Origin of the sequence: Sinorhizobium sp. CB7 (assembly GCF_041357635.1) — a bacterium.
In the GTDB taxonomy this organism is placed as follows: domain Bacteria; phylum Pseudomonadota; class Alphaproteobacteria; order Rhizobiales; family Rhizobiaceae; genus Rhizobium.
On the sequence record NZ_JAULLL010000006.1, the window covers coordinates 1 to 54414 of the forward strand.

Annotated in this window: 59 protein-coding genes and 1 pseudogene (1 of these 60 only partly in view); 31 read left to right on the forward strand and 29 right to left on the reverse strand. The window is 59.8% G+C overall.

Annotated elements, in window-relative coordinates; translation table 11 throughout:
* Positions 1-369 precede the first annotated feature (369 nt).
* On the reverse strand, positions 370-900 hold the full coding sequence (locus AAE029_RS12510; RefSeq protein WP_371073178.1) for a hypothetical protein: 531 nt from the start codon (positions 898-900) through the stop codon (positions 370-372).
* Positions 901-1058: 158 nt separating this feature from the next.
* On the opposite strand from AAE029_RS12510, the gene AAE029_RS12515 reads away from it, so the two are divergent.
* From AAE029_RS12515 to AAE029_RS12525, 3 genes are all read left to right on the forward strand, one after another.
* On the forward strand, positions 1059-1463 hold the full coding sequence (locus AAE029_RS12515) for a hypothetical protein (protein ID WP_371073179.1): 405 nt from the start codon (positions 1059-1061) through the stop codon (positions 1461-1463).
* A 120-nt stretch (positions 1464-1583) separates the two neighbouring features.
* Entirely contained in the window at positions 1584-2132 is a 549-nt protein-coding gene (locus AAE029_RS12520; protein WP_371073180.1) for an AAA family ATPase, read from the forward strand.
* A gap of 151 nt (positions 2133-2283) precedes the next feature.
* Positions 2284-3171, forward strand: a complete 888-nt coding sequence (locus tag AAE029_RS12525) for a hypothetical protein (protein WP_371073181.1) — start codon at positions 2284-2286, stop codon at positions 3169-3171.
* A gap of 150 nt (positions 3172-3321) precedes the next feature.
* On the opposite strand, the gene AAE029_RS12530 is transcribed toward AAE029_RS12525, so the two are convergent.
* Complete coding sequence (locus AAE029_RS12530) at positions 3322-4071, reverse strand: SDR family NAD(P)-dependent oxidoreductase (protein ID WP_371073182.1); 750 nt, start codon at positions 4069-4071, stop codon at positions 3322-3324.
* A gap of 97 nt (positions 4072-4168) precedes the next feature.
* On the opposite strand from AAE029_RS12530, the gene AAE029_RS12535 reads away from it, so the two are divergent.
* Complete coding sequence (locus tag AAE029_RS12535; RefSeq protein WP_371073183.1) at positions 4169-5059, forward strand: LysR family transcriptional regulator; 891 nt, start codon at positions 4169-4171, stop codon at positions 5057-5059.
* A gap of 134 nt (positions 5060-5193) precedes the next feature.
* Here the strand turns inward: AAE029_RS12535 and AAE029_RS12540 are convergent, their stop codons facing one another.
* Positions 5194-5844, reverse strand: coding sequence for a glutathione S-transferase family protein (locus AAE029_RS12540; protein ID WP_371073509.1), 651 nt, complete (start codon positions 5842-5844; stop codon positions 5194-5196).
* Between the two features lie 276 nt (positions 5845-6120).
* Between AAE029_RS12540 and AAE029_RS12545 the strand changes: the two genes are divergently transcribed.
* Complete coding sequence (locus tag AAE029_RS12545; protein WP_371073184.1) at positions 6121-6564, forward strand: SRPBCC family protein; 444 nt, start codon at positions 6121-6123, stop codon at positions 6562-6564.
* A 69-nt stretch (positions 6565-6633) separates the two neighbouring features.
* On the opposite strand, the gene AAE029_RS12550 is transcribed toward AAE029_RS12545, so the two are convergent.
* Both AAE029_RS12550 and AAE029_RS12555 read right to left on the reverse strand, forming a co-directional pair.
* Positions 6634-8217, reverse strand: a complete 1584-nt coding sequence (locus AAE029_RS12550) for a Na+/H+ antiporter (RefSeq protein ID WP_371073185.1) — start codon at positions 8215-8217, stop codon at positions 6634-6636.
* Positions 8218-8512: 295 nt separating this feature from the next.
* Entirely contained in the window at positions 8513-9520 is a 1008-nt protein-coding gene (locus AAE029_RS12555; RefSeq protein ID WP_371073186.1) for a LysR family transcriptional regulator, read from the reverse strand.
* Between the two features lie 109 nt (positions 9521-9629).
* Between AAE029_RS12555 and AAE029_RS12560 the strand changes: the two genes are divergently transcribed.
* The 3 genes from AAE029_RS12560 (at position 9630) to AAE029_RS12570 (ending at position 11866) form a co-directional block, all read left to right on the forward strand.
* The gene (locus AAE029_RS12560) at positions 9630-10166 is read left to right on the forward strand and encodes a nuclear transport factor 2 family protein (protein WP_371073187.1); all 537 of its coding nucleotides are present in this window, start codon (positions 9630-9632) and stop codon (positions 10164-10166) included.
* 112 nt (positions 10167-10278) lie between these two features.
* Positions 10279-10806 carry a GNAT family N-acetyltransferase gene (locus AAE029_RS12565; RefSeq protein ID WP_371073188.1) on the forward strand — a complete coding sequence of 176 codons (528 nt, stop codon included), beginning with the start codon at positions 10279-10281 and terminating at the stop codon, positions 10804-10806.
* Positions 10807-11152: 346 nt separating this feature from the next.
* A complete protein-coding gene (locus tag AAE029_RS12570; RefSeq protein ID WP_371073189.1) occupies positions 11153-11866 on the forward strand; it encodes a DNA helicase in 714 nt (237 codons plus the stop codon).
* Positions 11867-12024: 158 nt separating this feature from the next.
* Here AAE029_RS12570 and AAE029_RS12575 read toward each other — a convergent pair whose 3' ends face one another.
* Positions 12025-12603 carry a hypothetical protein gene (locus AAE029_RS12575; RefSeq protein ID WP_371073190.1) on the reverse strand — a complete coding sequence of 193 codons (579 nt, stop codon included), beginning with the start codon at positions 12601-12603 and terminating at the stop codon, positions 12025-12027.
* 259 nt (positions 12604-12862) lie between these two features.
* Between AAE029_RS12575 and AAE029_RS12580 the strand changes: the two genes are divergently transcribed.
* From AAE029_RS12580 to AAE029_RS12590, 3 genes are all read left to right on the forward strand, one after another.
* On the forward strand, positions 12863-13483 hold the full coding sequence (locus tag AAE029_RS12580; protein WP_371073191.1) for a YdeI family protein: 621 nt from the start codon (positions 12863-12865) through the stop codon (positions 13481-13483).
* A 326-nt stretch (positions 13484-13809) separates the two neighbouring features.
* The gene (locus tag AAE029_RS12585; RefSeq protein WP_371073510.1) at positions 13810-14310 is read left to right on the forward strand and encodes an alpha/beta fold hydrolase; all 501 of its coding nucleotides are present in this window, start codon (positions 13810-13812) and stop codon (positions 14308-14310) included.
* 260 nt (positions 14311-14570) lie between these two features.
* A complete protein-coding gene (locus AAE029_RS12590; protein ID WP_371073192.1) occupies positions 14571-15434 on the forward strand; it encodes an arginase family protein in 864 nt (287 codons plus the stop codon).
* A gap of 143 nt (positions 15435-15577) precedes the next feature.
* On the opposite strand, the gene AAE029_RS12595 is transcribed toward AAE029_RS12590, so the two are convergent.
* The 6 genes from AAE029_RS12595 to AAE029_RS12620 all read right to left on the reverse strand — a co-directional run bounded on the left by AAE029_RS12595 (position 15578) and on the right by AAE029_RS12620 (position 21334).
* Positions 15578-17332 carry an acetolactate synthase 3 large subunit gene (locus AAE029_RS12595; protein ID WP_371073511.1) on the reverse strand — a complete coding sequence of 585 codons (1755 nt, stop codon included), beginning with the start codon at positions 17330-17332 and terminating at the stop codon, positions 15578-15580.
* A 150-nt stretch (positions 17333-17482) separates the two neighbouring features.
* Positions 17483-17629, reverse strand: coding sequence for a hypothetical protein (locus AAE029_RS12600; RefSeq protein ID WP_371073193.1), 147 nt, complete (start codon positions 17627-17629; stop codon positions 17483-17485).
* 332 nt (positions 17630-17961) lie between these two features.
* The gene (locus AAE029_RS12605) at positions 17962-18633 is read right to left on the reverse strand and encodes a VOC family protein (protein WP_371073194.1); all 672 of its coding nucleotides are present in this window, start codon (positions 18631-18633) and stop codon (positions 17962-17964) included.
* A gap of 30 nt (positions 18634-18663) precedes the next feature.
* A complete protein-coding gene (locus AAE029_RS12610; protein ID WP_371073195.1) occupies positions 18664-19965 on the reverse strand; it encodes an epoxide hydrolase family protein in 1302 nt (433 codons plus the stop codon).
* Positions 19966-20126: 161 nt separating this feature from the next.
* On the reverse strand, positions 20127-20615 hold the full coding sequence (locus AAE029_RS12615) for a RidA family protein (RefSeq protein ID WP_371073196.1): 489 nt from the start codon (positions 20613-20615) through the stop codon (positions 20127-20129).
* The gene (locus tag AAE029_RS12620; RefSeq protein WP_371073197.1) at positions 20609-21334 is read right to left on the reverse strand and encodes an SDR family NAD(P)-dependent oxidoreductase; all 726 of its coding nucleotides are present in this window, start codon (positions 21332-21334) and stop codon (positions 20609-20611) included. Before AAE029_RS12620 ends, AAE029_RS12615 begins: the two co-directional genes overlap by 7 nt.
* Positions 21335-21450: 116 nt before the next feature.
* On the opposite strand from AAE029_RS12620, the gene AAE029_RS12625 reads away from it, so the two are divergent.
* Complete coding sequence (locus AAE029_RS12625; RefSeq protein WP_371073198.1) at positions 21451-22353, forward strand: LysR substrate-binding domain-containing protein; 903 nt, start codon at positions 21451-21453, stop codon at positions 22351-22353.
* Positions 22354-22535: 182 nt separating this feature from the next.
* On the opposite strand, the gene paoC is transcribed toward AAE029_RS12625, so the two are convergent.
* The 7 genes from paoC to AAE029_RS12660 form a co-directional block, all read right to left on the reverse strand.
* Positions 22536-24731: an aldehyde oxidoreductase molybdenum-binding subunit PaoC gene (gene paoC / locus AAE029_RS12630; RefSeq protein ID WP_371073199.1), complete on the reverse strand. Its 2196-nt coding sequence runs from the start codon at positions 24729-24731 to the stop codon at positions 22536-22538.
* A gap of 3 nt (positions 24732-24734) precedes the next feature.
* Positions 24735-25685 carry a xanthine dehydrogenase family protein subunit M gene (locus tag AAE029_RS12635; protein WP_371073200.1) on the reverse strand — a complete coding sequence of 317 codons (951 nt, stop codon included), beginning with the start codon at positions 25683-25685 and terminating at the stop codon, positions 24735-24737.
* The gene (gene paoA, locus AAE029_RS12640) at positions 25682-26317 is read right to left on the reverse strand and encodes an aldehyde dehydrogenase iron-sulfur subunit PaoA (RefSeq protein WP_371073201.1); all 636 of its coding nucleotides are present in this window, start codon (positions 26315-26317) and stop codon (positions 25682-25684) included. Before paoA ends, AAE029_RS12635 begins: the two co-directional genes overlap by 4 nt.
* 254 nt (positions 26318-26571) lie before the next feature.
* Positions 26572-26979, reverse strand: a complete 408-nt coding sequence (locus AAE029_RS12645; RefSeq protein WP_371073202.1) for a GFA family protein — start codon at positions 26977-26979, stop codon at positions 26572-26574.
* 89 nt (positions 26980-27068) lie between these two features.
* Entirely contained in the window at positions 27069-29639 is a 2571-nt protein-coding gene (gene ligD, locus AAE029_RS12650; protein ID WP_371073203.1) for a DNA ligase D, read from the reverse strand.
* A gap of 3 nt (positions 29640-29642) precedes the next feature.
* Positions 29643-30527 carry a Ku protein gene (locus tag AAE029_RS12655; protein ID WP_371073204.1) on the reverse strand — a complete coding sequence of 295 codons (885 nt, stop codon included), beginning with the start codon at positions 30525-30527 and terminating at the stop codon, positions 29643-29645.
* A gap of 559 nt (positions 30528-31086) precedes the next feature.
* Positions 31087-31494 (reverse strand): VirK family protein, encoded by a 408-nt coding sequence (locus tag AAE029_RS12660; RefSeq protein ID WP_371073205.1) that lies wholly within the window; start codon positions 31492-31494, stop codon positions 31087-31089.
* 531 nt (positions 31495-32025) lie between these two features.
* Here AAE029_RS12660 and AAE029_RS12665 point away from each other — a divergent pair.
* Together AAE029_RS12665 and AAE029_RS12670 are read left to right on the forward strand one after the other, a co-directional pair.
* Positions 32026-32955, forward strand: a complete 930-nt coding sequence (locus AAE029_RS12665) for a DnaJ C-terminal domain-containing protein (protein WP_371073206.1) — start codon at positions 32026-32028, stop codon at positions 32953-32955.
* Between the two features lie 2 nt (positions 32956-32957).
* Entirely contained in the window at positions 32958-33296 is a 339-nt protein-coding gene (locus AAE029_RS12670) for a chaperone modulator CbpM (RefSeq protein ID WP_371073207.1), read from the forward strand.
* Between the two features lie 71 nt (positions 33297-33367).
* Here AAE029_RS12670 and AAE029_RS12675 read toward each other — a convergent pair whose 3' ends face one another.
* Complete coding sequence (locus tag AAE029_RS12675) at positions 33368-34006, reverse strand: LysE family translocator (RefSeq protein ID WP_371073208.1); 639 nt, start codon at positions 34004-34006, stop codon at positions 33368-33370.
* 282 nt (positions 34007-34288) lie between these two features.
* On the reverse strand, positions 34289-35158 hold the full coding sequence (locus AAE029_RS12680) for an alpha/beta fold hydrolase (RefSeq protein WP_371073209.1): 870 nt from the start codon (positions 35156-35158) through the stop codon (positions 34289-34291).
* 294 nt (positions 35159-35452) lie between these two features.
* On the opposite strand from AAE029_RS12680, the gene AAE029_RS12685 reads away from it, so the two are divergent.
* The 5 genes from AAE029_RS12685 (at position 35453) to AAE029_RS12705 (ending at position 37590) form a co-directional block, all read left to right on the forward strand.
* Positions 35453-35695: a hypothetical protein gene (locus tag AAE029_RS12685; protein WP_371073210.1), complete on the forward strand. Its 243-nt coding sequence runs from the start codon at positions 35453-35455 to the stop codon at positions 35693-35695.
* A 16-nt stretch (positions 35696-35711) separates the two neighbouring features.
* Complete coding sequence (locus AAE029_RS12690) at positions 35712-36050, forward strand: hypothetical protein (protein WP_371073211.1); 339 nt, start codon at positions 35712-35714, stop codon at positions 36048-36050.
* 352 nt (positions 36051-36402) lie between these two features.
* The gene (locus AAE029_RS12695) at positions 36403-36576 is read left to right on the forward strand and encodes a hypothetical protein (protein ID WP_371073212.1); all 174 of its coding nucleotides are present in this window, start codon (positions 36403-36405) and stop codon (positions 36574-36576) included.
* A 150-nt stretch (positions 36577-36726) separates the two neighbouring features.
* Positions 36727-37113, forward strand: coding sequence for a response regulator (locus AAE029_RS12700; protein WP_371073213.1), 387 nt, complete (start codon positions 36727-36729; stop codon positions 37111-37113).
* Between the two features lie 207 nt (positions 37114-37320).
* Positions 37321-37590, forward strand: coding sequence for a hypothetical protein (locus AAE029_RS12705; RefSeq protein ID WP_371073214.1), 270 nt, complete (start codon positions 37321-37323; stop codon positions 37588-37590).
* Positions 37591-37752: 162 nt separating this feature from the next.
* Here AAE029_RS12705 and AAE029_RS12710 read toward each other — a convergent pair.
* Positions 37753-39473: pseudogene (locus AAE029_RS12710) on the reverse strand (ABC transporter ATP-binding protein).
* Between the two features lie 286 nt (positions 39474-39759).
* Between AAE029_RS12710 and AAE029_RS12715 the strand changes: the two are divergent.
* Together AAE029_RS12715 and AAE029_RS12720 are read left to right on the forward strand one after the other, a co-directional pair.
* Complete coding sequence (locus AAE029_RS12715) at positions 39760-39966, forward strand: CsbD family protein (protein ID WP_371073512.1); 207 nt, start codon at positions 39760-39762, stop codon at positions 39964-39966.
* A 962-nt stretch (positions 39967-40928) separates the two neighbouring features.
* The gene (locus AAE029_RS12720) at positions 40929-41285 is read left to right on the forward strand and encodes a hypothetical protein (RefSeq protein ID WP_371073215.1); all 357 of its coding nucleotides are present in this window, start codon (positions 40929-40931) and stop codon (positions 41283-41285) included.
* A gap of 75 nt (positions 41286-41360) precedes the next feature.
* Here the strand turns inward: AAE029_RS12720 and AAE029_RS12725 are convergent, their stop codons facing one another.
* Positions 41361-41555, reverse strand: a complete 195-nt coding sequence (locus AAE029_RS12725; RefSeq protein ID WP_371073216.1) for a hypothetical protein — start codon at positions 41553-41555, stop codon at positions 41361-41363.
* Here AAE029_RS12725 and AAE029_RS12730 point away from each other — a divergent pair.
* Together AAE029_RS12730 and AAE029_RS12735 are read left to right on the forward strand one after the other, a co-directional pair.
* Positions 41554-41781 carry a hypothetical protein gene (locus AAE029_RS12730; RefSeq protein ID WP_371073217.1) on the forward strand — a complete coding sequence of 76 codons (228 nt, stop codon included), beginning with the start codon at positions 41554-41556 and terminating at the stop codon, positions 41779-41781. The genes AAE029_RS12725 and AAE029_RS12730 overlap by 2 nt on opposite strands.
* Positions 41782-41991: 210 nt before the next feature.
* A complete protein-coding gene (locus AAE029_RS12735; protein WP_371073513.1) occupies positions 41992-44031 on the forward strand; it encodes an acyltransferase family protein in 2040 nt (679 codons plus the stop codon).
* A 90-nt stretch (positions 44032-44121) separates the two neighbouring features.
* On the opposite strand, the gene AAE029_RS12740 is transcribed toward AAE029_RS12735, so the two are convergent.
* Positions 44122-44457 carry a hypothetical protein gene (locus tag AAE029_RS12740; protein WP_371073218.1) on the reverse strand — a complete coding sequence of 112 codons (336 nt, stop codon included), beginning with the start codon at positions 44455-44457 and terminating at the stop codon, positions 44122-44124.
* A 134-nt stretch (positions 44458-44591) separates the two neighbouring features.
* Between AAE029_RS12740 and AAE029_RS12745 the strand changes: the two genes are divergently transcribed.
* The 4 genes from AAE029_RS12745 (at position 44592) to AAE029_RS12760 (ending at position 47273) form a co-directional block, all read left to right on the forward strand.
* On the forward strand, positions 44592-44759 hold the full coding sequence (locus AAE029_RS12745; protein WP_371073219.1) for a hypothetical protein: 168 nt from the start codon (positions 44592-44594) through the stop codon (positions 44757-44759).
* A gap of 239 nt (positions 44760-44998) precedes the next feature.
* Complete coding sequence (locus tag AAE029_RS12750; protein ID WP_371073220.1) at positions 44999-45298, forward strand: hypothetical protein; 300 nt, start codon at positions 44999-45001, stop codon at positions 45296-45298.
* A gap of 279 nt (positions 45299-45577) precedes the next feature.
* Positions 45578-45913 (forward strand): DUF3307 domain-containing protein, encoded by a 336-nt coding sequence (locus AAE029_RS12755; RefSeq protein WP_371073221.1) that lies wholly within the window; start codon positions 45578-45580, stop codon positions 45911-45913.
* Positions 45914-46166: 253 nt separating this feature from the next.
* Complete coding sequence (locus AAE029_RS12760) at positions 46167-47273, forward strand: NADH:flavin oxidoreductase/NADH oxidase (RefSeq protein ID WP_371073222.1); 1107 nt, start codon at positions 46167-46169, stop codon at positions 47271-47273.
* 253 nt (positions 47274-47526) lie between these two features.
* Here the strand turns inward: AAE029_RS12760 and AAE029_RS12765 are convergent, their stop codons facing one another.
* From AAE029_RS12765 to AAE029_RS12775, 3 genes are all read right to left on the reverse strand, one after another.
* A complete protein-coding gene (locus AAE029_RS12765; protein ID WP_371073223.1) occupies positions 47527-48276 on the reverse strand; it encodes a DUF1236 domain-containing protein in 750 nt (249 codons plus the stop codon).
* Positions 48277-48382: 106 nt separating this feature from the next.
* Positions 48383-48658: a hypothetical protein gene (locus AAE029_RS12770; protein WP_371073224.1), complete on the reverse strand. Its 276-nt coding sequence runs from the start codon at positions 48656-48658 to the stop codon at positions 48383-48385.
* 203 nt (positions 48659-48861) lie between these two features.
* On the reverse strand, positions 48862-49260 hold the full coding sequence (locus AAE029_RS12775) for a DUF1236 domain-containing protein (RefSeq protein ID WP_371073225.1): 399 nt from the start codon (positions 49258-49260) through the stop codon (positions 48862-48864).
* Between the two features lie 484 nt (positions 49261-49744).
* Here AAE029_RS12775 and AAE029_RS12780 point away from each other — a divergent pair, with 484 nt between their 5' ends.
* Positions 49745-50356, forward strand: a complete 612-nt coding sequence (locus AAE029_RS12780) for a hypothetical protein (RefSeq protein WP_371073226.1) — start codon at positions 49745-49747, stop codon at positions 50354-50356.
* Positions 50357-50694: 338 nt separating this feature from the next.
* Here the strand turns inward: AAE029_RS12780 and AAE029_RS12785 are convergent, their stop codons facing one another.
* Positions 50695-51234, reverse strand: a complete 540-nt coding sequence (locus AAE029_RS12785; RefSeq protein ID WP_371073227.1) for a DUF2076 domain-containing protein — start codon at positions 51232-51234, stop codon at positions 50695-50697.
* 256 nt (positions 51235-51490) lie between these two features.
* Between AAE029_RS12785 and AAE029_RS12790 the strand changes: the two genes are divergently transcribed.
* From AAE029_RS12790 to AAE029_RS12800, 3 genes are all read left to right on the forward strand, one after another.
* The gene (locus AAE029_RS12790) at positions 51491-52777 is read left to right on the forward strand and encodes a hemolysin family protein (RefSeq protein WP_371073228.1); all 1287 of its coding nucleotides are present in this window, start codon (positions 51491-51493) and stop codon (positions 52775-52777) included.
* A gap of 227 nt (positions 52778-53004) precedes the next feature.
* Positions 53005-53301 carry a hypothetical protein gene (locus AAE029_RS12795; protein WP_371073229.1) on the forward strand — a complete coding sequence of 99 codons (297 nt, stop codon included), beginning with the start codon at positions 53005-53007 and terminating at the stop codon, positions 53299-53301.
* A gap of 286 nt (positions 53302-53587) precedes the next feature.
* Positions 53588-53731, forward strand: a complete 144-nt coding sequence (locus AAE029_RS12800; protein WP_371073230.1) for a hypothetical protein — start codon at positions 53588-53590, stop codon at positions 53729-53731.
* A gap of 434 nt (positions 53732-54165) precedes the next feature.
* On the opposite strand, the gene AAE029_RS12805 is transcribed toward AAE029_RS12800, so the two are convergent.
* Positions 54166-54414, reverse strand: partial view of an NYN domain-containing protein gene (locus tag AAE029_RS12805; RefSeq protein ID WP_371073231.1) — the 3' portion only. Its footprint extends 540 nt past the window's final position; the window shows 249 of its 789 coding nt (coding positions 541-789); its start codon lies beyond the right edge, outside the window — the gene reads right to left on this strand; it ends in the stop codon at positions 54166-54168.

The following is a 54414-nucleotide window of genomic DNA, read 5'->3' on the forward strand; positions in this document are numbered from 1 at the left end:
ACAGATTTGAGAGACAATTCCTGTGCCTGTCACAGGAATCCAGCCGCCGTGCGTCCGCGCGGCGAAAAGACTCCTGTTGTGGCCCACTAATAGCGACGCGGAATGGAGATATCCCGTCTCCCCTGTCGAAGAGTGACGGAAAGGCGTCCCTCGCGCCGTGGACACGGCGCGGCTGGATCCCTGTGACAAGCACAGGGAAGAGGGCGTGCGGCGAGACGCCAATACCAGACAACAATCCTCGAGACACGTTGCAGGCAACGCTTCTGATCAAATCTTAATGCCGCAGACGCGGTCGACTGAATTGGCTTGAAGAGAAAGGACAAGGACAGACAGCCGCTGTCTCGTCCCCCAACACGGACAATCTCACATCTAGCGATCGGGAAGCTCGGTCCAGAGCTTCGTTGCGAAACCGCGTTTGTCGAGCTCCCATGACGAGCCGGTAACTTCCGCTTGCCCGTTGCGGCATCTGTAGGAATAAACTGCGTCATGACCCGTGGCGAAGGCGGGAACGATGTCTTCGTTCGGATTCTCCCGGCAGAACGCATCCGCTCCGGGGTTATCCCGGGCCGCGTTCATCTTTGAACAGGGCAAGTTTGCACCGACAAAGCAGACGAGGATCCTGCCGCCCATGCAGCGGAAAATGGCCTGCGTTTGCAACTCATCGTCGGCGGGCGCGTCCTTGGCGTCCGGGAACCGGGCCTTGAAGGCACGAATGGTTTCGTCTCTGAGAGCGGGCGTGTATCCGCGCAGCGTATCGTCCTCGCCGGCCTGGTGGCATATCTGGTGCAGATCGCCGGCAGGTGCGGCCACGGCGTCGCCGCATGTGAAAGGCCAAGCAGCGATCGTGCACAGCAATGCGAGCGAAGAAAAGCCGATGTACGAAAAACGGAACGCAGTCATGTAACCTCCTCCGGATGCGCGCGACATGGCACCTTGCTTAGGCAAAAACGACTACCACTGCGAGCATATCTGCGTGAGTTTCAGCGCGGAAAGTGACTTTTTGCCACAAGGCCGCTATAAAATTATCGCAAAGCTGGCGGCGACGGGAGGATATCGACGTGTTCTTCATGGAGCGGAGAGCGGACCTCAGGCATGCTCATTGGCTGGCTGCCTTGATCGTCCTTGGCCTGCCGGCTCTGGCGCAAGCTCAGGTGACGGACGAATTCATGGGCAAATGGTCGAGCGACCCGGCCCATTGCCAGCAGGTAAACGGCGAAGTCGATGTCCTGGTGGTTACCAGATCCGGCTTCGAGTTCTATGAGGTCGGCTGCGAACTGAAGCAGCCGGTCGGCGCGCCGGACGAAGTTCGCTTCATCGGGCAATGCTACAAGGGAGGAAGCCCCACAAGTTCAGGGACGGTGGTCATGCGGCGCTTGGCGCCGGACAAGATCGACTTGGCGCTGCTGGACTTTCCCTGGAGCTCTCCGGAGCCCGAAACCTTTCACCGCTGTCGTGCCGGCTGATCAGTGGCCGTAAACCATCACCAGTGCGGAATGCCGAAAACTGTGCGGTTTCGGGCCGACGGGCCGTTTCAATTTTTAGATCGAGAGCGGGATTCAGCTTTCACGACTGGAGTTCGAGAATTGAACAGATCTGTATTGATTTCCGGATGTTCGGGCGGCGGAAAGTCGACGCTGCTTGTGGAACTGGCCGCTCGCGGTCTTGCAGTCGTCGAGGAACCTGGCCGGCGCATCATCAGCCAGGAGCTGGCAGGCGACGGCGCGGCCCTGCCCTCGGTCGACATGGTGGCGTTCGCCCATCGTGCGATCCAGATGGCAGCGGCCGATCACGCCGCTGCCGCCCTGCATCAAGGCTGGACGTTCTTCGACCGCGGCGTCATCGATGCGGCCGCCGCCCTGCAGCACCTGACCGGAGAGCCGACCCTGGAAAAACTGGCAGCCACCTTCCGCTATCACGAGAAGGTCTTTCTCGCGCCGCCCTGGCCGGAAATCTATGCGACCGATGCCGAACGACGTCACGGACTTGATGACGCGGTCGCCGAATATGAGCGACTTGCCGCGATCTATCCGGCACTCGGCTATGAGGCCGTGGTCCTGCCGAAAACGGACGTCGCCGGACGAGCGGATTTCATTCTGAACCTGCTGCCTGACAATCCCATGCGGTCGCGTTAATGCCAGGATCGACGTAGCAAATCACCCGTGCGACGATGCTTTACGTGCATTGAAGCTCAGTGTACTATCCTGAGTAGGATTTCTTTTACTGTCGGTAAATGCACCCGAACGCGTTCAGCCAAAGATTGTCTTGGTAGAGCAAGGGGGAAACGTGGTCGACATACTGAAATCGAAAGGGGTCGGTGCCTTCTGGGCGAAAGGTCGATTGAGCGCTCTTGACCAAGCCTGTCTGTCTTCGTTCATAGCGCAGGGCTATCCGACTACACTGTTCTCATACCAGCCAATACCGAACACCCCAGCGGGAGTAACGGCGGCCGATGCGGCAACGATCGTACCGGAGCATATGGTCGCCAGAGTGAGATACAATGGAAAGCCGGATCTGTCGCATTTTTCGGACCTGTTCAGGTACGAAATGATCAAGGCGGCAGATCTGGTCTGGATTGACGTGGATCTTCTCATGACGAGAGAAAACGACGTGCCATCGCATCCGGATATACTCGTGAAAGAAGAGCAAGGAGGTCTTAACGGCGCGATACTGTATGTCTCGGACAAGAGAATTCTGGCCAAACTCTCCGAAATGATGAAGACAAAGCTCGATAAGGAGCTGCGATGGGGTGAGACAGGGCCAAGCATGATATTCGAGGCGATCAAGGCCAATCGCGCAGCGCTCAAGCTTTATGAGCACAAATATTTTTACCCCATAGAACACTACGACATCTGGAAAGTTCTCCTTCCAAACCATTTTGATGAGTGTCAGGAAAAGTGTCGGCACGCCTCAACAATCCATCTGTTTAACAACATACTGACGACGATGGGATTCTGGAAAGAGCTCGCGCCGCCCGTCGGCTCTTACCTCCACCATGTCCTTAAAGAGCTCGACGCCCTTCGTTTTTTCAAAGATGTTTATCCGGAAAAAATCATGTCCGCGTGCGTTGAGAACTTTCGTTTTCGTCAAAACGGGAAGGCACTGGGAATTAAGGCTGTGCTCAAGGAAATAGTGCCAAGCATCGGCCGCAGCTACAGACACTATTACAAGTAATGACACAGGGCTGCTAAAGGCAAGGAAGCTCGTCGCTGGCTGCCTTGATCCTCGCTGCCTTGCCGGGCAGCCGTGGGAAATGCATCCTCGCCTCAGGGCGAGGATGAAACCCCGGTGGAAACGGCGACGGCATCCCGCTCCCCGCCACCTTCACGTGAGAGCCATGCCGCCATCGACATGCAGTTCGATGCCGTTGACGAAGCTGCCCGCGTCGGAAGCGAGGAACAGGGCAGCACGCGCCAGCTCTTCGGGGCGGCCAAGCCGGCCGGCCGGTATCATGTTCGCCATCATGTCCAGGAAGCTGGGCCTGTCCGCCTCGGAGACGCCGAGCTTCGTCAGGATGGCCGTTTCGACAGGTCCGGGGCTGAGCACGTTCACGCGGATGCCCCGATGCCGGAATTCCTTCACCCAGTTGCGCGCGAAAGCGGCGACCGCGGCTTTCGTCCCGGCGTAGAGGGCATGGTTGTCGAGGACCTTCGTGGCGGCGAGCGAACTCGTCAGGATGATGTTGCCGCCATCGCGCAGGATCGGCGCGATGGCCTGGACGCCGAAGAAAACGCCGCGCGTATTGACAGCGAAATGCTGGTCATATTCGGCGACGGTCACCTGATCCGAAGGCGCGAGGTTGATGATGGCGGCGTTCGCCACATAGACGTCGGCTCCTCCGAACCGGCGTGCGACTTCCGAGGCGACTTCCTGATGGTGCCCGAGATCGGCGACATCACCGCAGAGGCCCACCGCCCCATTGCCGATTTCAGCGACCGCGTCGTCAAGAATTTCCTGCCTGCGCGCCGTGACGATGACTTGAGCGCCCTCGGCGGCGAAAAGCTTGGCTGTCGCCTTGCCGATGCCGCTATTGCCGCCGGTTATCACGGCGACCTTGTTTTTAAGACTTTGCATTGCTTATTACTCCACGTTCACACGCATGGAGATAGCGGCTGTGCTCCACGCCTATTAGACGGAGCCCAAGCACAGGATCTGTGCCTCGGAGGTGAGAATGCCAAACCTTCTCGAAGAGACGCCGGGCCTTCTGGCCTTCGTGCGCACGGTCGAGACCGGATCCTTTAGCGCTGCGGCGCGTGATCTCAAAACGACGCCATCGGGCGTCTCCAGAAGCGTTGCGCGCGTCGAGGAGAAAATCGGAACCCGGCTGTTCCTGCGTTCGACGCGGGCATTGACATTGACGGCTGACGGACACGCCTTCTTCGAGCGTGTCGCTCCCCTTCTGAAGGAGATCGAAGCGGCGGGCGACGTGATCAGCACCGAATGCCAACCCTCCGGACGCCTGAAGATCAGCCTGCCGAGCGAACTCGCCCGCATCCTGATGGAACCGCTGCTCTCCAAATTTGTAAAGCCGAACCCGGCCCTGCATCTCGACATCGGCATGACCGACAGATACGTGGATCTGATCCGGGAGGGATATGACGTCGCCTTCCGGGTCGGCCATTCGCCGGAAAGCGAACTGATCTCGCGCAAGCTCGCGAATCTCGACATGGTGCTGGTCGCCTCGCCCGCCTTCATCGAACGCGAGGGCGAGCCGAAGACGATCGCCGAACTCGCCTGCCTCCCCTTTGTCCGCTACACGCTTCCCGCGAGACCTTTCGAGATCCGCTTTTCAAACGGAACACTCATCTCGCCCGCCGGCGTCATCGACTGCGATTCCGGCTTCGCCCTCCAGGCCGCCGCCCTCCAAGGCATGGGCATCGCCTATCTGCTGAAATGCGTGGTGGCGGACGACCTGAGGCGAGGCAGGCTGGTGCAGGTATTGCCCCGCGAGCCGCTGCCTTCCCTCCCGCTCAATGCGTTGCATGCCTTCGGCCGCACGGTGCCGGCCAAGGTACGGCTGCTGTGTGATTTCATTGCGCAGGAGGTCAGGGCGCTTGTTTGATGGGTACAGAGTGCTACGCACGGCCGGGTGGTTGGGGAGTCTGCGCTTCTAATCTCTTCAAAGCGTTCACAAAGCCGTTCTGCGGCCCAAAGGAGACATTGCTAATGATGGCTTAGGCCAAGAGCGGACCTCTCTCAGCCGTTCGACGCGGCGGTGAAAACCGCCAACTGAGCGTCGAAAGCACGCTTATATGCAGGCCGCGCTTCGCCGCGGGCGACATAGGCGGAGAGATTCGGATAATCCTCTAGAATACCCGATCCTTGCAACCTGCGCAGCACCGTCACCATCAGCAAGTCACCGGCGCTGAACGCACCATCGAGCCAGTCGGCATCGCCGAGGCGAGCGGAAAGGCCGCCCAGCCGTTTCCGGATACTGTCCTCGAGGAAACGCAGGCGCTGCTCGTACCAGGGCTCGTCGCGCTCGAGAATCTTGGCGAGGCTGCGATCGAAGATCGGCGGCTCCACCGTGTCGAGCGCGGCAAACATCCACGTGATCGCGCGCGCCCGGGCATTCGCATCGTCTGGCAGCAGGCCCGCATGGCGTTCGGCGATATGGAACACGATCGCCCCCGACTCGAACAGGGCGAGATCGCCTTCTTCATAGGTCGGAATCTGCCCGAAAGGACTAAGCGCGAGATGCGCGGGTTCCTTCATCGCTTTGAACGAAAGAAGACGAACGTCGTAAGGCTGGCCCACCTCTTCGAGCGCCCAGCGAACGCGCATGTCACGCGCCAGACCCTTGCCGCGATCGGGTGACCGTTCAAAGGCGGTGATCGTAATCGTCATCATTGTCCTCCATGGCTTGTCTGCCTTGAAGACGATTGGCAAAACGAGATTCCGACACTTCGTGCTCGAGATAATCCCCGCGGTCAGTTCAAATGCGGCACAAAGGATGCGTTTCTGCTGCTATTGAACGTCAGCTTTTGCGCGAAGGAGACATTGCCTAATAACGGCTTGCGGCACTAAACGCCCCTCACTTAAATAAATTCGACCCATGTCGGACCGACCAAACCTCGTTCGTCTTAGAGTCGTCAACGCCATCAATTCAGGAAGGATTACGACATGCCGAGTACCATACGCTTGCACCGCGTTCTCGCAACCAGCCCGGAGAAGGTCTATCGCGCGTTTATCGAGTCGGATGCGCTTGCCAAGTGGCTGCCCCCGAACGGCTTCACCTGCACCGTACATCATCTTGAAGGAGCGGTCGGCGGCAAGTTCAGAATGTCTTTTCGGAACTTCACAACGGGCCATAGCCATTCCTTTGGTGGCGAATATCTCGAGCTCGTTCCGGGCGAACGTGTACGCTACACGGACAAGTTCGACGACCCCAACCTGCCCGGTGAAATGGAAGTAACCGTGACGCTGAAGAAGGTTTCGGTCGGGACCGAGGTGGATATAACGCAGGCAGGTGTGCCGGATCTCATTCCGCCGGAGGCTTGCTATCTCGGCTGGCAGGAGTCGCTCAGGAACCTCGCAAGGCTTGTCGAGCCGGAGATTAATCAATAGCCCAGCGCGGCTCTTGGTATCGGATCGCGTGAGGGTTCCGCGGTCCGGTGCAACGGCGTGCAACAGACGTCACGACTTGGCGGAGATCGCGCTCAGCTCTTCGAGATCGAGGTCCCGTTCCAGTTCGTCCAGCGTTTCGTCATCAATTTCGCCAGCGCGGTGGAGCCGGATGAGTTCGCGGCGCCCGGTGGCGACCGCTTCGAGGACGACATCGAAGTGGGCATGGAGCACAGGCATGTAATCTTCTGTGCGGGCGGCATAGTCGACGATCATCACGGCCCTGCGCTGATACCGCTCCAGCAATCGAGGATGAATGAGATTGCCCTCACTGTCATAGGCCCGGCTTTGGACGGTGGCCAATTGCGCCTGGGCCATGGCGGCCTCGGCCTGGCTCATGGTGAGCCGCGCCTTTTCCGACTCCGGCTCGGTCAGCTTTGCCCAATCGATCACACGTCCGAGCGTCGTCCCCTGGACAAGCACTGTTCCCAGAATGACGGCGAACGACGTCACCAGGATGAAGTCGCGGCCGGGGAAGCCTTCCGGCACGCTCAGCGCCAGGGCCAGGGTGACCACGCCGCGAACGCCCGCCCAGCTCAGCACGGCAGCGCCGCGGGCGCCGAGTGGCGTGTATCGATCAAGCCCGAGCGTATTGCAAAGCCTTATCACGAAGTCCGATCCGAAGACCCAGGCGAAGCGCGCAAGCGTGAGCGCGATCAGGATCACCAGGATCGGCCACGCCATCGTTGCGATCACCACGCCGAAGCCGCCACCACGTTCGACGACGCCTCGCAAGGACAGCCCGATCAATATAAAGACAGAGGCTTCCATCAGGAAAATTATGACGTCCCAGAATGACGAGCCGCGCATGCGTGTGGAGGCCGAAAGGACGGTGTGCTGATGCCAACTCGCGATCAGGCCCGTGGTCACGGTGGCGATCACTCCTGAAACATGGATCAGTTCGCCGAGCAGATAGGACGTCCAGCACAACAGGGTCGTGGCGGCGATGATCAGATATTCGTCGCCGAGGCGGCGCACGAACAGGACCCATGCCGTGCCGACGGCGATGCCGACGAGGGCGCCGCCGACCGCCAGCAGGAAAAAGTTTCCCACCGCATCGACTGCGCTGAATGCACCGGTAACACCAGCGGCAATGGCGAAACGGAAGAGCACGAGACCGCTCGCATCGTTGAGCAGGCTTTCCCCTTCAAGCAGAATTTGCAAGCGTCGGGGTAGCTTTACCCGCTCCAGCACGGCGCGAGCGGAAACTGCATCAGGTGGCGAAACGATCGCCCCGAGCGCCGCGCACGCTGCCCAGGGCAGCGAAGGAAACAGGAGATGGGCCACCACGGCCACGACGACGCAGGTGAAAAACACCGCGCCAATGGCAAGCGAGGCAATGCCGATCATATGGCGGCGCAGCCGGCTGAGAGCGATGGACCAGGCACCATCCATTAGCAGCGGCGGCAGGAAGATGACTAGCACAAGACTGGGATCGACCGTGATGGCGGGCAGGCCTGGAAGGAAGGCAATCATCGCGCCTCCGGCGAGCAGCGCCGCAGATGGCGGCAGTCCGAAGCTGTGAGCGGCATAATGCAGCGCGATGATTGCCACAAACATCCCGATCACAAGCTCGAATAAGTGCGTTGGGTCCACGGTTCTGCCCTGAAATGGCTTTCATTGCGATGGGCCTATTACAAAGCGCGTTTTGTCGAAACGCAATTGCTCAAAGGCGCCCGCCGGACAAACTCAACGGAAATTCTGCCAGGTCAGTAGCATGGCCGATGGACCGGTTTCAGAATGGTCCGGCCTCGCCAATCGCCCCTCTCCTGCTGGGCATATTTCGATGGTGGCAATCCAACCAGTGCATGCCACGCAAAAGTGTGCAGCGGTTTTGCGGCAACGACATGCATGAAAACAATAGCTTAAAGCCTGTCGCGCGATTGTGACGTTACCCTTCATGTCGCTTGCCGGATCGGCTTTTTCGGACAAGAGCTGGCTTTTGCCGGCGATCTACCGAACCGAACACGTCTTGAAGCTGGTTGAAGAGCCATGCCAAACCCTCATCCATCATCGCCGCCTTTGGCGCAATGGCGGTGATTCGGAACGTTCTCAGCGGCAGGGGTGCTTCCAAGGCCAGCACCTCGAATCGCGCGCCATAGGTAGCGACGAACCGCCTCGGCAATGCCGAAATCAGATCGGTCTCGGCCACTACTGCCAAGGCGAACATAAAGTCGGGAACGGTCAATGCGATGCGCCGTGAACAGCCGTGGTTCGCCAGAGCTTCATCGACAAAGCCAAAAGGATCGCCGGTATGCGAGACCACCAGATGCTGCATTTCGCAGTATCGCACAAGGGTCGGTTCATGCGCAAATGGATGTCCGGCGCGCGTGGTGACGACGAAATCCTCCTCGTAAAGGCATTGCGAATGAAAGCGCGCCGGAACAGGTCCGGAGGGGATGATGGCGATATCCATCGCGCCCGCCTCCAGATCCGCAAAGACGGCGCGCCACGCGCGTTCGGGTGAGGTCTCTCCCGACAGCGGAAGCAACTGGCGCAGGCTGATGTCGACGGCGGGCGCCGTTTGCTGCAACTTTGCCAGAAGTGGCGACAGGAACACGGCCGAAGCCCCGTCTGGGGCGCCAATCTTGAACCGGCGCCTAGATCTGGCGGGATCGAACGGCTCGGCGGTCGAGACGATGCTCCTTGCTCGCGCCAGCACGTCCGCGATGGGCGCGGCGAGCTCCATCGCACGCGCCGTCGGAACGACGCCTTTGGGCGTTCTGACGAACAGTGGATCGTTGAGAAGCCTGCGCATCCGGCCAAGCCCGTGACTGACCGCCGAAGGCGTGAGGCTGAGCCTCTCGGCGGTTCGGCCGACATGGCGCTCCTCCAGCACGACCTCGAAGAGGACGAGAAGATTGAGGTCGGTACGCGACAGGTCAATTTTGTGCAGCATATTGCTGAAATCGTATCATTGGATTCAGCATGGCGATAGTGCGATCTTTCGAAAGCCAGGCGGCGTGCCGTGGCTTGGCATCGATGGAAACCCATTAAGGAGCAATCCCATGTCATCACGACGTTCAGTCCTCGCGGCAGCGGGCGCCGGCCTCGTCTTGTCGCATTTGCCGAAATCGACCAATGCATCTGCCGACGCGCGCACCGATCAGGCTGTTGCCGATCTCATCCAGCGGTCCGAGGAGGCGCATGCAGCGCTCATGCGCGGGGATCTCGATCGGTACCGCGCGTTGATCACCTATACCGACGACTTTACGCTGATGTCTCCATTCGGCGGGAAGCCCACGCGCGCTTTTGAACTCACGGCTGAGCGAATGGAGGCGATGGGGCGTTTCTTCAAGAACGGAACCTTCGAACAGGAAGTGGTTCAAGCCTATGGCTCCGCCGACATGGTGGTGCTTGCGCTGATCGAACGGCAGAACGTGGAGGTCGGCGGCCTCCCCGCCCAGGACTGGCCACTGCGGGTTACCCTGGTCTATCGCCGTGAAGGGTCAAAATGGCGTCTGGCACACCGGCACGCCGACCCTCTTGTCAAGGGAGTGAGCGTGGAGCAGGCAGCCGCCCTTGCCCGCGGACAAGCAGGATAGTGCCGGGTGATGCAGCTTAGCCACCTTCGCGGCTATTGATGTTGCTTCCTCCTCAGGGCAAATATCCTCATCCCGCTAAGATTGCGGACCGAAGGAGAGAATATTCATCGACATGCTGACCCTCAAACCATTCACAGCGCAGCATTATGCAACTTTATCCAGTTGGTTCGGCAATCAGATGCAGGTGGTTCAATGGGGCGGTCCCGGCCTGACCTATCCGCTAAACTCTGCGCAGTTCGATTCCATGATAGAGGATGGCGATGGCGCTCATCCCAAGCGGCGCTGCTGGATGGCCGAGGATGAAGGCGCAAACCCTGTAGGGCATGTGCAACTGGCATATGATTGGGAAAATGGGGTGGCGCGAATTGCAAGAGTGGCGATCGCGCCGGCGATGCGAGGCCGGCGCCTCTCCGTTCCGATGCTGCGTCTCGTTCTGGTGGAAGCGTTCGCAGAAGTGGCGATCGAGCGGCTGGAACTGAATGTCTACAGTTGGAATGTAGCGGCGATACGCACCTATTCGAAACTAGGCTTTGTTCCGGAAGGTGTGAGGCGATCATCCGTGAAACTGGGTGACGAACGATGGGATACGGCGATCATGGGGATGCTTCGTTCCGAATGGAACGAGAAGTCTGCAACATGATGGATGGCGACTCATAGCGCTTTTCGAAAATCATCGATCTTCCCTTTATGGCCTGACGGTTGCGGCATTGTCTCCCCGATCGCACGGATGAGAGCCATGGACGCATTCACGAATCCTAAGCTCTTCACGCGTGAGGTTCACGAACAATGACCGCATATGGCCCTGAGGTCATTGAGGCTTGTGGCGAATCACCGGGCCCGTTAGCTTCGCGGTACAGGCTTGGCCCACGCCTCCTCCCTCCTTTCGGGGAAGTATTGCACATACAGGGTAGCATCATCATCGAACCATCTGTTCGAGCGTCGCATAAGGAGGGGTTGCGATTCTGTCTCGGATAGGAGGTCCCTTGATGAAACTTTCTGCTCCAATTTTCCAATTGAAACGTCGAGCTAAGCTCATGGCTCGCGATACCAGTGTTCCCCTGCACGCCGCTTTGGATCAGATTGCGCGTGAGGAAGGGTTTGCGAGATGGAGCCTGCTTTCGGCTCAGATCACAGCGGGGTCGCTGTCGAAAACAATATTGTCACGGCTGAACAACGGCGATCTGTTGCTGCTGGCAGCGCGTCCCGGACATGGCAAGACCAAGCTTGGACTTCAGCTTTTGCTTGACGCTGCGCAGGACGACCGAAGAGCGGTTCTCTTCACGCTGGAAGTCACAGAACTGCAGGCACGCAAACACATTCGGTCGTTGGAAAAAGAACCTCAGGGTCTTGGTGACCGCCTTGAAATCGTGACCTCCGACGAAATCAGTGCGGATTATATCATACGTCATTTGTCGAGGACGGAGCCGGGAACTGTTGCCGTGATCGACTATCTGCAGATACTCGACCAGCAGCGAAGCAAACCTGCACTTTCGGATCAAATTTTCGCACTTGGAGATTTCGCCAGGAGGACCGGCGTTGTGTTCGGATTCATTTCCCAAATTGATCGGTCGTTTGATCCAGAAAGCAAACGCCTACCGGATGTCAGGGACATCCGACTGCCTAATCTTATCGACCTGGGACTATTCACCAAAGCCTGCTTCCTCCACAACGGCGAGGCCCAGCTTCAAGATGTAGCCTAACTTGTCGGACTGCCGCGCGACCTCAACCGTTTCGCGGCAGTCCGTCTTATCCGAAGCGATTGAACTTCCGCATACGGCCCGAAAGCTGACATCGCAAGCCAGCTCCTTCACCTCGGAGCTCGCCGAATTGACCCTTGCTTCCGCCATGGCAGGGCGTCTCACGAGAAAGGTATGAGCGGGTCCTGCACTAGGTAGAACTCGGTAACAGGCGTCACATCCGTGACAAAGAAGCCAAACTGCGTTCGGTCCATAGGATCAACGTGGCCGCTTTCGAAGCGGAGTTGATCAAAGCTCTCGAAATGGCTTTCAAAACGGGCAAACCGGTTGGACGAAATCAAATCCGGATTAGGGTCGGTTTGACCAAATGACAGACCGTCATTGAAGTCGCTTGGTATGTCACGAATCTCTTGAAGTTCGAATTCGAACCCGATCCAGGCCAATCCGCTCTTGTTCAGAGCGACGACGCGCAAATGGAAGCTACCCTGAAGGAGCGTTGCAAGTTGAGATGGCTTTGCGGCCCTGATCACCAGAGTGACGGGGGTGGCCGAGCTCAGTTCTTCGTTGATTTCGATCGGATCGTCTTTTGTACCTGAGCCTTTGACTGATAGGATCCGGAAGCCGCCAAGCTCATCGGAGAAAGAATAGTCGCCGGCATACCAACGGCCGTCGTCAGCCGGTCCGGCGCTGATGAGCGACAGTGACAGCAAAGCAGCCGATATTCGCGAGTAACGCGTCATCGATTTTCCCCCCGAGGGAGTATCGCAGCCACACCGCGAATTTCAACACTTGTCGCGCGATGGCTCTTCGGCATCCCGCTTTAGTCGCGAAAGCACCCTCCTCCGCATTCATAGATCGATTGAGAAACAGGGACTTCGGTAATGAATGCTCGTGGCGCATTTCGGAAGCGCCGATCTTTCGTAATCGGCCCCAAACTGATCTATTAGCTGGACATGCTTGAGTTGGCTAAACTTACGACGCGATATTGGGACGAGGGAAATGATCACTGAAATTGAGGACTACTTTACGAAAGGATGCGGACGCTGCGAGCGCTTTGCCACACCAGATTGTTCAACGCGGCAATGGGCTCATGGACTGAACGAACTTCGCCGGATCTGTCGCGATACAGGGCTTGTTGAGACGGTAAAATGGGCGCATCCCTGCTATATGCATAGAGGTCGCAATATCGTGATCATCGGTGCCTTCCGCGGCGATTTTCGCATCAGTTTCTTCAATGCAGCCCTGATGAAGGACCCCGAAGCCATACTCGAAAAGCAGGGGCCGAACACGCGACACCCCGACATGATCCGTTTTGTGGACAATGCACAGGTCGCGACGATGGAGCCGATCATCCTGTCATATCTTCAGGAGGCGATTGTCTATGCGGAGGCGGGCATTAAACCGCCAAAAGAGGAAAGTGAAATCGAACTGCCCGAGGAGTTGGTTGACGCTCTAGATTCCGATCCTGAGCTTGCAGAGGCTTTTCACAATCTGACGCCAGGGCGGAAGAAAAGCTATGTGATCAACCTCAGCACGGTGAAGAAGTCCGAAACGCGAACCTCACGCATTGCCAAATTCCGCGACAGGATCCTTGAAGGAAAGGGCGCGATGGAGCGGTAAAGCAAGGGTTCGAACGTCCGTAAATGGCGCGATCGGCCGGGCGATCTTCCGCCTTCGGTCATTGCGTGAGGGCGCACCGCTACCGTAGACAAACCAATAGAACAAGTGGGAGCGGCAATGACGGTAGAGGAGGACGTAAGCTTTGAGGTCGAAGGGCATCGCGTCGTGGGAACTGTGCATCTGGCGGCGTCCCCAAGTTCACCAATCGTCTTGCTTCTTCCCGGACTCGGCGGAACCCGACACGAACTCATGATACCCCAGCATGAAACCGGGATTTTCGCTTACGTCGCTAACAGGCTGCGGCTTTCGGCTTTTCCAGTCTGAGGATAGACTTTCGAGGTTCTGGCGACAGCGATGGACGTTTCGTCGACACGACCTACACACGCCAAATCACGGATTGCATCGCCGCGATGGACTTCGTAGGCGGCCTACCGTCAATCGATGCCAAGAAGATTTATCTGTTGGGGTGGAGCCAAGGTGGGCTTGTTGCCGCTGTTGCGTCAGGCCGAACGAACCGACCAGCAGGGGTTGCGCTTTGGACCTCTGTTGGCGAGCCAAAAGTGTCGTTTCCAGCGATGATCGGGCATGATGCATATAAGCGGGGGCTCCGGCGCCGAAAGCCGACCGAAATTCGGATGCCTTGGGGCGCATCCGTGACGCTCGGTCATGACTTCTTTGTCGACGTCGAAAACGTGGACCCGTTGAAAGAGATCGCTGCGACGGTGGACCGGTCTTCATTGCAGAAGGCAGCTTCGACACTGAGATTCCTTTGGGAACTGCGCAAAAATTCGCACAGGCGCACAGAGGCAGAAATCAGTTGTGGGTAGCTCCCATGGATCACATTTTTAACACATCGTCCGGCGTCGAGATGCTGGACAGGCTCGTGACGGCCACGGCAAACTTCCTTGAACCGCAATACGCGGTTGGAGCAGGCGGAGACGGACCGTGAGGCTACCTTCGGACTTCGCTATGGCTTGGTCGTTAATAATTGGCGAGCGCGATTGTTGGCGCAAGCCGACACCGCTTGGCATCAATCGCATGAAAGCGCCTATTGCCGCGCTGTGCATTTGAAACGAGGTTCATACCCATGTCATCCTCGACCACTCTCAGATTGCATATGCCTCAATGGCAAGGCGGAAACCTTGCGGAATACCATCTGAGTTCGCAGTTGTTGTCATGGCTTCTCCCACGGTCCGACGGACCTGAAGAGACGATTCCCGTCCCGCCACCCGGCGATGGGACACTGTCGACGGAGGACGGCATCATCGCGAAGAGCGCGCTGCTGGAACAGGCACGCGCAGCGCGCTCTGCAATCGAAAGGCATCAACCTGATCGCGTTCTTACAATCGGCGGCGACTGTCTGGTCGATCTGGCTCCCGTTGCCTACTTGAACAAGAGATACGGCGGGAGCCTCGGAGTCCTATGGATCGATGCACACCCGGATATCCAGACGCTGAAAGACACCCGCCACGCCCATGCGCAAGTGCTGGGCATGCTGCTTGGTGAAGGTGACCGTGATTTCGTTCGGGAAGTCGATGTCCATGTCCAGCCTTCAAAGGTCATGTATGCGGGATTGGACGAGTGGTCGGCCAACGAGGACGAGGTCATAGATCGACTAAACCTTCAGCATACCGCATCGAGAGATCTGTCGGAGGGAAGCGCATCGCTCCTGAACTGGATCGCGCAAGAGGGGATCAAACATCTGGCCGTGCATCTCGATGTTGACGCCATGAGCCCCAACAGGTTTCGACCGATCCTCTTCAACAAACCAGATGCCGCGGAAGGATTCCTGAGCGGCGTGCCCCGCGGACGGTTGGACCCCGATCATGTTGTCAGGCTGCTTCGCGACGTCTCGAATGCATGTGAAATCGTGGGCCTGGCTATCACGGAATACATTTCCTGGGACGCCATTCAGACAAGGAAATTATTGGGTCAGCTGCCGCTTGTTTGAAATCCGGCAATGGCGCGATGTCCGTTTGCGGCCTAAGTGGACACGCGAAGTCGCAAAATAGGCATCTGTTCGTAAACGCGTTGGCCAAGCTCAGCGGAATCGGCCAACGCGCAGGTGTTACCGGCTGCCGTCCAAAACGCGGATCAGGCAAATCCCGGGCTGGTACGGAGCGAACCCCAATAGCGGCCCTCGCCAACATCCTCAGGCGAAAGCATGTCACTATGCGCCTGCCCGGCGTGCGCCATCGGATAAACATCTGCGAGTTTTGCAACACGGCAATCGAAGAGAACCGGTCGATCGACCTCGATCATCTCCCTGATCATGTCGTCCAGCTCATCAGGCTTTTCGCAGCGCAGCCCCACCGCCCCATAGGCCTCCGCCAGCTTGACGAAATCCGGCAGGGATGCCGGGTAGGAATGCGATTGGCGGTTGCCATGCGGGATTTGCAGCCATTGGCGGACCATGCCCATGTGCTCGTTGTTCAAGATGAAAACCTTGATTGGAGCCTCGTGCTGTATTGCCGCCGAAAGCTCCTTCATCGTCGTCTGAACCGAAGCGTCAACCGCGATGTCGATGACCAGCCGTCCGGGATTGGCAATTTGCACCCCGAGAGCGGCAGGCAGGCCGAAGCCCATCGTGCCCAGCCCACAGGATGTGATCCAGCGATTGGGCTCGTCAAAGCCGAAGAACTGCGCTGCCCAGATTTGATGCTGACCAGCCTCGGCGGTGATGAACGGGTCCAGATGCTTCGTCAGGGCATGGAGGCGTTCCAGTGCGTATTGAGGCATGATCTCGTCGCTGCGCATCTCGTAGGAGAACGAGCGCCGTGCCCGCCATTGCCCGATCCGCGTCCACCAGTCGTCAAGCCGCTTCTTGTCGGGAGCGTCGGGAAGCGCTCGCCATATCCGAACCATATCCGCCAGAACCTCAGCCGCATCTCCCTGAATGCCGATATGGACGCGAACGTTTCTGTTGATGGACGAGCGATCGATGTCGATGTGAACTTTCCTCGAGTGCGGCGAGAATTGGTCAAGACGCGAGGTGACACGATCGTCGAAGCGAGCGCCGATGCAGATCATCAGATCGCAGTCGTGCATCGCCATATTGGCTTCGTGAGAGCCATGCATGCCTGGCATCTTCAACCAGTTCGGCCCGGAGGCTGGATAGGCTCCGAGCCCCATCAGAGAGGATGCGATTGGAAAGCCCGTCAGCTCAACCAGCTCGCGCAGGAGCTTCGATGCTTCAGGCCCGGAGTTGATGATGCCGCCACCCGTGTAGATCACAGGTCTGCGGGCCTCTGCCATGAGGGCAACCGCCGCCGTGATCGCGGTCGGGTCGCCTTGCGTTCTGGGCTGATAGCCGGGAAGCGGAGGAACTCTGTCCGGGGGCGTATAGCTTCCCGTGGCGAAGAGCACGTCCTTCGGCAGGTCGACAAGCACCGGTCCCGGACGCCCGGACTTTGCGACCCGGAATGCCTTGTGGATGGTTTCCGCAAGCTCGTCGACGTGCCTGACCAGCCAGTTGTGCTTGGTGCACGAGCGGGTAATGCCGACGGTATCGCATTCCTGAAATGCATCCGTTCCGATCAATGCCGTCGGAACCTGGCCCGCCAGGCAGACGATTGGGATCGAGTCCATCAAAGCGTCCTGAAGCGGGGTGATGGCGTTGGTGACGCCCGGCCCGGATGTAACGATCATAACGCCGACCTTGCCCGTCGAACGGGCATAGCCTTCGGCGGCATGGCCGGCACCCTGCTCATGGCGCACGAGGAAGTGCCTGATGTCCTCCTGCTGGAATATTTCGTCGTAGATCGGGAGAACGGCTGCACCAGGGTAGCCGAAGATATGTTCGACCCCGTTGTCGCGGAGCGCCTGAAGGACGATCTCGCCCCCATTCATACGATTGTCGAAAGGGCTGGTGGTATTTGGATTGGTGTTGTTGCTGGTCATGATACGGTTCCGTCGTGATTGAGGTACTGGGTTCGACGGGGCATAAAAAAGGCCCCGTCAGGAGCCTGTTTTCCGCGCATGGGTGCTTTCGCCGGATGGTTACGCCATCCTGCCCATGCGCGCTCGCACCACCACGATACCTTCGCTCACGCCGGCTATAACTGCGACACGACCATCCAAACGGAATTGAGCGATAGGGTCGATCGCTTCAGAGAGGCTTTTGATGGCGGTATCGGTATTCGTCATTGCTCAATTCGTCATCTGGAGATCTATTGGTTTGAAAAGGCATAAAAAAAGGCCCCGTCAGGGACCTGCTTTCGGCGCATGGGTGGCAATCGCCGGATGGTTACGCCATCCTGCCCATGCGCGACATCACCACTACGAAAAGCGTTACGATTTTCATGGACGACAGAGCTAATCGCAAAATGGAAGGCCGTCAACGTCTTCTTTCTCAAATCAGAGCTCCCGCGTGTCGTGCAAAACTGTGAAAACAACAGCCTGAAGCCCGCGGCACAGTGACATCGGCCGCACCATCCGCACTCCTGCATCACGGTGCGGCCACCTCGCCCTACCGCCGTTCACGTCGGCAGCGGCTTGCCTGCATACTCATTGGCAATGTACTCCGCATACCACTCCGGCCAGTTCTCATCCCGCTGGCCGCCGGTCCGCTTCTCGTGCTCCCCATGCGCGGCTTCCGCGCGGCGGAGTGCGGCCGCAAGCTCGGTCGGCGAGGTGAATGTCGTCACATCCGTGTCCACGCGTCCGGGCAACCGCTCCGTGATCTCCTGGAACAGCCAGCCATTGCCGTCAGGATCGCGGAACGAGGCATAGGAGCGATAGCTGCGGCGTTCTGGATCCGGTCCGGGAACCCGGCGCCGCCCAAAGAGGTAGGGCTCGTCCGTGCCGACATGCACATCACCGGCGGCGTGGAACACGTCGCTGACCTCGACACCGCGATCGACGAGCTCCTTGCGGGCGGCCTCGATGTCGGAGACGATCAGGTACAAGCCCTGGGCGGAGCCGGGTGCCGCCGCAGTGACGTTCTTGCCGAAGATGACCGAGGCCCCGGAGCCCGGCGGCGTGAACTGGATCACGCGGTAGTCGTCGGGGCCATCGAAGTCGGCATCGAGCCTCCAGCCGAGGCCGCCGTAAAAACGCTTGGCGCGATCGACGTCCGAAACGGGGATGACGGCGATCTCGAACCTCATGTCGACCGTCCGTGCTTTCAGGGATTCACTTGCTGCTGCCATGACTTCCTCCTCTGTTTGTGCTCTGCCTCATTAGCGCAACGGCCTGAACGCAGCCCGGAGCTCGGCACTGAAAAGCTCAGGCTGTTCCCATGCCGCGAAATGGCCGCCCTTGTCGGCCTCGCGGAAGTAGATCAGATTGCGATAGGCACGTCGGGCCCAGGTCTCTGGGGCCTGATAATATTCGTCTGGAAATACCGTGATGGCCACCGGGAGTTTGATTTCATCCGTCTTCTGGGCCGCCGCAAATATAACAGGTCGACCGCCATTCTCCCAATAGAGCCGCGCCGCCGAGGCCGCGCTGTTCGTCAGCCAGTAGAGCGAAATGTCGTCGAGTACGTCATCCCTGTCGAGCAGGCGCTCGGGCTCGCCGTCATTATAGTCGAAGATGAAGGCCGCAAGCCCGGCCGGGGAATCCGTCAGGGCATAGCCGATCGTCTGGGGCCGCGTGCCCATCATCGCGGCATAGGCCCGCTTCTTCTTGAAGAGATTGTCGAGCGCGTCGAAGGCCGCGCGTTCCTTGGGCGAAAGTTCCGTCGGAGCCGGTCCGCCGCTGGTCAGCACTGCGGCCACATCGGGCGGGACCGCAGCCGGCAGGTTGATGTGGATGCCGAGCAATCCCTCCGGTGCCTGCAGCGCCATCGCTTCGCTGATCGGCGAACCCCAGTCGCCGCCCTGGGCGACGTAGCGGGTGTAGCCAAGGCGCTTCATCAGCTCGCCCCAGGCGCGGGCGATGTGGTCAGGGCCCCAGCCGGTGCCCGTCTGCTTGCCGGAAAAACCGTAGCCCGGCATCGACGGGATGACGACGTCGAACGCGTCCTCTGCGCTGCCGCCGTAAGCGCTCGGATCGGTGAGCGGACCGATCACCTTGATCTGCTCGATCACCGAGCCGGGCCAGCCATGGGTGATGATGACAGGCAACGCGTTCGGATGCTTGGAACGAACGTGGATGAAATGGATGTCGAGGCCATCGATCGTGGTCATGAACTGCGGCAGCGCATTCAGTTTCGCCTCCACCCTGCCCATGTCATAGCTGCTGCCCCAGTACTGAACGATCTCCTGCGTTTTGGCGAGCTGGCCGCCCTGCGAGCGATCGGGCACGGTTTCCTTCTCGGGCCAGCGGGTCTCATTGATGCGGCGCCTGAGGTCGGCGATCGCTTCCTCTGATATATGAACCCAGAACGGCCGGATCGATGTGTCTTCGTTTGCCTGCGTATTCGCGGTCGCGGGCATCTGCGCGGATGTCGCCGAACCGCCTGGCGCCGGCGTTTGCGCGTGGGCGGCGGCGATAGTCAGGAGCGAAAGCGACAGTGAAAGCGCGCATCTGCTGATCATGGCAATTCTCCTTGAGGTTCCCAATACTCAGCGCAGCGCGCCCGCATGGGTCTTTGCAGAATGGTCATTCTCGTTCCTTTCAGCTTTTTCAATTGCGGCGACGCACTCATCACTTTCATGCGGCCGGACACCGCTTGTGGGCGGGTGCCCGGCCGCAGCTCTCAATCTGCGACCTCGAGAATAAGCTCGATCTCGACCGGCATGCCGAGCGGTACGCTGGCAACGCCAAGCACGATACGGGGAGACAACATTTCGGGACCGAAGACCTTCAGGAGAAGGTCGGAGGCGCCATCGGCGACTTTGGGGTGTTCGCGAAAATCACCGGGGGTTGCGATATAGACGCCGAGCTTGGCGACGCCCGTGACCTTGTCGAGTGATCCAAGGTGATCCCTGATCGCAGACAGCGCGCTGAGAACCGCAATCTCAGCCGCCTTCCGTCCGTCCTCGGTGGACAGTTCCTCGCCGACGCGTCCGATGAACTGCGGCTCGTGGCCGACGACCGGCAGCATGCCGCTCAGGAAGAGAAGCTTGCCGATCCTGGCCGCCTCGACATAGGAGCCGAAGGGTGTGGGTGCCGGAGGCAGCGCGATGCCGAGATCCTTGAGCCGCTGTTCTGCGCCAGCGGCCGGCGCTTCATGACGGTTTACCATCTGCCCAAATGTGCGCCGCCGTCGACGTGCAGCACCTCCCCGGTTATGCGCGGAGCGTCGGTCAGGAAGAGGACGGCATCGACAATCTCCTCGACGCTGGAGATGCTATGCATCGGCGACAGCGTCTTCAGGAAGTCTTTCGGGTTGTCCCTGTGCAGCGGCGTATCGACAACGCCCGGAGCAACCGTGTTGACGCGGATTCCCTCCTTCGCATACTCCATCGCGATATTCTTCGAGATGGCTTCGATGCCGCCCTTGGTCATCATGGCGACCGAGGCGTTCACGCCCGCGATCGGATGATCGACCAGCGGCGTCGTGATACTGACGATGCTGCCGCCGGTCTTCTGCGTCAACATCTGTCTGACGGCGAGCTGCGTCAGATGGATAAATCCGTCGAGGTTCGTGGCAGCGAGCCTGCGATAATCCTCGATCGTATAGTCGAGGAACGGCTTGGTGAAGAAGATGCCGGCATTGTTGACGAGGGCATCGATCGAGCCGAACCGGGCAAGCGCCGTCTCGACAACCTTCTTCGCCGTGGCAGGATCGGCGATATCGCCGTCGACCAATGCCAGCCGGTCGGAACCCGCAATCTCTTCGGACTGGCTTGCCCGTCGCGATGTGGCGACCACGTTATAGCCGTGCTCGAGGAAGGCCTTTACAAGGCCCGCACCGATGCCCTGGGAGGCGCCGGTGATCAAAACTGTCTTCTGCGTTTGCATGTTAGTCTCCTTGGAAGTTTGCAGCGTCATTGCTGCGATCAATATGGCGGAGACGCTATTCCTTGATTAGATGGAAATATCTGGAATTACTTTTGCATCCATGCAAAAATCATCGCATGGCTGATCTGAATGACATCGCCGTTTTTGTGAAGGTTGCGCAGTTCGAAAGCTTCAGCCGCGCCGCCCGCGCGCTGGGCATGCCGGTCTCCACCGTCAGCCGCAAGGTGACTGCCCTTGAGGAGCAATTGGGTGTCACGCTCCTGCAGCGCACGACGCGCAAGCTCAGCCTGACGGCTCAGGGACGCGCCTATTTCAACCAGTGCAGCGAACCGCTGAACCAGCTCTACGATGCCGAAAGGGTGCTGACCCACACCCAGAAGCAGCCGGAAGGCCTTCTGAGGATTACTGGCCCGGTCATCATGGGACAGGAAATCTTCTACGAATTCCTATCGAATTTCATGAAGATCTATCCGCGCATTCAGGTTGATCTCTTTATCACGAACCTGTTCCTGGATCTGATTGCGGAAAACATCGACGTCGCCATCCGCTTCGGGGAGCTGCAGGACTCCACCATTATCGCCCAGCGCATCGGCAAGAGCCTGCGCTATCTTGTAGCCTCACCGGACTATCTGCGCAACCGTGAGTTGCCGGCGAAGCCTGAGGACCTGCATCACCATCAATGCGTGCTCTTGAATGGGCGCAACAACGAGGCCGAGTGGTCTCTCGTCAGTGGCAAGAAATCGATCAAGGTCGCGGTCTCCGGCCCGATCTCCACCCGCGATTTCCAGTCGGTGAGCGACTTCACATACCGAGGCCACGGCATCGGATTTCTGCCGTCGACCTATTGCGACGATGGGATCGCAAGCGGCAAACTCGTCCGCCTCCTGCCGGAATGGTCATCGGCGGACCTCTTCGTCCACGCGGTCTATCCAACCCGCCGCTTCCTGCCATCGAAGCTGCAGGTCTTCCTCGAGGAATTGAAAGCCTGGAAAAGCCCGCTCTGGATCCCGCTTCGGTGAGGGGGGATTTTTGAAGGATTCGGAAGTCGTCGCAAGGATATTGTCTACCGCGCCGGCCCCTCATCCGACCCTTCGGGCCACCTTCTCCCCGCAGGCGGGGCGAAGGGGAGTTTGCCGCTTGCTCGATCGTTCCCTCACCCCGCTTGCGGGGAGAAGGTTAGGGTGAGGGGCAAAGCCGCGAATCAAGCCGCCGGCAATCGGTCGAGCAGCTTGTCCAGCGTGATTGGATAGTCGCGCACGCGAACGCCGGTCGCATTGTAGACCGCATTTGCCACTGCCGCGCCGACACCGCAAATGCCGAGTTCGCCAACACCCTTAGCCTTCATCGGCGAGGAGACAGGGTCCGTCTCGTCGAGGAAAATCACTTCCTGGCGCGGGATGTCGGCATGGACGGGCACCTCGTAGCTGGCAAGATCGTGATTGACGAAGAAGCCGCGGCGCTTGTCGACCGCAAGCTCCTCCATCAGCGCGGCACCGACGCCCATCGTCATCCCGCCGATAACCTGGCTGCGCGCGGTCTTCGGATTGAGGATGCGTCCGGCAGCGCAGACCGCCAGCATGCGCCGGACACGGATCTCGGCGGTTGCGGCATCGACCCCGACTTCGACAAAGTGCGCGCCAAAGGTCGACTGTTGGTATTTCGTGGCGAGGTCGCCATATTCGATCGAGTCCTCACCGGAAAGCCCACCCTCGCCTGCCGCCTCCGCCAGCGATACGCGACGATTGCCCGCACGGACATGCTCGTCCGCAAAGACCGCCTCAGTGGAGTTGAAGCCGAGCTTCTCCGCCACCGCCTCCCGCAGCTTGACGCAGGCCGCATAGACCCCCGAGGTCGAGTTGTTGGCGCCCCATTGTCCGCCTGAGCCCGACGAAACCGGCATGGTCGAATCGCCGAGACGCACCTCCACCTTGTGAAGCGGCAGGCCCATCATCTCGGCGGCTGTCTGGGCGATGATGGTGTAGCTGCCCGTTCCGATGTCGGTCATGTCGGTCTCGACCGTGACGACGCCGCGGCTGTCGAGCCGGACGCGCGCGCCCGACTTCGTCAAAAGGTTATTGCGGAAGCCGGCGGCGGTCCCCATCCCGATGAGCCAGTTCCCCTCGCGGCGCCGGCCGGGTTGCACATCGCGATTGTTCCAGCCGAACCGCTTCGCGCCCGTGCGGAAACACGTGACGAACTGGCGCTGCGAAAAGGGGCGATCCGGATTTTCGGGGTCGACCTGGGTATCGTTGAGGATGCGGAACTCGACCGGGTCCATGCCGAGCTTTTCGGCCATCTCGTCCATGGCGATCTCCAGCGCCATCAACCCCGGCGCTTCGCCGGGCGCGCGCATGGCATTGCCTTCGGGAAGGCTAAGTTCGGCGAGCCGCAACTCTGTCATGCGGTTGGCGCCGGCATAGAGCAGCCGGGTCTGCATCACCGCCTCCTCGGGCTTGCCGCCCGGTAGGTCCCCGGACCAGCCCTCATGGCCGATCGCGGTGATCTTGCCGTCCGTGCCCGCCCCGATGCGGATGCGCTGGATCGTGGCCGGACGGTGGGTCGTGTTGTTGAAGACCAAGGGCCGCGTCAGGGCCACTTTCACCGGCCTTCGGGCCGCACGCGCGCCAAGGGCCGCAAGTACGGCATCGGACCGCACCCACAGCTTGCCGCCAAAACCGCCGCCGATGAACGGCGAGAGAAGGCGAACATTCTCCTTGGGCATGCCGAGCGTTGTTGCCACATCCGTCCTGCCCCAGTCGATCATCTGGTTCGAGGTCCAGAGCGTCAGCCTGTCCCCGTCCCATGCGGCAAGCGAGGCATGCGGTTCCATCATCGCATGCGCATGATCTGGCGTCGTGTAGGTCGCGTCAAGCTGGACGGGGGCTGCGGAGAAGGCGCCGGCGAAATCGCCGACGGCGGTGTGCGGCGTGCCCTCTTTCGGCACGGCAGCCGAATCCTTGGCGGCCGACAGATCGAAGGCGCCGTCGGCCGGGGCGTAGTCGACGTGGACCAGTTGCGCGGCCGCGCGCGCTTGCTCGAAGGTCTCGGCGACGACGATCGCAACGGCCTGATGGTAGTGCTCGATGTCCGGACCACCGAGCAGCCTGGCGGTGTTGAACTTGCCTTTGCCGAGCGTGCCGGCATTTTCCGCCGTGACGATGGCGATGACGCCCGGCGCGGACCGAGCTTCGCCAAGGTCGAAGGACTTGATCCGCCCCTTGGCGATCGCCGAGCCGACGATGTAGCCATAGGCCGGGTTCGCTATGGCGTCATGCCGTTCATAGGCATAATGTGCGGTGCCGGTCGTCTTGAGGTGGCCGTCGATGCGGTCGGTGGGTTGGCCGACCACCTTCAGCTGGTCGATCGGGTTCGTTGTCGCTGGAGTGTCGAACTTCATCTCTTAACCCCTTGCTTCATTCAATACCGCGCCGAGGGTGCGCTCGACGAGCGTCACCTTGAACGCATTGTCCCCTGTCGGATGGGCGTCGGCGAGCAACTGCTCGGATACGGCTCTGGCGCCTTTCGGCAGGTCGACCTCGGCAGCCTCCACCCGCCACGGCTTGTGCGCCACACCGCCGACGGCCACGCGTCCCGATCCATCCGGCTGCACGATCGCGCCAACGGAGACCAGTGCAAAGGCATAAGAGGCGCGGTCGCGGACCTTGCGGTAGATGTGCCTGCCGCCGAGCGGCTTCGGCAGAACCACGGCCGTGATCAGCTCGCCCTCGGCAAGCTCCGTCTCGATATGCGGCGTGTCCCCGGGCAGCCGGTGGAAGACCGCGATCGGAATGTTGCGCGTCGTGCCGTCGGCCCGCACCGTCTCGATCGTTGCGTCGAGTGCGCGCATGGCGATTGCCATGTCGCTCGGATGCGTCGCGATGCAGGCGTCGCTGACGCCGACGACCGCATGCTGGCGGCTGAATCCGCCAATTGCCGAACAGCCGCTGCCGGGCTGACGTTTGTTGCAGGGCTGGTTGGTGTCGTAGAAGTAGGGACAGCGCGTGCGCTGCATGAGGTTGCCGGCGGTCGTGGCCCTGTTGCGCAACTGGCCTGAGGCGCCTGCCAGAAGCGCGCGGGAGAGCAGGCCGTAGTCGCGCCGCACACGCTCGTCGGCAGCAAGATCGGTGTTGCGGACGAGCGCGCCGATGCGCAGTCCGCCGTCGGGCGTCGCCTCGATCTTGTCGAGCGCAAGCCCGTTGACATCGATCAAGTGCGTCGGTGTTTCGATCTGTAGCTTCATCAGGTCGATGAGGTTGGTGCCGCCCGCGATGAACTTTGCATCCTTGTTGCGCGCAGCCGATGCCGCAGCCTCGGCAGGGGTCCGGGCGCGTTCATAGGTAAAGGATTTCATGCCGGCCTCCCTGCGACTTCTGTGATCGCTTCGGCGATGTTGGAATAGGCGCCGCAGCGACAGATGTTGCCGCTCATCCGCTCGCGCAGTTCGGCATTGGTCACTTGCGGATGCGCGGTCAGATCGGCGCTGACATGGCTTGGAATGCCGGCCTTGATCTCTTCGAGCACGGCCACGGCCGAACAGATCTGCCCGGGGGTACAGTAGCCGCATTGAAATCCGTCATGCTTGACGAAGGCGGCCTGCATCGGGTGCAGGTTGCCAGGCTGGCCCAATCCCTCGATCGTGATGATGCTGTCGCCGTCATGCATCACCGCGAAGGTCAGGCAGGAATTGATCCGCCGCCCATCGACCATCACCGTGCAGGCGCCGCATTGGCCATGATCGCAGCCCTTCTTGGTGCCCGTCAGATGCAGATGCTCGCGCAGTGCATCGAGCAGCGTCGTGCGCGTGTCGAGTTCCAGTGCATGATCCGTGCCGTTCACCGTGAAGGACACCTTCGCCGCCGCCGGCTCTCCGGTATCGGTCGCTTGCGCCTTGGCCACGGACGGCGCCGCCGTCACCGCAACGGAGGCGGCCGTCACGATCATCAGGTCGCGCCGTGTAAGTTCGAGTTCACCGGGATTTTGCATATCGTGCTCCCATGTTCAGAGAATGCCTTTAACGTCAAACGCGCGCCCAGCGGCGAAACCGGGCGCGCGATCAGGATCGACGTCATAGAAAAGTTAGGGCACCCTCCCGCTTCGATTAGGTGCCGTTTGTTCATAAAGCCTATAAGTTGCGCTCATAAAAGCGCGCGGAGAACGCTCGATCATCCCCTCGCCCCCCGCGCGGAGAGAGGGCTAGAGTGAGGGGCAACTTCTCGGCGAATTCGCAAAAGCCGCGGTTAGGCAGGATCCTTTTCATAGATCTTTATCCCCGGCGGCAGTTGCACCCAGGAATGCCGGCGACAGTCATAGACGGAACCTTCCGGCGGGGGAAAACTCGGATCGGCAAAGGCGCCGACTGCGACGGCCACATGCGATTGTTCGTAGCCGTCCTCGGTGTGAAACACGGTCGTCCCGCAGACAGGGCAGAACCGGAACGTGAACCGGGCGCCGCGATCACCGACGCGGACATACTCGGTCGCAGTGCCGAAGACCTTGTAGGGTGCAGCGAAGGCGGCGAGCGCCGCAAAGACGCTGCCCGTGCGGCGCTGACAGGCCAGGCAATGGCAAACGCCTACTCCGATTGGTTCGCCCTGAACTTCGATACGCAGCTGACCACACGAACACGAGGCCGTTCGGGAATGCATAAAGCACCTCCTCGGATGTTGTTCGTGAACCGCTCTGTTCTTACACGATTCCGAACGGAAAATCGCTTCGCACTTTCCCTGAAACTTCTCTAAGCCGCCCTCCGGCGCCGCGCCTTAGGCTTCTCCAATGGTGCCGCCGCCGCCTGAAAGTCCGCCCATGGGTCCGTCCCGATAGCCGCAAGTCGCTTCAGCGCATTGTCGACCGTGTAATAGGCGGGGCCGACGGCAGGGCTCAATTCCTCCCAGGAGAGCGGCATGGAGACCGCCGCCCCCGGCCGCGCCCGGGTCGAATAGGGGGCCACTGCCGTGGCGCCGCGCTGGTTGCGCAGGTAGTCGATAAGAATCTTGCGCTGGCGCTTGGCCTTGGCGATGGTCGAGACGAAGCGGTCCGGGCTGTCGGCGGCCATGCGGTCGGCGATCGCCTTGGTGAAGGCCTTGATCTCCGGCCATTCGGCGGAAGGCTTCAGGGGTGCCACGACATGCAGCCCCTTGCCGCCGGACGTCTTGACGAAGGCGGCAAGTCCTGCCGCCTTCAACCGGTCGCGCGTCTCGTGAGCGGCTTCGATCACCTGGCTCCAGGCGACACCGGGGCCGGGATCGAGATCCATGATGATCATATCAGGACGTTCCAGGTTCCGAACAGTGGAACCCCAGGGATGGATTTCCAGCACTGCTGCCTGCACGAGTCCGAGCAAGCCGTCGAGATCGCGGATGCTGACCAGCGGCTCCTCGTCGGTTGGGTCGCGCACAAGCACGATATTCTCGTTCATTCCCTTCCAGGCATGTTTCTGGAAAAAATGCTCGCCGAAGATCCCGTTCGGGCAGCGCAGGAGCGCCAGCGGCCGGTTGGTAATCAGAGGGCCGATGTGCGGCCAGACCTCGGCATAGTAATTGGCGAGCCCCTGCTTGGTCACGCCCTCGTCCGGCCAGTAGAGCCGGTCGGGATGGGTAAGCGCGATTTCCGCGTCCGGCGTCCCAGCCGCCGCACCGGGCGCGCTCCTCGGCATCTCCCGCACGACCTCTTCCGGCCGCCTGTCCTCGCGTAGTCCCTGGAAGGCGGCGTGGCGCATGATGCCGTCGGCCGTCCAGACGCGAAATTCCACCTCGGCGACCAGTTCCGGCCTGACGAAGCGCACGCCCCGCGCTTCGTCGGTCGTCAGACGTCTTGCAAAGGGGCTGCGGTCCGTCTTAATACGCTCCAGCCGCCGATAGAGATCTTCGGCGACCTTGCCGGAAAAGCCGGTGCCGACGCGGCCGATATAGTCGAGCCTGCCGCCATCATAGACGCCGCAGAGAAGCGAGCCGATCGCCTTGCGCGACGTCGAGGATTGCACCCAGCCTCCGATCACCACTTCCTGGCCCTGGAAAAGTTTCGCCTTCAGCCAGCCCTTGCCGCGTCCAGAGCGATAGGGCTCGTCCGCGAGCTTGGAGATGATTCCTTCCAGTCCGAGCATGCTGGCATGCTTGAGGATCAGGCTGCCGTCGCCGTCGAAATGGCTGCTGAAGCGCAGCCGCCCGGTCTCGCCGGAAATGACCTGATTGAGCAGCGCCTTACGCTCTGTGAGCACCGCGTCCCTGACATCGAAGCCGTCGAGATAGAGGAGATCGAAGGCGTAGTAGACGAAGCGATCGCTACGGCTCTCGCTGAGATCGGCCTGCAACGCGGAAAAATCGGAGACGCCGGCGGCTGTCTCCACCACCAGCTCGCCGTCGATCACCGCGGTGCCGACCGGCAGCGCCTTGAAAGCCGCGACGATCTCCTTGCCGAACTTCGCCGTCCAGTCGAGGCCGGTGCGCGTGAAGAGTTTTACCCGGCCCGCCTCGATGCGCACCTGCAGACGGTAGCCGTCGAACTTGATCTCGTGGATCCAGCGCCTGCCGGAAGGCGGCTTGACCGCAAGCGAGGCCAGTGTCGGCTCTATGAAGGCCGGCGTCGGCGCGAATTTTGCTCCCTTTACCTTCGCGGGCTCCGGTGCTGGTAGTTCGGGATCCTTCGCCTGTCTTGCCTGCCGTCGTTTCGCCGGCTTGGGCTCGATCCTGCCCGTTTGTGAGGACCAGCCGGGCTCTTCGTCGGCGACCTCCTCGACCACCCTGCCCGTCTTCACCGATTCCGGCCGCTCCTCAAGCAGGACATCGCGCGAACCTTCGGCCAGCGCGAATTCGTCCTCCGCCTTGATCAACAGCCAGTTCTCCGTCTTCTCGCGCGAGCGGCCCGCCATGCGCACCAGGTGCCAGCGGCCCTTCAATTTGTCGCCGTGGAGCTCGAATTCGAGATGGCCCTTGGCAAGGCCCCGGTGCGGATCGAAGACGGGCTCCCATGTGCCGCGATCCCAAATGATGACCGTGCCGCCGCCATATTCGCCTTTCGGGATCGTACCTTCGAAATCGCCGTATTCGAGGGGATGGTCCTCGGTATGAACCGCCAAGCGCTTCTCGCCAGCAATGAGGCTCGGGCCCTTCGCGACCGCCCAGCTCTTTAGCACGCCATCCAGTTCGAGGCGGAAATCATAATGCAGCCTTCTGGCATCGTGCTTCTGGATGACGAAGCTGTTGCCGGCGTCCCCCTTACCGGTGGCTTTGCCACGGCTTCGCGCCTTGCTGCCCTTTGGCTCGGCGGTTTTTGAAAAGTCGCGCTTCCTGTGATAGGACTCCAGCGCCATGGATCAGCCCGCCTTACGCTGCTGCGCGGCGGCTGCCTTTCCTCTGGTGCCCGATGCGCGTGCCGTCTTCTGGCGAGGGCCTCCGGCACCGACTGCGGCCTGATTCTCGCCTGCGACCAGCCCCGCGCTCTCGCGCAGCGCGTCGAGCAGGTTCGTCACCTTCTCGCGCTTCGGCTCCTTGCGCGGCGTGATCTTGCGGCCTTCCATCTTTGCCTTCACCAGTTCGGCGACGGCCGCCTCGTAACGGTCGTTGAAGCTTGCGGGATCGAATTCTCCGACCTTCGTATTGATGATGTGCTTGGCTAGATCGAGCATCTCGCCCTTGATCTTCATCTTCGGAACGTCGCCGAAGGCCTCCTCGGCTGAGCGCACCTCATAGTCGAAATTGAGCGTGGTGGCGATCAGACCATTGCCCTCGGGGCGGATGAGGACGGTGCGCACGCGGCGGAAGAGAACAGTCTGCGCGATCGCCACGACGTTCTTCTTCTTCATTCCCTCGCGGATCAGCGCGAAGGCCTCCTCGCCGATACGGTCGCTGGGCGCCAGATAATAGGGCTTGTCGAAGAACACGTCATCGACCTGCGAGCGCTGCAGGAAAGCCTGGATGTCGAGCGTCTTATCGCTCTCAGGAACGGCTGCGGCGACCTCTTCGGGTTCGAGCAGGATATAGTCGCCCTTGGTAACCTCGTAGCCCTTGACCTGGTCTTCCTTCTCCACCGGCTTTCCGGTTTCGCTGTCGACGAACTCACGCCGGACCCGATTTCCCGTCGCCCGATTGATCGTGTTGAAGGCGATGCGCTCCGAAGTGGAGGCAGCCGTATAGAGCGCGACCGGACATGTCACCTCGCCGAATTTGAGAAATCCCTTCCATTGAGCCCGCGGTGCCATGCTTCCCTCCGCTGCAACCATCGCGATTCAACTGCATTCATAAGGGTTTGGTTCCCATAACGAAGCGAATCAATTGTGGCTTTTGCTAGGCGGTCCAGATCAAGCGCCCGAATCCACAGACAAGTTTTTGATTCGGTATGCCTTTTTGAGCCGGCGTGCGTTCTGCGCGGCGGCAACCGGAAAGAAGTCTTGTGGGATGATGGGATTGCTTGATGGGTCGTGGTGGCAAGCGTCGCGGTAGCGCGTCTGGCACACCTGCCAGCGCAGAGTCCGTCTCCTCGAAGCGAAGATCTGTGCCCCCGCGACGGCCTGCACATGGATCCTCGGGTCAAGCCCGAGGATGATGGAGTTTGGGTTCGGCACTGGCGCCATACGCACTATCAGCGGACAAGTGCATGCGAGGCCCACTTACGGCAGAATAGTTTGCCCTGGCGGCCATTGGTAATGGTGCGGAGCGTAACGATTGTGCAAAGCATTGTTTGGCACTAATGCCCACCCACACTCCGTCATCCTCGGGCTTGACCCGAGGATCCATTCCCGCCACGAGGCAAAAGGTATCCTACCAGTGGAACACCGCTCCATCGTCGATCTTGCAGTCGAACCGTGCTTCCTGAAGCACCGTGAGGTTGACGGGATTGAGGAAACTGCATGTAACCTCGATCTTTCCGTCGGGATGAACCTTGAAGTCGAAATGCTCCTGGACGGGCGTCCTGTCGGATCGCAACCGGAAGTGCATTGAAGAGAAGGCAATCGTCTGGTCGGCCTGGATCATGAAGGCGTCGAATTTTTGAGAGCCTTTCACCGGCGGACCCGCTTCCGTGCTGTCATGGATCACGCATTTGGAAAGATCGAGGGTCATGCCGATGCTCTTGCCATCGAGGATCGCGTTTTGAAGAGCCCCGAAGCTGACACTGCCCTCATCCGCGATGGCATCATGGGTGGAGAAGAGCAATACAGCCATCATCATAGCGGCCGCCCCACGGGCGGTCGGTTGAGTTCTGTTGAAATTCATGAGCTTGTACCGGTTCTGGCGCATACTTCCAAATGATCACGCGCAGGTTCAAAGTGATAAAGCGTCACTCACGTCCGGTCAGACACGGGACGCTCTATGGCATGCCCCCCGAAATCACCTTTGATTATCGGAAAGGATCATGCGTGGTCTCAAAATGATGGAGCGTTTTTGGTGCATCCTGTCCCGGCACCCGGCTCCGGCGGAACGTACGGAAGGATCAAGCTCTTCCTCTCGCTCCCGACGCCGTGAATTAAACTTGAGCGCCTGCCACATTATTTCAAATTGATGCGATAGTGTTTCAAAAGTAATCGAGCCCATAGGTTGTGGAGGATCCGCGAGGGAGGCAACCGGCCCGTGACAGCAAGCCTCCCGCATTCACGCATCTGCCGGCATCCAGCCCCTACAGACGATCGATTCGCGCTCCTATATAGGGTCCAAAATCGCTGATGAAAACAACAGCCTAAAGTCTATTTGACCGGAGATGTCATGAGCCAGGACCCGTATGAACTTCTGGGTGTGAAAAAGGATGCCACGCAGAAAGACATCCAGAGTGCCTTCCGCAAGCTCGCCAAGAAGCTTCATCCGGATTTGAACCCGGGCGACAAGGAGGCGGAAGAGCGCTTCAAGAAGGTTTCCACCGCCTACGAGCTTTTGAGCGACGAAGAAAAGCGCAAGCGCTTCGACCGCGGCGAAATCGATATGGACGGCGTCGAGCAGGCGCCGCGCAGCTATTACCGCGACTACGCGTCGGCTTCCGGCCCCGGCGGCCCCTACCAGAACAGTGCGGGCTTTGCTGACTTCGCCGACGCCGACGATATTTTCTCGAGCTTCTTTTCGCGCCGCACCGGTGGTGGTGGCGGTGGCGGCAGCCAGTTCCGGACGCGGGGCCGCGATCGCCAATTTTCCATGGAGGTCGAGTTCCTGGACGCTGTCAACGGCACCAGGACTGAGATCAGGCTGCCCGACGGCCCGCCGCTCGAGGTTCGGATTCCGCCCGGCACGCGCGATGGCCAGACCCTGCGGCTGAAGGGCAAGGGCGAGCCGGGCTTCGGTGGCGGCCCGTCCGGAGACGCGCTGATCGAGATCCACGTGCGCCCGCACCGTTTCTTCACCCAGGACGGCGACGACATACGCCTCGAGCTGCCGATCTCGCTGAAGGAGGCCGTGCTCGGCGAAAAGGTCCGCGTACCGACGCCCTCCGGACCGGTGAACCTGACGCTTCCGCCCTATTCCAACAGTGGCAAGGTGCTGCGCCTGAAAGGCAAGGGCGTGCCGAAGCGTGGCGGCGAGGCGGGCGATCTGCATGTGTCCCTGAAGATCGTTTTGCCCGACACCTCCGATGAACAGCTCACCGAATTCGTCAGGAACTGGACGCCTGCCAATGCGTCGGATCCGAGAAAGATGATGGGAGATTGACCATGGATGATCGCGAGTTTCGGCTCTGTCTGAAGATCGACAGGACGGTGCTTGACGTCTGGATCGAGCAGGGCTGGCTGGTCCCCGAGCGTGCGCCCGAAGGCAGGCAGTTCCAAGACGCCGACGTTGCTCGCGGCCAGCTCATTCTCGACCTCACCCGCAACATGGGCGTCAATGATGCCGGCGTCGATATCGTAATGGATCTCCTCGACCAGATCCATGGCCTGAGAGGCACCATGCGCGCGCTTGTGACGGCGATCGAGCAACAGGAGGACGAGACGAAAAGCCGGCTTCTTAAGGTCCTGCGCGATGCCGAGGAGCGATCCGCCCGCTATCGATAGAACATACTCCCGAAAATCGGATTCGATTTTCGGGAGGCTTATGCATCGTTTCAGGGAGAGAACGCCCGCATTCAGACGCGCGATCTCACGCTTTCGAAGATCAGCCTTGTCCCCAGTATTCCCATGACCGCGCCGGCGGCCCGGTCGATCCACGCCTTGGCGCCGAGGTAGACGGAACGTGGCCCCTTGGCCGAGAATGCAAGCGCGACGACGGCGTACCATGTGGCTTCGACCAGAAAGAGCAACGGTGGCAGCGCGATCAGCAGCCAGGCTGGCGGCGATTCCGGCATGAGGGCGGCAAAGATGCTGGCGTAGACGATAGCGGCCTTGGGATTGCTGAGTTGCGTGGCAAGGGCGAGCGTAAAGGATCTCAGCCAGGACCTGCTTCTGAGCTCCGTCGTTTCGGGAATAACGATCGGATCGGCAGCACCCTGCCAGATGCGAAAGCCGAGATAAGCGAGATACGTGCCGCCGACGATCTTCAGGACGAAGTAGAGCCAATCGACCTGCAGCAACAGGGCAGTGAGGCCGGCGAGCGCCAGGGTGCCGAATATCGCGCCGCCAAGACCCATTCCAAGGGCTGCTGCGAGACCATCCGTCCGGGATATCGTGACGGCCGTGCGCGAAACGAGCACAAAGCTCGGGCCGGGGCTGATCGCCCCGATCAGTATCGTACCGAGAATACTGAACAGAACGGCAATTGCGGACATGGGCAGTCTCCTTTCATGTTGCTGGAATCATATTGCTGGAGTGCCTGCTGCATTGGTTCTTTAAGTCGGAGCCGATTTAAGGAACGATGCAGCAATTCAAAGTGCTACAGCGATCTTTGTGTGTCTTGCAAGAGGCTCTAAATCAACAAGTTAGAGCGGGATGTCGCCCGAAAACCGCACACACTTTTCGGCATCCCGCTAACGCCGGAAAAATCAGAAATCGATTTTCGGAAGGCATGGATGGGACGCTGCCGGGAGCTCCGGTGGTGATACGTCAAATCTTTACGCCTGCGGGCCCTGCCGGTAATTCTCCGGAGATGGAGAGGCCACCCGACGCCCGGAGACGTCGTCCAAGAACCGTTCGAGAACGGGGTTGAAAATGGCGGGCGCTTCCCACAGCGGCGCATGTTTGGCCCCGGGCAGGCGATGGCAACGCCCCTCCCAAAGATTGGCATAGTCCAGGCTGTCGATGTAGTCGAGATTGAGGAACGGATCGTCGGCGCTGTTCACCACGGCGACCGGCACGGGCAGGTTTTCCACCACCCAGCGCTGGTTGACGCCGGCTCCGGCATGCGCGGCCTCGAACAGGGTCTTTCTCGCACGCCCGTCCGTCCGCTCGATCGCCGCGCGCAGAAACGGCGCGAATGCCGTGCCGAAGATGGCTTCGCCGAACATGTCGATTTCCGACGGCGTCAGACGCTCTTGACCTGCGAGCTTCATGTGCGACGTCAGCATGAACGCCTCGGCCATGCTGGAGCCGACGGGCGGCGCGCCGCAGATCATCATGCCCCTGAGAGCGGAAAGCTGTGGCGCCACCTCCATCGCGATGTGGCCTCCGAGTGACCAGCCGAGCAGCACCACGTCGTCAATCCCGAGCAGGTCGAGAATTTCGATCGCGGCATCGGCAAAGCCGAGCCGCGTATAGGTCCGGGAAGGCTCCTGCGCGTTTTCGGACTCGCCGTGCCCCGGCAGGTCGAAGGCTATCAGGCGATAATCCCTGCCAAGCGCCCCTTCCATCTGATTGCGGAAGACACCGCGGCAGGACGAGTTGCCGTGGATGAGAAGGACCGGAATCCCACCCCCTCCACTTTCCTCGATCGCGATTGCGCCATGCGACGTGGCGAGCCTGTACTGGCGTGACATATTGGTCATCGGCAAACCCCCGTTTTTCTCCGCGACATGCCGTTTCGGTCGGCGTGGATCCTGCCTAAAGCGGAGTGCATGCCGAATGATTTCAGATTGGTGAGATCGGGTTTCAAAAGTAACCGGTGCTCATAGTCTGGCGAACCGGGCAAAGGTTGGCAGACTCCTTTCCCGCGTCGAGAAAAGCGCGCTTGACTCTCGCAAAAACGAGAACATAATAGGAACATCCAAGCCGCGACGAGGCGGCAATCCATCATTGCTTACGAGCCTAGCCGACGTGCTGGTCACGCGGGGAGAGAAGACGTGCGTCCGCAAGAAGCCGATCAGACTGAAACCGACGACGAGTTGAAACGGGAGATCGAGGCCGTGCTTGCCTGGCATGACGAGGATGCGCGTGCAGCGATCGCCGCGCTACTCAAGGACTGTCGGCATCTGCGCCATCAGCTTGCGCTCGCTGAGACCGCCATGAGTGCCGGCTTCACGCGCGGCTGGGCGCCCAGCTTCGAGCGTCAGCGTTTCGAGCAACCCGGTTCCGTGCAAGAATGATGGGAGCGAGAGTGACATGCCCGACGGTCGCAGAAAGCCGAATCCGCATCCGAACAAGGCGCACCATGAGCCGACCATGAGGAAGGCCAGGGAAGCTGGTCAGATCGTCAAGATCACCTGCACATGGTGCCGGATCACCCATCGTTATCGCTCCGACGATCTGCTCGAGCTCTGCGGCGATGTCCCGATCTTCGACGTGCCGCGCAAGTTTCGCTGCGAGCGATGCCGACGCAAGGACCACCTCGATGCTGCCCTCGAACTGCCGAGTGCGGCAGAGCTGGTGGACATGCAGATCCGCAAGCTGGTGACGATCAAGACAATCCGGCGGCCCGTCTGGGAAGACGGGAAGCCGTAGGAAGGGAGGCGCGTCTCTCCTCCTCCTCCTCGGGATACGCACCTCCCTGCAAGCGGGCGACGGGGTCTATCCTGGTCCCGTTGTCCCCTCTTGCCGCACGAGAGAGAGTTAGCGTGAGGGCAATCCGATCTTCCGAGCGGGGAGAAGGGCCCAGCAGCGCGAGGCATGATGGGCGACCATGTAATCCGACTGGCATCTTTGACGCCGCCAGACTCCTATTCCTTGAAAGCGTTCCCTCTCCGTTCCATATTAGTCTATTATGGAAAACACCCTTGACACCCTTGGCAAGGCAGCGCGCGAGAACATGGTAATCTGCGCGCAGTGTCGGCGCTGCGGAAGGAGAGGCCGGCTGATGGCCAAAGACGCCGCTGCCTATTTCGGCAGTCGTCGCGACCCAATGACGCTGCCGTTCCGCTGCACCATCTGCGACGCTCACGACGTTGAGATCAGCTTCGGCTGGATGGACAGTGCGGGCAGAGATCTCAAGATCGTCTGGAAGGCTGCGCCACCGGACCAAACGCACTAAGGTGCGACAGCGACATGCAGCCTAGAGCGTGAATCGCCTTTCACGCCACAAGCTTAGCGTTGTATTCGCGACAACTTATCGAAAGTCGTTGTATGCTACCGATTTGAGGCGTAGGGTAAAAGCTTCCTCATTAGGGCAAGGGGAACTTCCATGAAATTTGAGAACATAAGGACCGCGCTGCTGGTTGAAGATGAAGCGGTTATCGCTCTCGATCTGGAAGATACTCTGGCGCATGCCGGTCTGTCGCGGTTCATGACGGTGAGTTCATGCGCCGCGGCAAAAGACTGGCTTTCCACCAACACGCCCGACGCCGCCATTCTCGATATCAGCCTGCGCGACGGTCCCTCCACAGAGATCGCCCTCACCCTGCTCGCCCGGCGCGTCCCCTTCATCGTCTACACCGGAATTGACGAGGGCCCCTCGCCCATCTTCGACAAGGTCGAGCGACTGATGAAGCCCAAGAGTTCGGATGCCATTCTGTCTGCCTTGCGCGCTTCCGTTCGACGGGCGAAGGCCGACCGCTGCGCGGTTCCCTGAATCGGAGCCGGTTTGAAGATAACGTGCAGCAATTCAAAGCGTTAGAGTGTGGCGCTGAAACGAATGGACCGGCTTTATTTCGGCGCATTTCAGCTTTTTATTTCTTTCGCGACGGCCTTGCCTCGGCTGCGGGATGCGGGTAATTCAGCCGCTCGTCACCTGCCTGTGATAAACTAAATCCGAAGTCAGACTTATGGAGGATTTCCGATGAGGCTCTTGTTCGCGGTTTTGATCATCGCGCTGGCAGGGAATGCCTACGGCAAGGACCCTGCCAAACAGCCGGCAGGGATGCAGGAAACCTACTTCTCGGCGTGCGAGCAAAATCCCGCCGTGGTGGGCAAGACCGGAAATGCTTTGGGCGCTGCCTTGGACGCCTGCATGCAACAAAGCGGTTTCAAGTTGCGCGCCGAATGCAGGACCATGACGAGACAGAGAAGCTGTTACACGCGCAATCCACTTTGGTGGTTCAGCTATTGATGCTCAGCAATTCAGAGTGTTTCTCGGATGGCTCCCCCTCCGCACGCAGTGCACCTTTCCTCCAGGTGAAAGGGGAGCGCACCCTCCGCTGCCCGATTGCCCTCCTCTCCGCGCCAGGAGAGTAGCCGGGGTAAGGCTAAGGCAAGTCCAAACGCTTGAATCCTATGCAACCGCCCCGAACTGCGCCTCGTGCAGCCTTGCATAGTCGCCCTTGCGCATCAGCAATTGCGCGTGTGTCCCCTCCTCGACAATCCCGTTTGGTCCCACCACGACGATGCGGTCCGCATTGCGGATCGTCGCCAGGCGATGCGCAACGACAAGCGTCGTGCGTCCCTTTGACAGGGTCGAGAGCGATTGTTGGATCATCTGCTCCGTCGCTGTGTCGAGCGCCGAAGTCGCCTCGTCGAGAATCAGGATCGGCGGATTCTTCAGGAATATCCGCGCAATCGACAGTCGTTGCTTCTGTCCACCGGAAAGCTTGACGCCACGTTCGCCGGCAAGCGTATCCAGACCATCGGGCATTGCCGTGACGAATTCGTCAAGAGCAGCCTGCCGCAGCGCCTCCCAGATCTCCTCATCGCTCGCCCCGAGCCGCCCATAGCCGATATTCTCGCGAATGGTGCCGCCGAACAGGAACACGTCCTGCGCCACGATGCCGATCATGGAGCGCAGCGAGGCCTGCGTCATATCGCGAATGTCGATGCCATCGATGCTGATCGCACCATTGTCAACTTCATAGAAGCGCGGCAGGAGCGAACAGATCGTCGTCTTGCCCGTCCGGAGGGGCCGACGAAGGCTATCGTCTCGCCCGCCTTGATCGTCAGATTCAGTCCCTGCAGCACCTTGTCGTTCTGGTGGTAGCCGAAGCTCACATCGCGATACACTATGTCGCCGCGCAGCCGCTCGATGATGACGGCTCCCGGCCGATCGACGATATCCGGCGCGGTGTCGATCAGTGTGGTGAAGCGCTTGAACCCGGCAATGCCCTTCGGATAGCTCTCGAGCACCGAGGTAATCTTGTCGATCGGCCGGAAGAACACGTTGACCAGCAGCAGGAACCCGACGAAGCCGCCATAGCTGAGCTCGCCGGTCATCACGAAATAGGTCCCGGCCATCATCACCACGAGCTGCACGAAGCGGGTGCTGAGATAGGTGAGCGTAATGCTCGCCGTCATATAGGCATAGGCGTTGAGCTTGGTTGCCCTGTAGCCTTCGTTGTTGGAGGCAAAGAGCGCGCGCTCGTGGTCCTCGTTGCCAAAGGCTTTGACCACCCGGATACCGCCGACGCTTTCGCTGACGCGAGAATTGAAGTCGCCGACCTGGCCGAAGAGCTTGCGCCAGTTTTGCGTCATCTTCGCGCCGTAGCGGCTGGTGAGCCAGGCCATGAACGGCACGATGATCGTCGTCATCAGCGCAAGCTTCCAGTGCACGCTGAACATCAGGATGAAAGCGCCGATGAAGGTCATCACCGCTATGAACAGGTCCTCAGGACCGTGATGGGCAACCTCACCCACCTCTTCCAGGTCCTTTGTCACATACGTGATCAGATGCCCTGTCTTGTTATTGTCGAAGAAACGGAAGCTCAGCTTTTGGATATGATCGAACGCCTGCCGGCGCATATCGGTCTCGATGCTGATGCCGAGCGCATGTCCCCAGTAATTGACGATAGCCATCAGGCCGGTATTGAGCAGATAGACGGCTAACAGCAGTGCGACGACGGCTGCAATCAGCCCCCAGTTCTGACTGGGCAGCAGATTATCGACGAACAGCTTCACCGCCAGCGGAAATCCCAGCTCGAGCAGTCCCGAGAGCACTGCACAACCGAAATCCAGGAAGAACAGCGTCTTGTACCTGGCGTAATAGGAAAAGAAACGGCGCAACATCGCAGAACTCGATTGATGATTGCAAAAGGGATTGTCGTCCGGCCGGAAAATATCGGGCGGTCGAAGAAAATCGACCGTCCGATATGTATGGATTTCGTGTGCCGCAATGCCCGGCCTTTGCGAAGTATTTGCGACAAACGGCGCACCGCTGCAACCCTCATGCGAAAAAACACGGACGGCTGTTGCTTCGCTACCCACATCATCTCGCGCCGGCACGTGAAACCAAACCTGCGCCCAGACGTTTCTTTTTCATCATAAATCACAGAAGTGAGGAGGAAAAAACATGATGGATTGGAACCGTATCGAAGGAAACTGGAAGCAGATGAAAGGCAAGGTGAAGGAACAGTGGGGTAAGCTCACTGACGACGACCTTGACGAGATCAATGGCCGGCGGGAACAGCTCGAAGGCAAGATCCAGCAGCGATACGGGATCGAAAGAGACCGCGCTCGCCGCGATATTGACGATTGGTACGACCGTCAGACGTGGCATTGAGCAGGAGAATGCCAGGACAGATAGTTCGACGAAAGCTTGATCCCCACACATGGGCCCTCATGCCCCCTTCGTTGAGCGTTTACGCATTCTTTACACCTGTCGATGCACTCTTTGGCAAGCGCGACATGTACCGAGTAACGCGCATGGCAAGCAAAATTCACCCGCTTCGGCGGGTGTCTTTTTTGCCCGACCGTACCGAATCGGCCGCAACTGGCCTCGTCTACATCACTAATATGTGTTTTTACCGGGCCGCTCTTTTGGACCTTTCGGAGAGCATTTCCCAAAATTTGCCCCGCCATCACCCCGGCGGGGTCTTTTTTTACCGCGGCATGAATACGGTCCGGCGGTGATCCTATCTCTCACCATGCAATCTTTCAAATTGCTCAGCGGACTTTATGGGTCTTGGAAGGCGCACGCTCCTCCAAGCGGAACCATCTTCCGTCCCTTGGCTTTCTTCCAGGTAACCGAGAAAAAGCGAGAGAGAGGCAACCACATGGCGTCAGACGACACGAAAAACCACGCATCCGGCAAGAGCGAGCGGCCGCAGCGATGGGAATGGCCGAGAGGGTCTCGGCCGACCTATCCAAGGCCAGCCAACGACAATTCCGAAGAAGACCGCGATCCGGGGCAGGACGGTGAATGATCCATCCGTAGAGGGGTTTGCGTGTCCTACGCCGAAAGGTGGATCAGGGCCAACCCTATGCGCATGTTTGCCTAAACATTCGAAATAACTAATATAAATGGGCAGTCACGCACTTTTTACTTCCCCGCCACACTCCTCGTGGCGGGGCTCTTTTCCGGCCCATGCCGGCCGAATGTTCTAGAGCCGGATGATTTCAGATCGAACCGATCTGAAATCAGAATCCGTCTCTACATCAGAAAAGTTGGAGCGGGATGTCGCTCGAAAACCGCGCACACTTTTCGGCATCCCGCTCTGGCGTGCTTTCAAAATCAGGTGGTCCATGAACGGCAATCAGGTAGCCGATGAACGGCGCGCGTCGCGCTGGAGGAAGGCCGTGAGCTGGTACAAGACAGGCTATGATATCGGCCGAATGGTCGCAGGCGCTCCCGGATACCGCGCTGTCCTGCCCGCTCTGGGCATGACCGACAGCGAGATTAAGGACTGGCTCGACGGCCTTCTGGACTGTCTTGCCGACCAGCAGGCGACCGTGGCAGCCGTCAAAACCTCGATCGACATCCGGCCTGCTTTGAACGGCGCGGCCGAGTATGACCAGAATGCAGGGACCTACAAGGGCGCCAAAATCACCTTCGACCCATCCCTCTTTCCCGATAACAGAGTGGAAGTGGTCATCGGGTGATAATGCGGGCCGCCCCCTCTACAGCGCAGTGCGTCTTATCAGACGCACAAAAGGTCGCTATAGCGCTTTGAATTGCTAGATCCGTCCTATCTTTTCGAGCTTCAATCTGGCACGTAGCTTCTCAGCGTAGCCGAGCGCCAGCGTCTCGTTACTGAAGATTTCCGTCTTCTCGACGCCGCCTTTCATCAAACGCACGAACCATTCGTCGTGGCATTCGACGATCTCGATCCTCGCTTGCGCGTTCTCTGAAAAAGGAATTGCGACCTGCATGGTTTCCATCCTGCATCCGGGGCGGAAGCAGAAGTTCTTTGAACCGGCGATGCCCCTTAACCCTTATCGCCGACGACAGAAGCATAAGCCTGAAAATCGCCGCATGTCGAATGGATTGTGCCGATTGCGCCAAAAATCGACATCAGGCCCTTCAGTATTTATGGGCTTTTTCCCGAATGTGAGTGCTGACGACCCCGACATCCGATACGGCCACAAGCGGCGCTGATCGCCTTCCCAATTTTGGACAATCTTCAAGCGCCATTGTTTCACCACGGGATTGGGTTACACCAATGGCCGTAATTCGCCGCTCGTGGCGAACTTCGCCCTATTGTCGCCAGATCTGTCACTTCAATCAGGCGCGAACATCGCCACCCGGAGCATTGCGTTGAACGTCGCCCTCACGCGTCAACAGTCACAGTTTACGACCAGCCAAGAATTGCCCGGAAGGCTCCCCTATCGCGCAGATATCGATGGACTTCGCGCAATCGCCATCCTGCCGGTGGTGCTCTATCATGCCAAGATTCCCGGCTTTGCCGGCGGCTTCGTGGGCGTCGATGTCTTCTTCGTGATCTCCGGCTTCCTGATGGCATCGTTGATCGGCGGCGAGATCGCCCGGGGCGAATTCAGCCTGCTGCGCTTCTATGAACGGCGAATCCGGCGCATTTTCCCCGCGCTCTTCGCCATGCTGGCGCTGACAGCGGTCGTCGCATGGTTCCTTTTCATGCCCGTCGAACTCGAATATTTCGCCGAAAGCATCAGGGCGGCCGCCCTGTTCTTCTCCAATATCCAGTTCAAGACCGAGAGCGGCTATTTCGACATCGGGGCGGAGATGAAGCCGCTACTTCATACCTGGTCGCTTGCCGTTGAGGAGCAGTTCTATATTCTCTTCCCGCTTCTGCTTCTGGCGCTAGGTCGCCTGGATCGCCGCCGCACCGCCGCCGCACTTATCGGGCTGTTCGTCCTGTCGTTCGCAGCTAGCGCCTGGTACGTGTTTGCATCGCCTGTCTCCGCCTTCTACCTGTCGCAGTTTCGGGCCTGGGAACTGCTGCTCGGCGCCATTCTTGCCCTTGGCGTCGTTCCGGCGCCGTCGCGCCCATTTGTGCGCCAGGCTCTCGCCGCGCTCGGCATCGCCCTGATCGCGCTTGCCGTCTTCGTCTATGACGAACGCACCCCTTTCCCCGGTCTCGCCGCCCTGGTTCCCTGCCTCGGCGCGGGATTGATCATCCATGCCGGAGCGGGCGCCGACAGGCAATTCCCGACGCCGATCGGAAGGGCACTGCAGGCACCAGCCCTCGTCTTCATCGGGCTGATTTCCTATTCGCTCTATCTCTGGCATTGGCCCCTCATCGTCTTCACCCGTTATATAACCGGCCATGACCTAACGCCGGTCGAGGGCGGCGCGATCGTTATCGCCTCGATCGCGCTCGCAACGATCTCCTGGCATTTCATCGAGCGCCCTTTTCGCGGCCATGGTGGCTTTTCCCGCCGCCTGCCTTTGTTTGCAACAGCGGCCGCCGTGACGGCGATAGCGGTCGCCTTTGGCTCCCATGTTATAGGCGAAGCCGGCGTGCCCGACCGCCTGCCGCCCTCCGTGCAGAAGGTCTATGACGCCACCTACGATAACAGCCGCTTCGGCGGCCCCGACTGTTTCATCGAAACGGATGGTACTGGTCCCACGCAGGCCGACGTCCGTGCCGGCAGGTTCTGCGAGCTCGGCAGGAAGGGCGCGGCCAACCCTGCCTTTCTGGTCTGGGGCGATTCCCATTCCGGCGCCATGGCGCCGGCGATCGATGTCGCGGCAAGCGAGGCCGGCGTTACCGGGCTTCTCGCCGCGCATGCTTCCTGTCCTCCCCTTCCGGGCGTCACGCTTACATCCCACGGCGGCACCAGACGATGCGAGGAGTTCAACACGGCGGTGCGCGACCTCATCACCCGGCGCCACATCCCACTTGTCTTCCTGATCGCCTACTGGCCGAAATATGTTCACCAGAGCGAGCTGCCGAACCAGGGCGTCTATTTCGATCCCTCCGTGCCGCCGCCGATTGCCGATAAATCCGCCTCCATCACCCAATCCCTGGACCGCCTGATGGCGGACCTGAAGCGGCAGGGTACAAAGGTGGTCCTCGTCATGGATGTCCCGGAGATGGGCCATTACGTTCCGGAGGCGATGGCGAAAGCGATGATCAAGGGCGCTTCCACCGATGTTGCGCCGCCATGGGACTATATCGCCGAGCGTCAGGCCCTTTCCCGCGCTATCCTGGCGCGCTTCGCCAAGAAGTACGGCGCGACGATCGTCGATCCGCTGCCGGCATTCTGCGGCAACGACCGCTGCAACGCGGCCAGAAATGGTATCCCTCTCTACCGGGACTCCGATCACATCACCGCCACGGCTGCCCGAAGCCTTAGTTACCTCTATCGGCCGCTGTTTTCGCCGCAAGTCTCGCAGGTGTCGGAGCCGCGTGGCTCGTTGATGTAGTTCAGCGAGAGGAATTCCGGCTGAGACCGTTGGACTCGCTGAGGGGCAATCTCGAAGCCGACATGGGACCCGCTGACGATCCGCCCGATGTCAATTCCGACCGTTGGTAGGATTTCCTCTCGGCGGCAGATCGTCCGGCCTGATGACAGGCGTTTCGCCGATATCGGGCGCCGGCCTGACCATCTCGCGATCACCTGTATTCGGTGGCCTCAGGACGCCATTGCAGACATCTAGCTTTTCGCTCAGCGTCCAATTCCTGCCGCGCATCTCATCCTGAGACGCCGGCGGATTTGCCTGACACGCCTCCCGGGACCATCGGGCGGGGGCGGTAAAACCGTCGGACGACAGAGACGCGAGCACGAAGGTAGCCACCACTATTCGCGACACCGTAAACTGTCGCATGGATATGAACCCTTGGCGGGTCATGACGCAGTCTCCTGTTCACCAACGGCAGGGCTCGGCTTTGGTTCCCTGGATCGCCCCCGATCAGGCAATTAAAGGGAACACATGCCGTCTGTGGTCGTTGAGCATATGTCGCCACCTCAAAAGGGAGACACATCATGACCAAGACGAATGCGAAAGAACTGGAAAAACGCACGCAGCGACAGGTGGAAAATACCAGCGCCGGTGGCCATCTCGGCGGAACCTATTTCGGACAGGCGCCGGACGGCAAAACGGTTTCTTCATCGACTAATGACAGCGCAAAATCGCGCTCCAATGATGGATAAATCAATCAACGACAGGTCGCCTGTCCGAATGGGCAGGCGTCGCCAATCCACACTCCGTCGCGGGGACTGCCTGGCGCTTCGGCAATGTCGTGGCAGCCATTTGAACTCATTCGAAGCGATGGCTTATCGATGTCGGGACGGCCGTCCGCAAGGATCGTTTACCAGAGGCAAAGACTCAAAGAGATTTTATTTGAATGCCGCAGAGGCTGCTGGTTAACTGGCCTTCATCAGGAGGCACCATGAGAAATCTGATTTTTGCCGCTGCGTTTCTGCTCCCGTCCGCCGCTCTTGCCGTCCAGGCCGTGGAAGTCAACGCCCGCTCCTATACTTGTAACCAGATTGCGCAGATCATCCGTCAATCCAAAGCTGTGTTTGTCCGCATAGGCATCGGCGGCCGCAGCTTTCGCTATCCGCCCGCCCGCTGCAATCCGGGTGACAAGCGCGTGACTACAAGTTTTCGCGATGCCACCGGGCAGCTTTGCGTCCTCGACTATGCTTGCGACTATGATCCGGAATCGATCTATAACAGGATAGATTAGCGTAGCAGGCTAAGGCATGGCGGGGCTTCGTATTTTGCGTCTGTAATGCTCAATCATTCTCTTTCCTGTTCCTGGTTGGTGATGCTCATGAGCCGACAGCGCCCACCATCAATAGCCAGACACCATGCGTCGGCGCTAAAGCCTGTCGCGTGAAAAGAGAATCACGCGACAGGCTTTAGCTATTGTTTTCCATGCATGTCGTCGGCGCAAAACCGCTGCACACTTTTGCGCGACATGCAGTAAAAGTGGGCAAGCCAGGTTCAATCTGTCGGAGAGATCATGGAAAGCATTCTGACAATCGCGCTGATGCTGCTCGCAGCGCACTGGGTGTTCGACTATCCTCTGCAGGGTGAGTTCCTGGCCAATGCCAAACGATCAGGCCCGTTGCGCGTTTATCACCTGATTGCCCATGCCGGTATGCAAGGTGCGGGTGTGGCGCTGGTCACCGGAAATATATGGCTGGGGTTACTCGAATGGTTGGCCCACGCAGTGATCGACGAGGCAAAGGTAAGAGGGAAAACGACCCTCGCCCAGGACCAGGCGCTTCATATCGCGTGCAAGGTTCTCTGGCTCGCCTGTCTCATCGTGTTCGGCGCGTTCTCGGCTGGGCGGTAGTCATCATCTTCATCATTCTGATGTTCGCCGTCAGCTCTATCCCGGCCTGGTGGCCGAGATGACGCATTTGTCCTGCTGACACGGCGGAGCGGCTGCATCTGATGCCATCGACCCTTTGCGCCTTCACAATCATGGGCGTTCAAGCGGGCATCGCGATAAAACAATTTTTGGAGAGGCCTCTATGCGGGTTGTAGCTTGGCAGGCCCCGGGCCGGTAAGAATGGCATATCCGATCCTGCATCAAGGAGACCATCATGGCTCAGCCCGCCCTCTTCAAACCGCTCCGCATCCGCAATCTCGACCTGGTCAACCGGATCGTGATCGCGCCCATGTGCCAGTATTCCGCCGAGAACGGCTGCATGAACGACTGGCATCTGATCCACCTCGGCCATCTTGCGCTTTCGGGAGCTGCGTTGCTGACGATTGAAGCCACGGCCGTGCTGCCAGAGGGGCGCATCACCTGGGCGGATGTCGGGCTTTGGAACGACGAGACCGAGGCTGCCATGCGCAGGACACTGGAAGGCATCCGGCACTGGTCGGACATGCCGATCGCTATTCAGCTGGCCCATGCCGGCCGCAAGGCCTCGACACAGGTGCCGTGGGTGGGCACGGGGCAGTTCGCTCCGGGTGATCCCCACGGATGGGAGACGGAGGCTCCCTCGGGCATTCCCTTCGCCGAGGGCTATTTTGCGCCGATGGCATTGGATCGCGACGGGCTGAAGCGGGTTCGCGACGCCTTCGCCGCCTCGGCCGTCCGCGCCGGACGCCTCGGCATCGACGCGATCCAGATCCATGCCGCCCATGGCTACCTTCTGCATCAGTTCCTTTCACCGCTTTCCAACAAGCGCGATGACGAATATGGCGGCTCGCTCGAGAACCGGATGCGGTTTCCGCTGGAGGTCTTCGATGCCGTGCGCGCGGCCTTTCCTGCTGAAAAGGCGGTTACCATCAGGGTTTCGGGTACAGATTGGGTGGAAGGCGGCTGGGACGCCGAGCAGACGGTTGCCTTCGCCAGGATGCTGGAGGTGCGCGGCTGCGATGCGATCCATGTCTCAAGCGGCGGCCTGTCTTCGGAGCAGCAGATTCCGATCGGGCCGAGCTATCAGGTGCCGCTCGCCCGCGCCGTCAAGTCCGCGGTCAAGATACCTGTGGTTGCCGTCGGATTGATTACCGAGCCCGAACAGGCCGAAGCGATCGTCGCGACCGGCGATGCCGACGTCATCGCGCTGGCGCGCACGATCCTCTACGATGCACGCTGGCCATGGCATGCGGCTGCCGAACTGGGTGGACAAGTCCGGGCTCCCAAGCAATATCTGCGTTCCCAGCCTCGGCAGTTCAAAGATCTGTTCGTGCCGCTCTGACCCCGTGAAGAGCGCCTGAGGCACTGCCTGGCCCATACCGAGAGTGGGGCGGCCGTCGATCCCGACATTCGAGCAATGCCACGAAAAGTGCGAAGCGGTTCTCCATTCGGAATTGCGAAAAAACACAAGATAAGAAGCGGTTCTGCGTTTCCATGAAAAGGCGAACCGCTCCATTTGCATTTTGCTGTTGTGGAAAGCGGCAGGCCCGCGGGACGTGGCAACCTACCCGCGGGCCGCGCGCAATGGTCGGAATTTACGCCGTGAGGATATACACGATCCGGAAATCATCCGGATCTACGATCACGATCCGACCATCGGCTAGGACGAAGAAGCGATAGGACTTGTACTGCGGTACGATCTCGACAATCCGCGGCGGCAGCGGCTCAAGCGTCACCGTTTTCGGAATGGTCGTCCCGACCGAAACGTCGAAATCGACCTTCTCGACCGGTTTCACGTCGACTTCCTTGACTACCTGACGAATCTCGGTCTGCTGTTCGACGTTAATGTCCACATTGGTCGAGGACGTGGTGGTCTTGTCGGGCTTTTCAGCCTGCTTTGCGGCCTTGCCCGTATTGCTCTGATCGCCGGAACCGGTCGGCTTCTGCGCCTCGCCTGTTGTCGTGTCGGTCTTATTCGAACCGGAGCCGTCCTGCGGCTTCACGTTCTGACCGGTCGATTGATCCGTTCCTTCGGGCGCCTTCGGCTTGGCTTCCTTCGAGCCGGAGGCAGTGCCGTCAGGGGCGATCTTGGTTGCACTTCCACTCGTTCCGGATGTGTCACCGCCTCCGCTCTGAGCGGCACCATTCTGCGATCCGGTTGTGCCTGTGGCGCCCTTGTTACCCTGGGCTCCGCCATCCGTAGGTTTCATCGGCTCCTGGGAAGATCCGGCCGACCCCTGGGACTTCGGGAGGATCTGTTCCTGCGCCATGGCGCCGGTCAGACAGAATGGCGATACGCTGAGCGCGAGTGCAGCCAGGAAGGTGGGTAGAACATTGCGGGTCATTTCTAACTCCTCTTTCGGAATTCCATGCTTCGGACGGGAGAACGGCGGATGGTGCTGCACGTCCGGGACGGCATCCCGGTTGCAAGTGCCGCACGCAACCTGCCGTTCATCGGCAGACACGTGTCTCTGTGACGACGATCCTGCCGTGGCGCCAGCGCTCAACCGACCGCGTGTAGCAGCGGGCGCGGTAGTAGCGCGGACGATCCCAGTAACGGTACGGACGATATCCGGGGCGATAGTAGCGAGGGCCGCCATCGTAGTAGTCGCGGTAATAGCGCGGTCCATCATCGGTGGTGATGATCAGCGACGCGGCCTGTGTTGGCGCAACCGCCGAGGTCAGTGAAGCAACGGCGACCGCTGCGACGATGAACAACTTCCTCATGTTTTCCTCCAATACGGTGCCCGTTACACGTCTGGTGGCGCGGATCTGGCATCACCGCTTTCTGGAGCGGGATGCTGCGCGTTTTCGGGCAACATCTCGCTCTAACTTTTTGATCGAGAGGGTTTCGGGTCGATCCGACCTGAAATCATCCGTCTCTCGGCAGATCAGGGAGGCTGCGATGCGTCTCCCGGCAGTCGCTCATGTCAGTTGATAACCCGGATAACCTTCCGCGAGGAAGGCTCGACGATCACCCGCTCGTGGTTGACTATCGCATAGGCATATTTCGGGTTATCTGGAACCGCTCTGATGACGACGGATTCAGGCAACGGTCTGCCGACAGCGATCCTTTCCTGCACAACGACCGGCTCGGCCGGCATCGGCTGCTCCTGAACGTAACTCACGACCCTCGGCGGGGGCGGATCGATGGCGGTGCCTACGATTGCGCCGGCCACGCCGCCAACTGCGGCTCCGACCGGACCGCCGACGATGGCTCCGGTGACCGCGCCACCAGCCGCGCCATTCACGGTGCTCTGCTGTGCATAGGCACCGGTCGCAAACAGCCCGACCGCCGTTGCGGCAATCGCAATCAGTTTCATCCTCATGACTTGCTCCTTTCCCATTTCTTCAGGAATTGGATCGGCGTCTATCAGGTGCCGGCAAACGTGTCGGCGAGGGTGTGACGCGAGACCAACTGTTCGTCTCCAATTCCGTCTGTTTCGTTGACTCAGCTACCGCTTCATCGAGCGAGGTAGCTTACCGTCAAACGTCGACCCGATATTACCGTTCCCGCACTAAGGCTTCAGTCCGCCGCGCCTCAGACTTTGGTCCGAAGGGCCTAGGACCAAAGTCCCGTGCGATGCGTGGTAAAGGTCTGAGGGGGCTGGATTTCCGTAACCGTGAACAGTCGCCTCCGTTCATCTGTGATACCTTTGAACTGGAATCCCGATGAACGAAAGCGTTTATGAAGTACGATGATTGCTAATGGCTGCAATCCTATTGAGCTGCGCTTTCCCGGCGGTGGCCGCGGTCCTAGATTGAGGGTGCGGCCGACCGGTACGGACGGTTCAGACGTAATTTCAGGAGACGATGATGCCCCCGCGCGGGAAGCTGGTTTCGATCCTCTGTTGCGCGGCGATGAGCCTGTCGCTGACGGTGATGCCCTACACGATCAAGATGGGCAGCACCTCGGTCGAACTCGTCGCCAAGACAGCCACCGCCAAGGATGGCAATGGAAATGGCGGCGGGAATGGAAACAGTGGAGGCAATGGAAAGGGCGGGGGAAATGGCGACGGTGGCGGCAATGGAAATGGTGGAGGCAACGGCGGCAACAACGGCAAGGGTAATGACGGCGGAGGAAATGGAAGCGGGGGAAACAATGGCGGCGGGGGAAACGGCGGCGGCAGCGGGAATGGCGGCGGTACTGGGGGAAGTGGCGGCGGCAAAGGCTCCGGTGGAACCGGAGGTCCAAGCGGCGGCTCGCAAGGAGGATCCGGCAGAAGCGACGCAGCACAGGGACAGCGGACCGGACGCGCAGCTGTCGAGGACGACAGCGGTTCCATGTCGGTCCGTCACGCCAATGGCATGAGCGAAGCGATCAGGAGCGGGCGCTACGTCATGAAGGACAACAGAGGCCGCACCATCATTGATCGCGGCGCCACGGCCGCCGATCGCAGGCGGCTTCGCTTCTTCATGCATTAGAGCGGGATGCCGAAAAGTGTGTGCGGTTTTCGGGCGACATCCCGCTCTAGAGCAATTCCAGGAAAAGTGCGAAGCGGTTTTCCGTCCGGAATTGCGTAAAAACAAGTACTTAGAGCGGTTCTGCGTTTCCATGAAAAGCTGAAACGCTCTAACTGCTTGATTTCGAGCCGGATTCAGATTTCAGGTCGACTCGACCTGAAATCATCCGGCTTCTGGGACGAGGAACGTCGCCGAGGATGGCGGAGGTTGAAAGACAAATGAGCGTCGCGGTTTCCCGCGGCGCCCCTGCATTCCAGATCTGCGCATCAGCCTTGCCGAAAACCCATCGAGGTCAAGTTTTAGATATCGCTGTCGTCCATGCCGCCATCGTCCGCGCCGGCATTGTCTTCCGGACCCTCGTCCGCGTCGCCGCCGGCGAACATGCTGCTGATGGCATTGCCAAGAACTACGCCGCCGGCGACCCCCACTGCGGTCTGCGCCGCAGCGGCGAGAAAGCCGCCGCCGCGCTGCCGGCTGAAACCGCCGCCGGAGCGACCCCAGGGGCCGGAAGGCTGTCCATACTGCGGATAAGCGTCGTTGCGTGCCATGGGGCGAGCGGGCGCCATCTGCCCGCCGCCAAAGAAGCTCGACAGGAACCCGCCCGAACTCGGCCGCCGGCTGAGCTGATATTCGAGTTCTTGGATACGGGTTTGCGCGGATGTCAGCGCCTGCTCCTGAATGACGATGGTTTGCGCCATCAGGTACGGAGCAGCGGGACGAGCGTTGATCCGATCACGGATCAACTGTTCGGCTTCTGGATCGCGCGGGCCGGATTGCGCCTCCACGCGGGCAATCTTGTCGAATAGGCTTTCGATGGCCTGGCGGTCGTTATGATCCATATCGGGGGCTCCTGCTTGAAGAAAGAAAGGCGGGGTGCGCACGCGCCGGATCCGGGATCCTTCGCGTGTTGGCCTGCCCTCCGTATACGGAATTCGCGGCCGACTTATTCCCGCGACAATGGGATCACGTTCCCGTGAAGATGTGATCAGAACGCACTGTGCGGCTCACTTGGCGTCGTCTTTCGCACGCCGATTCTTGCAACCTCCGGGATTGTCCTTATGTTGCAACCATCGTTGTCAACCACACAGGTCTCCTTTGCTCCTCGAAATAACCGTGGTCGTTCTGCTGACCATTCTGAACGGCCTGCTTGCGATGTCCGAACTCGCCGTCGTTTCCTCCCGTCCCGCACGCTTGAAGGTCTTGTCCGACCAGGGAAGCCGGGGCGCCCGCCTTGCAAACGAGCTCGCTGAACATCCCGGACGCTTCCTGTCGACGGTCCAGATTGGCATAACGCTGGTCGGCGTTCTCTCCGGCGCGTTTTCCGGCGCAACCCTCGGCAACCGCTTCGCGGGCTGGCTGGCCGAACAGGGTCTCTCGCCCACGCTTGCGGATGCCTTTGGCGTGGGCCTGGTCGTTGTCGCGATCACCTATCTCTCATTGATCGTCGGCGAGCTGGTGCCGAAGCAGATCGCGCTGCGTGCACCGGAGGCGGTGGCGAGCCGAATGGCTCCGGCGATGATGATCCTCTCCAGGCTGGCCTCCCCTCTTGTATGGCTGCTCGACGGTTCGGGGCGTCTTGTCCTTAGACTTCTCGGACAGTCCGGAAAGGCTGAGGAAAGCGTCAGCGACGAAGAAATCAAGACGATCCTGGCAGAGGCCCAGAGCGCCGGCGTCATTGAAAACGAGGAATCGGCCATGATTTCCGGCGTCATGCGCCTTGCGGATCGTACCGCGAGAGCGCTGATGACACCTCGGCTCGACGTCGAAACCATAGACGCCGACGACAGTTTCGAGGAGATCCGCGCGCAGCTCCATCGCACGAACCACTCGCGGCTGCCCGTGCGTAAGGGAAGTTCGGACGAGGTGCTGGGCGTGCTCTTCGTCAAGGATTTTTACGATACGGTCTCTGCGACCGGGCACGCCGACATATTGGCGCTCATGCGGGAAGCGCCTGTCGTATCCGACCTTTCAACGGCTATCAGCGTGATCCAGGCCATCCGAAAGTCGCCGACGCACATGGTGCTGGTGTTCGACGAGTATGGCCATTTCGAAGGCGTCGTGACCTCCGGGGATATCATGGAGGCGATCCTGGGCGCCTTGCAGGAAGGGCCGGCCGACGAGCAGGCGATCGCGCGCAGGGATGACGGATCCTACCTCGTATCCGGCTGGATGCCGATCGACGAATTCACCGCGTACATGAATTTCCCGCTCCACGAGGAGGTCGAATATCAGACCGTCGCCGGGCTGGTCCTGGAGGAAATGAAGCATCTGCCGGAACTTGGGGAAAGCTTCACGAAGAATGGATGGCGCTTCGAGGTCATCGATCTCGACGGGCGACGCATCGACAAGATTCTTCTCGCGCCCGCTGACGCCGACGCGTAGGGCGGCCTCGATGATCCGGAAATCATTGCCGATTTCATGGTAATGGATAGGGGAGCAAGGGGGGAGAATCCTCATGGCACAGATCCGAAGCAACCTCTCGCGGCCGCCGATGAGGAATTCAGTTGTATTGAATGCGCGAAAGGCGCATGGTCCATCCTTCAGCAGTCATTTTACGGGCGCTGCTGATTGAGGGCCACCACACCCTAGCCCTGACGAAAGGAGGACAGATGTCTTCCGAACTCGATCTCCCCTGCTTGTGCTCAGCCGACCTCAACATGCTTCAAGACGTGCTGGAGAAAGGTGGCTTTGACGCCGATACCTTGCTTCGCGATGAACAGCTCTTCAATGCCGCTGCAATCCTGATGATTAAGCTTTTTCAAGAGGGGACAACGTCGCCCGAGGCTCTTTCGCTGGCGCTGGAAAGTCACTTTGGAAAATTGACGCCAGCGCGCAAAGCGGTAACAGCGCTCGCCGAGCGCCACGCGATCCAGCGGCTGCCCAGCTCGGATCAGGTAGCCACTTAGGTTGCTACCAAAGGCTGCATCGACAATTTCGTGTATCAGAAACTTTCAGCCGCCTTTCTTTCTGAGTTCAAGGCCGAGCGTCGACGCCGTGCCGGACTTGACGTCGCCATCTACCGCGCCGTGCGTCTTAAAAGACGCACAATGGTCGCTGTAACACTTTGAATTACTGCATGGTCTTATCCTTAAGTCCGCTCCGATTTAAGGAACCACGCAGGAGTTCTTCCGCAACGATGCAGTCGGGGTTCTTCCAGCTGGCATCGATCTCGACTCGAAGAGGAATTGATCAATGGCCAAAGGACAGATGATGGGCAACCGCGAGGCGCGGAAGCAGAAGCAGAAAAAGGCGCCTATACAGGCGCTAAGCACGTTTGCGGAACAAATCAAGATCGCCACGAAAAGCAATCCGCAGGCCGGCAAATACAAGAAATGAGCCGAGCAGGGAATGGTGCTTAAGACTTACGGTCGTTCATGGTGAGAGCGGCCGTGTACAGTCATGTTTCACAACAACAAGGATACCGCCACGATGATCACTCGTCACAGCATCTACCACTTCAACTATCCGCTTTTCCTGATCAGATCAGCCGTCGTTATAGCCTTGAGCTTTTCGGCGTTCGTTGTCCTTCATGGACTTATTTCGTGACAGTACCGCGTTTCACGATGCCGCATGAGGAAAGTCGGGCGTCCTACAGCGCCGTGCGTCTTTTCAGACACACAAAGGTCGCTGTAGCACTTTGAATTACTGCATGTTTCTACCCTTAAATCGGTTCCGATTTAAGGATACATGCGGTAGACCCGCCTGACCATATCTGCCATTGAGCGGGCCGGCGTTCAGAAGAGCCCGCAACAGTAGCCGGTGAAGCCATGCTATTCGGCGACCGCTTTTTTTCTTGCGCCGCGTGATTGTGTCTTTTGTTTCGTTTCGCCACCTTGCGACTGCTTGATCCGGATCCTGAGCGGGCTGCCTTCACGCTGTTCGATGTCGAACTGTCCGGTCTTCCGGACGAGATCGCTCAGTTTCTTGAAGCCGAACGTCCTCGGATCGAAATCCGGCGCCAGGTTGAGAAGCAGTTTGCCGACCGTGCCGAGATTGATCCAGCCGTCGTCCGTATCCTC

Excerpts from the sequence above, each read along its gene's own strand:
- AAE029_RS12510 (WP_371073178.1), bottom strand. The coding sequence starts at position 900 with ATGACTGCGTTCCGTTTTTCGTACATCGGCTTTTCTTCGCTCGCATTG.
- AAE029_RS12530 (WP_371073182.1), bottom strand. The coding sequence starts at position 4,071 with ATGCAAAGTCTTAAAAACAAGGTCGCCGTGATAACCGGCGGCAATAGC.
- AAE029_RS12535 (WP_371073183.1), top strand. The coding sequence starts at position 4,169 with ATGCCAAACCTTCTCGAAGAGACGCCGGGCCTTCTGGCCTTCGTGCGC.
- AAE029_RS12540 (WP_371073509.1), bottom strand. The coding sequence starts at position 5,844 with ATGACGATTACGATCACCGCCTTTGAACGGTCACCCGATCGCGGCAAG.
- AAE029_RS12545 (WP_371073184.1), top strand. The coding sequence starts at position 6,121 with ATGCCGAGTACCATACGCTTGCACCGCGTTCTCGCAACCAGCCCGGAG.
- AAE029_RS12555 (WP_371073186.1), bottom strand. The coding sequence starts at position 9,520 with ATGCTGCACAAAATTGACCTGTCGCGTACCGACCTCAATCTTCTCGTC.
- AAE029_RS12560 (WP_371073187.1), top strand. The coding sequence starts at position 9,630 with ATGTCATCACGACGTTCAGTCCTCGCGGCAGCGGGCGCCGGCCTCGTC.
- AAE029_RS12565 (WP_371073188.1), top strand. The coding sequence starts at position 10,279 with ATGCTGACCCTCAAACCATTCACAGCGCAGCATTATGCAACTTTATCC.
- AAE029_RS12570 (WP_371073189.1), top strand. The coding sequence starts at position 11,153 with ATGAAACTTTCTGCTCCAATTTTCCAATTGAAACGTCGAGCTAAGCTC.
- AAE029_RS12575 (WP_371073190.1), bottom strand. The coding sequence starts at position 12,603 with ATGACGCGTTACTCGCGAATATCGGCTGCTTTGCTGTCACTGTCGCTC.
- AAE029_RS12580 (WP_371073191.1), top strand. The coding sequence starts at position 12,863 with ATGATCACTGAAATTGAGGACTACTTTACGAAAGGATGCGGACGCTGC.
- AAE029_RS12590 (WP_371073192.1), top strand. The coding sequence starts at position 14,571 with ATGTCATCCTCGACCACTCTCAGATTGCATATGCCTCAATGGCAAGGC.
- AAE029_RS12595 (WP_371073511.1), bottom strand. The coding sequence starts at position 17,332 with ATGAATGGGGGCGAGATCGTCCTTCAGGCGCTCCGCGACAACGGGGTC.
- AAE029_RS12600 (WP_371073193.1), bottom strand. The coding sequence starts at position 17,629 with ATGACGAATACCGATACCGCCATCAAAAGCCTCTCTGAAGCGATCGAC.
- AAE029_RS12605 (WP_371073194.1), bottom strand. The coding sequence starts at position 18,633 with ATGGCAGCAGCAAGTGAATCCCTGAAAGCACGGACGGTCGACATGAGG.
- AAE029_RS12610 (WP_371073195.1), bottom strand. The coding sequence starts at position 19,965 with ATGATCAGCAGATGCGCGCTTTCACTGTCGCTTTCGCTCCTGACTATC.
- AAE029_RS12615 (WP_371073196.1), bottom strand. The coding sequence starts at position 20,615 with ATGGTAAACCGTCATGAAGCGCCGGCCGCTGGCGCAGAACAGCGGCTC.
- AAE029_RS12620 (WP_371073197.1), bottom strand. The coding sequence starts at position 21,334 with ATGCAAACGCAGAAGACAGTTTTGATCACCGGCGCCTCCCAGGGCATC.
- AAE029_RS12625 (WP_371073198.1), top strand. The coding sequence starts at position 21,451 with ATGGCTGATCTGAATGACATCGCCGTTTTTGTGAAGGTTGCGCAGTTC.
- paoC (WP_371073199.1), bottom strand. The coding sequence starts at position 24,731 with ATGAAGTTCGACACTCCAGCGACAACGAACCCGATCGACCAGCTGAAG.
- AAE029_RS12635 (WP_371073200.1), bottom strand. The coding sequence starts at position 25,685 with ATGAAATCCTTTACCTATGAACGCGCCCGGACCCCTGCCGAGGCTGCG.
- paoA (WP_371073201.1), bottom strand. The coding sequence starts at position 26,317 with ATGCAAAATCCCGGTGAACTCGAACTTACACGGCGCGACCTGATGATC.
- AAE029_RS12645 (WP_371073202.1), bottom strand. The coding sequence starts at position 26,979 with ATGCATTCCCGAACGGCCTCGTGTTCGTGTGGTCAGCTGCGTATCGAA.
- ligD (WP_371073203.1), bottom strand. The coding sequence starts at position 29,639 with ATGGCGCTGGAGTCCTATCACAGGAAGCGCGACTTTTCAAAAACCGCC.
- AAE029_RS12655 (WP_371073204.1), bottom strand. The coding sequence starts at position 30,527 with ATGGCACCGCGGGCTCAATGGAAGGGATTTCTCAAATTCGGCGAGGTG.
- AAE029_RS12660 (WP_371073205.1), bottom strand. The coding sequence starts at position 31,494 with ATGATGATGGCTGTATTGCTCTTCTCCACCCATGATGCCATCGCGGAT.
- AAE029_RS12665 (WP_371073206.1), top strand. The coding sequence starts at position 32,026 with ATGAGCCAGGACCCGTATGAACTTCTGGGTGTGAAAAAGGATGCCACG.
- AAE029_RS12670 (WP_371073207.1), top strand. The coding sequence starts at position 32,958 with ATGGATGATCGCGAGTTTCGGCTCTGTCTGAAGATCGACAGGACGGTG.
- AAE029_RS12675 (WP_371073208.1), bottom strand. The coding sequence starts at position 34,006 with ATGTCCGCAATTGCCGTTCTGTTCAGTATTCTCGGTACGATACTGATC.
- AAE029_RS12680 (WP_371073209.1), bottom strand. The coding sequence starts at position 35,158 with ATGACCAATATGTCACGCCAGTACAGGCTCGCCACGTCGCATGGCGCA.
- AAE029_RS12690 (WP_371073211.1), top strand. The coding sequence starts at position 35,712 with ATGCCCGACGGTCGCAGAAAGCCGAATCCGCATCCGAACAAGGCGCAC.
- AAE029_RS12695 (WP_371073212.1), top strand. The coding sequence starts at position 36,403 with ATGGCCAAAGACGCCGCTGCCTATTTCGGCAGTCGTCGCGACCCAATG.
- AAE029_RS12700 (WP_371073213.1), top strand. The coding sequence starts at position 36,727 with ATGAAATTTGAGAACATAAGGACCGCGCTGCTGGTTGAAGATGAAGCG.
- AAE029_RS12705 (WP_371073214.1), top strand. The coding sequence starts at position 37,321 with ATGAGGCTCTTGTTCGCGGTTTTGATCATCGCGCTGGCAGGGAATGCC.
- AAE029_RS12715 (WP_371073512.1), top strand. The coding sequence starts at position 39,760 with ATGGATTGGAACCGTATCGAAGGAAACTGGAAGCAGATGAAAGGCAAG.
- AAE029_RS12720 (WP_371073215.1), top strand. The coding sequence starts at position 40,929 with ATGAACGGCAATCAGGTAGCCGATGAACGGCGCGCGTCGCGCTGGAGG.
- AAE029_RS12730 (WP_371073217.1), top strand. The coding sequence starts at position 41,554 with ATGGTTTCCATCCTGCATCCGGGGCGGAAGCAGAAGTTCTTTGAACCG.
- AAE029_RS12725 (WP_371073216.1), bottom strand. The coding sequence starts at position 41,555 with ATGCAGGTCGCAATTCCTTTTTCAGAGAACGCGCAAGCGAGGATCGAG.
- AAE029_RS12740 (WP_371073218.1), bottom strand. The coding sequence starts at position 44,457 with ATGACCCGCCAAGGGTTCATATCCATGCGACAGTTTACGGTGTCGCGA.
- AAE029_RS12745 (WP_371073219.1), top strand. The coding sequence starts at position 44,592 with ATGACCAAGACGAATGCGAAAGAACTGGAAAAACGCACGCAGCGACAG.
- AAE029_RS12750 (WP_371073220.1), top strand. The coding sequence starts at position 44,999 with ATGAGAAATCTGATTTTTGCCGCTGCGTTTCTGCTCCCGTCCGCCGCT.
- AAE029_RS12755 (WP_371073221.1), top strand. The coding sequence starts at position 45,578 with ATGGAAAGCATTCTGACAATCGCGCTGATGCTGCTCGCAGCGCACTGG.
- AAE029_RS12760 (WP_371073222.1), top strand. The coding sequence starts at position 46,167 with ATGGCTCAGCCCGCCCTCTTCAAACCGCTCCGCATCCGCAATCTCGAC.
- AAE029_RS12765 (WP_371073223.1), bottom strand. The coding sequence starts at position 48,276 with ATGACCCGCAATGTTCTACCCACCTTCCTGGCTGCACTCGCGCTCAGC.
- AAE029_RS12770 (WP_371073224.1), bottom strand. The coding sequence starts at position 48,658 with ATGAGGAAGTTGTTCATCGTCGCAGCGGTCGCCGTTGCTTCACTGACC.
- AAE029_RS12775 (WP_371073225.1), bottom strand. The coding sequence starts at position 49,260 with ATGAGGATGAAACTGATTGCGATTGCCGCAACGGCGGTCGGGCTGTTT.
- AAE029_RS12780 (WP_371073226.1), top strand. The coding sequence starts at position 49,745 with ATGATGCCCCCGCGCGGGAAGCTGGTTTCGATCCTCTGTTGCGCGGCG.
- AAE029_RS12785 (WP_371073227.1), bottom strand. The coding sequence starts at position 51,234 with ATGGATCATAACGACCGCCAGGCCATCGAAAGCCTATTCGACAAGATT.
- AAE029_RS12795 (WP_371073229.1), top strand. The coding sequence starts at position 53,005 with ATGTCTTCCGAACTCGATCTCCCCTGCTTGTGCTCAGCCGACCTCAAC.
- AAE029_RS12800 (WP_371073230.1), top strand. The coding sequence starts at position 53,588 with ATGGCCAAAGGACAGATGATGGGCAACCGCGAGGCGCGGAAGCAGAAG.